The sequence below is a fragment of the Roseateles asaccharophilus genome, assembly GCF_004362405.1.
GTDB classification, from domain to species: Bacteria; Pseudomonadota; Gammaproteobacteria; order Burkholderiales; family Burkholderiaceae_C; genus Kinneretia; species Kinneretia asaccharophila.
Genome location: NZ_SNXE01000002.1, coordinates 590,017 through 645,459 on the forward strand (window position 1 = coordinate 590,017; position 55,443 = coordinate 645,459).

General features: G+C 68.8%; 48 protein-coding genes and 2 tRNA genes (2 of these 50 cut by a window edge). 32 read left to right on the top strand and 18 right to left on the bottom strand.

What is annotated here, in order from left to right; translation table 11 throughout:
* The 4 genes from DFR39_RS07495 to DFR39_RS07510 all read left to right on the top strand — a co-directional run.
* Positions 1–2,617, top strand: partial view of a PD-(D/E)XK nuclease family protein gene (locus tag DFR39_RS07495; RefSeq protein WP_133602903.1) — the 3' portion only. Its footprint begins 68 nt before the window's first position; only the last 2,617 of its 2,685 coding nucleotides appear in the window; the start codon falls outside the window, past its left edge; it ends in the stop codon at positions 2,615–2,617.
* Positions 2,614–5,973 (top strand): UvrD-helicase domain-containing protein, encoded by a 3,360-nt coding sequence (locus DFR39_RS07500; protein WP_133602904.1) that lies wholly within the window; start codon positions 2,614–2,616, stop codon positions 5,971–5,973. Before DFR39_RS07495 ends, DFR39_RS07500 begins: the two co-directional genes overlap by 4 nt.
* A gap of 71 nt (positions 5,974–6,044) precedes the next feature.
* Positions 6,045–6,121: transfer RNA gene (locus DFR39_RS07505), tRNA-Pro, on the top strand.
* A gap of 90 nt (positions 6,122–6,211) precedes the next feature.
* Positions 6,212–6,288, top strand: a tRNA-Arg gene (locus tag DFR39_RS07510).
* A 33-nt stretch (positions 6,289–6,321) separates the two neighbouring features.
* Here DFR39_RS07510 and DFR39_RS07515 read toward each other — a convergent pair.
* A complete protein-coding gene (locus tag DFR39_RS07515) occupies positions 6,322–7,443 on the bottom strand; it encodes an HD domain-containing phosphohydrolase (protein WP_133602905.1) in 1,122 nt (373 codons plus the stop codon).
* Positions 7,444–7,812: 369 nt separating this feature from the next.
* Here DFR39_RS07515 and DFR39_RS07520 point away from each other — a divergent pair, with 369 nt between their 5' ends.
* The 11 genes from DFR39_RS07520 to dut all read left to right on the top strand — a co-directional run bounded on the left by DFR39_RS07520 (position 7,813) and on the right by dut (position 18,442).
* Positions 7,813–8,802: a BMP family lipoprotein gene (locus DFR39_RS07520; protein WP_133602906.1), complete on the top strand. Its 990-nt coding sequence runs from the start codon at positions 7,813–7,815 to the stop codon at positions 8,800–8,802.
* 142 nt (positions 8,803–8,944) lie between these two features.
* Positions 8,945–10,483 (top strand): ABC transporter ATP-binding protein, encoded by a 1,539-nt coding sequence (locus DFR39_RS07525; protein WP_133602907.1) that lies wholly within the window; start codon positions 8,945–8,947, stop codon positions 10,481–10,483.
* An 11-nt stretch (positions 10,484–10,494) separates the two neighbouring features.
* Positions 10,495–11,601 (top strand): ABC transporter permease, encoded by a 1,107-nt coding sequence (locus tag DFR39_RS07530; RefSeq protein WP_133602908.1) that lies wholly within the window; start codon positions 10,495–10,497, stop codon positions 11,599–11,601.
* Between the two features lie 3 nt (positions 11,602–11,604).
* Positions 11,605–12,570, top strand: a complete 966-nt coding sequence (locus DFR39_RS07535) for an ABC transporter permease (RefSeq protein WP_133602909.1) — start codon at positions 11,605–11,607, stop codon at positions 12,568–12,570.
* Positions 12,570–12,983 (top strand): cytidine deaminase, encoded by a 414-nt coding sequence (gene cdd / locus DFR39_RS07540; RefSeq protein ID WP_133602910.1) that lies wholly within the window; start codon positions 12,570–12,572, stop codon positions 12,981–12,983. Before DFR39_RS07535 ends, cdd begins: the two co-directional genes overlap by 1 nt.
* Positions 12,984–13,012: 29 nt before the next feature.
* Positions 13,013–13,858 (top strand): purine-nucleoside phosphorylase, encoded by an 846-nt coding sequence (locus DFR39_RS07545; RefSeq protein ID WP_246030733.1) that lies wholly within the window; start codon positions 13,013–13,015, stop codon positions 13,856–13,858.
* A gap of 5 nt (positions 13,859–13,863) precedes the next feature.
* Positions 13,864–14,631 (top strand): deoxyribose-phosphate aldolase, encoded by a 768-nt coding sequence (gene deoC, locus DFR39_RS07550; RefSeq protein WP_211343821.1) that lies wholly within the window; start codon positions 13,864–13,866, stop codon positions 14,629–14,631.
* 27 nt (positions 14,632–14,658) lie between these two features.
* Complete coding sequence (deoA, locus tag DFR39_RS07555; protein WP_133602911.1) at positions 14,659–15,978, top strand: thymidine phosphorylase; 1,320 nt, start codon at positions 14,659–14,661, stop codon at positions 15,976–15,978.
* A gap of 36 nt (positions 15,979–16,014) precedes the next feature.
* The gene (gene trmB, locus DFR39_RS07560) at positions 16,015–16,737 is read left to right on the top strand and encodes a tRNA (guanosine(46)-N7)-methyltransferase TrmB (RefSeq protein ID WP_133602912.1); all 723 of its coding nucleotides are present in this window, start codon (positions 16,015–16,017) and stop codon (positions 16,735–16,737) included.
* Positions 16,738–16,751: 14 nt separating this feature from the next.
* Positions 16,752–17,987, top strand: a complete 1,236-nt coding sequence (gene coaBC, locus DFR39_RS07565) for a bifunctional phosphopantothenoylcysteine decarboxylase/phosphopantothenate--cysteine ligase CoaBC (protein ID WP_133602913.1) — start codon at positions 16,752–16,754, stop codon at positions 17,985–17,987.
* Positions 17,984–18,442, top strand: a complete 459-nt coding sequence (gene dut / locus DFR39_RS07570; protein WP_133602914.1) for a dUTP diphosphatase — start codon at positions 17,984–17,986, stop codon at positions 18,440–18,442. The genes coaBC and dut overlap by 4 nt, the downstream gene beginning before the upstream one ends.
* Positions 18,443–18,533: 91 nt before the next feature.
* Here the strand turns inward: dut and DFR39_RS07575 are convergent, their stop codons facing one another.
* A complete protein-coding gene (locus DFR39_RS07575) occupies positions 18,534–19,055 on the bottom strand; it encodes an FKBP-type peptidyl-prolyl cis-trans isomerase (RefSeq protein ID WP_133602915.1) in 522 nt (173 codons plus the stop codon).
* A gap of 40 nt (positions 19,056–19,095) precedes the next feature.
* Here DFR39_RS07575 and DFR39_RS07580 point away from each other — a divergent pair, with 40 nt between their 5' ends.
* Positions 19,096–20,220 carry a JmjC domain-containing protein gene (locus tag DFR39_RS07580; RefSeq protein WP_133603002.1) on the top strand — a complete coding sequence of 375 codons (1,125 nt, stop codon included), beginning with the start codon at positions 19,096–19,098 and terminating at the stop codon, positions 20,218–20,220.
* Between the two features lie 18 nt (positions 20,221–20,238).
* On the top strand, positions 20,239–20,730 hold the full coding sequence (locus DFR39_RS07585) for a DUF7931 domain-containing protein (protein WP_133602916.1): 492 nt from the start codon (positions 20,239–20,241) through the stop codon (positions 20,728–20,730).
* A 480-nt stretch (positions 20,731–21,210) separates the two neighbouring features.
* Here DFR39_RS07585 and DFR39_RS07595 read toward each other — a convergent pair whose 3' ends face one another.
* The 6 genes from DFR39_RS07595 to DFR39_RS07615 form a co-directional block, all read right to left on the bottom strand.
* The gene (locus tag DFR39_RS07595) at positions 21,211–22,005 is read right to left on the bottom strand and encodes an MBL fold metallo-hydrolase (protein WP_133602918.1); all 795 of its coding nucleotides are present in this window, start codon (positions 22,003–22,005) and stop codon (positions 21,211–21,213) included.
* Between the two features lie 101 nt (positions 22,006–22,106).
* Positions 22,107–23,300: an outer membrane protein assembly factor BamC gene (bamC, locus tag DFR39_RS07600; protein ID WP_133602919.1), complete on the bottom strand. Its 1,194-nt coding sequence runs from the start codon at positions 23,298–23,300 to the stop codon at positions 22,107–22,109.
* 78 nt (positions 23,301–23,378) lie between these two features.
* Positions 23,379–24,260, bottom strand: a complete 882-nt coding sequence (gene dapA / locus DFR39_RS07605; protein ID WP_133602920.1) for a 4-hydroxy-tetrahydrodipicolinate synthase — start codon at positions 24,258–24,260, stop codon at positions 23,379–23,381.
* A 53-nt stretch (positions 24,261–24,313) separates the two neighbouring features.
* Positions 24,314–24,874 carry a class I SAM-dependent methyltransferase gene (locus tag DFR39_RS07610; RefSeq protein ID WP_133602921.1) on the bottom strand — a complete coding sequence of 187 codons (561 nt, stop codon included), beginning with the start codon at positions 24,872–24,874 and terminating at the stop codon, positions 24,314–24,316.
* Between the two features lie 21 nt (positions 24,875–24,895).
* Entirely contained in the window at positions 24,896–25,036 is a 141-nt protein-coding gene (locus DFR39_RS19810) for a hypothetical protein (RefSeq protein ID WP_162849428.1), read from the bottom strand.
* An 8-nt stretch (positions 25,037–25,044) separates the two neighbouring features.
* A complete protein-coding gene (locus tag DFR39_RS07615) occupies positions 25,045–26,265 on the bottom strand; it encodes an MFS transporter (protein ID WP_133602922.1) in 1,221 nt (406 codons plus the stop codon).
* Positions 26,266–26,336: 71 nt separating this feature from the next.
* On the opposite strand from DFR39_RS07615, the gene DFR39_RS07620 reads away from it, so the two are divergent.
* The 6 genes from DFR39_RS07620 (at position 26,337) to DFR39_RS07645 (ending at position 33,636) form a co-directional block, all read left to right on the top strand.
* Complete coding sequence (locus DFR39_RS07620) at positions 26,337–28,328, top strand: DNA topoisomerase IV subunit B (RefSeq protein ID WP_133602923.1); 1,992 nt, start codon at positions 26,337–26,339, stop codon at positions 28,326–28,328.
* A 19-nt stretch (positions 28,329–28,347) separates the two neighbouring features.
* Positions 28,348–29,403: a histone deacetylase family protein gene (locus DFR39_RS07625; RefSeq protein ID WP_133602924.1), complete on the top strand. Its 1,056-nt coding sequence runs from the start codon at positions 28,348–28,350 to the stop codon at positions 29,401–29,403.
* Positions 29,403–29,933 carry a GNAT family N-acetyltransferase gene (locus DFR39_RS07630; protein WP_133602925.1) on the top strand — a complete coding sequence of 177 codons (531 nt, stop codon included), beginning with the start codon at positions 29,403–29,405 and terminating at the stop codon, positions 29,931–29,933. The genes DFR39_RS07625 and DFR39_RS07630 overlap by 1 nt, the downstream gene beginning before the upstream one ends.
* A complete protein-coding gene (locus DFR39_RS07635; protein WP_246030736.1) occupies positions 29,930–30,586 on the top strand; it encodes a lytic transglycosylase domain-containing protein in 657 nt (218 codons plus the stop codon). Before DFR39_RS07630 ends, DFR39_RS07635 begins: the two co-directional genes overlap by 4 nt.
* Positions 30,587–30,592: 6 nt before the next feature.
* The gene (parC, locus tag DFR39_RS07640; RefSeq protein WP_133602926.1) at positions 30,593–32,923 is read left to right on the top strand and encodes a DNA topoisomerase IV subunit A; all 2,331 of its coding nucleotides are present in this window, start codon (positions 30,593–30,595) and stop codon (positions 32,921–32,923) included.
* 191 nt (positions 32,924–33,114) lie between these two features.
* Positions 33,115–33,636 (top strand): FxDxF family PEP-CTERM protein, encoded by a 522-nt coding sequence (locus DFR39_RS07645; protein WP_133602927.1) that lies wholly within the window; start codon positions 33,115–33,117, stop codon positions 33,634–33,636.
* Positions 33,637–33,695: 59 nt separating this feature from the next.
* Here DFR39_RS07645 and DFR39_RS07650 read toward each other — a convergent pair whose 3' ends face one another.
* Complete coding sequence (locus DFR39_RS07650) at positions 33,696–34,736, bottom strand: quinone-dependent dihydroorotate dehydrogenase (protein WP_133602928.1); 1,041 nt, start codon at positions 34,734–34,736, stop codon at positions 33,696–33,698.
* Between the two features lie 102 nt (positions 34,737–34,838).
* Between DFR39_RS07650 and DFR39_RS07655 the strand changes: the two genes are divergently transcribed.
* Both DFR39_RS07655 and rpiA read left to right on the top strand, forming a co-directional pair.
* On the top strand, positions 34,839–35,966 hold the full coding sequence (locus DFR39_RS07655) for a 3-deoxy-7-phosphoheptulonate synthase (protein WP_133602929.1): 1,128 nt from the start codon (positions 34,839–34,841) through the stop codon (positions 35,964–35,966).
* 13 nt (positions 35,967–35,979) lie between these two features.
* Complete coding sequence (gene rpiA, locus DFR39_RS07660) at positions 35,980–36,642, top strand: ribose-5-phosphate isomerase RpiA (RefSeq protein ID WP_133602930.1); 663 nt, start codon at positions 35,980–35,982, stop codon at positions 36,640–36,642.
* A 46-nt stretch (positions 36,643–36,688) separates the two neighbouring features.
* Here rpiA and DFR39_RS07665 read toward each other — a convergent pair whose 3' ends face one another.
* The 5 genes from DFR39_RS07665 to DFR39_RS07685 form a co-directional block, all read right to left on the bottom strand.
* Positions 36,689–38,239, bottom strand: coding sequence for a methyl-accepting chemotaxis protein (locus DFR39_RS07665; RefSeq protein ID WP_211343822.1), 1,551 nt, complete (start codon positions 38,237–38,239; stop codon positions 36,689–36,691).
* A gap of 106 nt (positions 38,240–38,345) precedes the next feature.
* The gene (gene mnmC, locus DFR39_RS07670; protein WP_133602931.1) at positions 38,346–40,247 is read right to left on the bottom strand and encodes a bifunctional tRNA (5-methylaminomethyl-2-thiouridine)(34)-methyltransferase MnmC2/FAD-dependent 5-carboxymethylaminomethyl-2-thiouridine(34) oxidoreductase MnmC1; all 1,902 of its coding nucleotides are present in this window, start codon (positions 40,245–40,247) and stop codon (positions 38,346–38,348) included.
* Positions 40,244–41,515: an MgtC/SapB family protein gene (locus DFR39_RS07675; RefSeq protein ID WP_133602932.1), complete on the bottom strand. Its 1,272-nt coding sequence runs from the start codon at positions 41,513–41,515 to the stop codon at positions 40,244–40,246. The genes mnmC and DFR39_RS07675 overlap by 4 nt, the downstream gene beginning before the upstream one ends.
* A 19-nt stretch (positions 41,516–41,534) precedes the next feature.
* Entirely contained in the window at positions 41,535–42,899 is a 1,365-nt protein-coding gene (locus DFR39_RS07680) for an MBL fold metallo-hydrolase RNA specificity domain-containing protein (RefSeq protein WP_133602933.1), read from the bottom strand.
* Between the two features lie 140 nt (positions 42,900–43,039).
* Positions 43,040–44,509, bottom strand: a complete 1,470-nt coding sequence (locus DFR39_RS07685; RefSeq protein WP_133602934.1) for a DEAD/DEAH box helicase — start codon at positions 44,507–44,509, stop codon at positions 43,040–43,042.
* A 270-nt stretch (positions 44,510–44,779) separates the two neighbouring features.
* Between DFR39_RS07685 and ettA the strand changes: the two genes are divergently transcribed.
* The 4 genes from ettA to DFR39_RS07705 all read left to right on the top strand — a co-directional run bounded on the left by ettA (position 44,780) and on the right by DFR39_RS07705 (position 49,364).
* Positions 44,780–46,444, top strand: coding sequence for an energy-dependent translational throttle protein EttA (ettA, locus tag DFR39_RS07690; RefSeq protein WP_133602935.1), 1,665 nt, complete (start codon positions 44,780–44,782; stop codon positions 46,442–46,444).
* A 168-nt stretch (positions 46,445–46,612) separates the two neighbouring features.
* On the top strand, positions 46,613–47,122 hold the full coding sequence (locus DFR39_RS07695; RefSeq protein ID WP_162849452.1) for a Spy/CpxP family protein refolding chaperone: 510 nt from the start codon (positions 46,613–46,615) through the stop codon (positions 47,120–47,122).
* 74 nt (positions 47,123–47,196) lie between these two features.
* Positions 47,197–47,913 (top strand): response regulator, encoded by a 717-nt coding sequence (locus DFR39_RS07700; protein WP_133602937.1) that lies wholly within the window; start codon positions 47,197–47,199, stop codon positions 47,911–47,913.
* Positions 47,913–49,364: a sensor histidine kinase gene (locus DFR39_RS07705; protein WP_246030737.1), complete on the top strand. Its 1,452-nt coding sequence runs from the start codon at positions 47,913–47,915 to the stop codon at positions 49,362–49,364. Before DFR39_RS07700 ends, DFR39_RS07705 begins: the two co-directional genes overlap by 1 nt.
* Before the next feature lie 5 nt (positions 49,365–49,369).
* Here DFR39_RS07705 and DFR39_RS07710 read toward each other — a convergent pair whose 3' ends face one another.
* Genes DFR39_RS07710 through trpS form a run of 3 tightly spaced genes read right to left on the bottom strand, consistent with a single transcriptional unit; the run spans position 49,370 to position 52,220 of the window.
* Entirely contained in the window at positions 49,370–50,761 is a 1,392-nt protein-coding gene (locus DFR39_RS07710; protein ID WP_133602938.1) for an MATE family efflux transporter, read from the bottom strand.
* Positions 50,758–51,198, bottom strand: a complete 441-nt coding sequence (locus DFR39_RS07715) for a DUF3717 domain-containing protein (RefSeq protein ID WP_133602939.1) — start codon at positions 51,196–51,198, stop codon at positions 50,758–50,760. Before DFR39_RS07715 ends, DFR39_RS07710 begins: the two co-directional genes overlap by 4 nt.
* Positions 51,199–51,209: 11 nt before the next feature.
* Positions 51,210–52,220 carry a tryptophan--tRNA ligase gene (gene trpS, locus DFR39_RS07720; protein ID WP_133602940.1) on the bottom strand — a complete coding sequence of 337 codons (1,011 nt, stop codon included), beginning with the start codon at positions 52,218–52,220 and terminating at the stop codon, positions 51,210–51,212.
* Between the two features lie 39 nt (positions 52,221–52,259).
* On the opposite strand from trpS, the gene purN reads away from it, so the two are divergent.
* Positions 52,260–52,898 (top strand): phosphoribosylglycinamide formyltransferase, encoded by a 639-nt coding sequence (gene purN / locus DFR39_RS07725; RefSeq protein WP_133602941.1) that lies wholly within the window; start codon positions 52,260–52,262, stop codon positions 52,896–52,898.
* Positions 52,899–52,908: 10 nt separating this feature from the next.
* Here the strand turns inward: purN and DFR39_RS07730 are convergent, their stop codons facing one another.
* Positions 52,909–53,142 carry a DUF1653 domain-containing protein gene (locus tag DFR39_RS07730; RefSeq protein ID WP_133602942.1) on the bottom strand — a complete coding sequence of 78 codons (234 nt, stop codon included), beginning with the start codon at positions 53,140–53,142 and terminating at the stop codon, positions 52,909–52,911.
* A gap of 27 nt (positions 53,143–53,169) precedes the next feature.
* Here DFR39_RS07730 and DFR39_RS07735 point away from each other — a divergent pair, with 27 nt between their 5' ends.
* Positions 53,170–54,432 (top strand): RsmB/NOP family class I SAM-dependent RNA methyltransferase, encoded by a 1,263-nt coding sequence (locus DFR39_RS07735; RefSeq protein ID WP_133602943.1) that lies wholly within the window; start codon positions 53,170–53,172, stop codon positions 54,430–54,432.
* Between the two features lie 192 nt (positions 54,433–54,624).
* Positions 54,625–55,443, top strand: the 5' portion of a protein-coding gene (locus DFR39_RS07740) for a DesA family fatty acid desaturase (protein WP_133602944.1). The gene runs 402 nt beyond the window's last position; the window shows 819 of its 1,221 coding nt (coding positions 1–819); its start codon is at positions 54,625–54,627; its stop codon lies off the right edge, out of view.

Sequence of the window (55,443 nt, forward strand, 5' to 3'; positions counted from 1 at the left end):
CGCGACCCGGGTCTCGGCCTGGCTTCACGAACAAGGCCTGTCCGCACGCGACGCCGTGCTGCTGCTGCCCTTTGCCCAGCATCTGGCGCCGGCCCGGCGGGCATGGATCGCCCAGGCGCACACCCAGGGCCGCCCGGGCTGGCAGCCGCGCATCGAAACCACCCACAGCCTGGCCTCCGCCCTGGGGCCCAGCGCCTTGCCCCAGGCCCAGCAGATCAGCTTTGACGCCGCCATCGACGCCCTGGCCGCCCGCCAGCTGCTGCAGGGCCAGAGCTGGGCCCAGGCCCTGCAGCGCAGCGATCCGCGCGCCTACGAGCTGGCGGTGCAGCGCCTGGTGGAATGCGCCCACGCCTTCGCCCGCGCCGCGGCCCTGCGCGCGCCGCAGGAGCGCGCCGAGTTCTGGACCCAGGGCCGCGAGGCCCTGCAGCTCCAGGCCGGACCCGGCGGCCTGGAGCGCGCCCTGGCCCTGGTGGCCCTGGAATGGGCGGCCGCCGACCCGCGCAGCCCCGCCACCGATGCACTCTTCGCGCTGCGCCCCAGCGCCTGGATCCATTTGCAATGCGGCGGGCCGGATCGCCTGGCCGAGGCCTTGCTGCGCAGCGCCGAGGCCGCGGGCCAGCCCGTGCTGCGCCTGAGCGTCGATCTGGACCTGGACCAGGCTTTTGACGCCGGCCCTCCGCCCGGCCGGGTGGAACAGGCCCTGGGCCGCGATTTCGAGGACCTGGCCCAGTGCAGCGCCGCGGCGGTGCTGGGGCATCTGAACGCCGGCCGTGCGCCCGTGGCCCTGATCGCCCAGGACCGGGTGCTGCTGCGCCGCGTGCGTGCCCTGCTGGAGCGCCAGGGCCTAGTGATCGCCGATGAAACCGGCTGGACCCTGGCCACCACGGCCCCCGCCGCCCAGCTCATGGCCCTGCTGCGCGCCTGCCGCCGCGAGGCCAGCCTGGACGACTGGCTGGCCTGGCTCAAGACCGATCTGGCCGCGCCCCTGGCCGAGCGGGCCGGCAGCGGCGCGCTCACGGCGCTGGAGGCGCGCTGCCGCGCCCGCGGCTGGTCGCGGCCCCAGGCGCTCAAGTTTGAGAAGCTGCCGCCCGGCGCCGCCCGGCTCTGGACCCTGGCGCAGGAGGCCATGGCGCCCCTGCTGCAGCCCGGCAGCGCCAGCCTCAGCCTGGCCCAGTGGCTGGAGCGTCTGGGCGAGTTGCTCCTGCAGCGCCTGCAGGCCCAGGCGCGGCTCGAAGCCCAGCCCGCCGGCCCCGAACTGCTGGACGCGCTCTGGCTGCGCCGCCAGCCCTGGCCGGACTCCGCGCACGAGGCCGTGCTGCAGCGCTCGCAGCTGGACCTGGCCGACTTCACCGCCTGGGCGGACGCCACCCTGGAGGCTGCCCAGTACGTGCCCAAGACCGAGGGCCAGGTGGAGGTGATGATCACGCCCCTGGCCCGCGCCATGCTGCGGCCCTTCGGCGCCATCGTGCTGCCCGGCGCCGACGCCGGCACCCTGGGCCCGGTGCCCGCCGGCCCGGCCCTGCTCAGCGATGCCCTGGTGCAGCGCCTGGGCCTAGAAAGCCTGGAAGACAAGCGCCACGCCCTGGCCTGGCAGTTCGCCCAGGCCCTGCGTGCGCCGGTGCTGACCCTGCTGCGCTGCCACCAGCGTGGGGCCGAGCCGCTGGCGCCCAGCCCCTTGCTGGAGCGCCTGCTGCTGGCGCGCCAGGCGGCGGGCCTGGGCCCGCTGCCCGCCTGGGTCGATACGCGCGAACGCGAAGTCCTGCCCGCGGCGCCGCGCGGCCGCAGCGCGGCCGAGGCCGACGGTCGCCTGCCCGCGGCCCTGAGCGCCAGCGCGGTGGATGCGCTGCGGCGTTGCCCCTACCAGTTCTTCGGCCGCGTGCTGCTGGGCCTGCGCGAGCAGGACGAGCTGGAGAAGGAAGCCGACAAGCGCGACTACGGCACCTGGCTGCACGCGGTGCTGCACCAGTTCCACCAGGAGCGCCTGGCTGCGGTCGAGCCGCTGGACGATGGCGAGCGCCTGCAGCAGGCGGCGCAGGCGCAGATGCGCGCCCTGGGCCTCTCGCCCGCGGAGTTTCTGCCCTTCTCGGCCAGCTTCGCGCGCTTTGCGCCGCGCTATCTGGCCTGGTTGGCCGAGCAGGAGGCGGCCGGCCGCCACTACCAGGCCGGCGAGCTGGACCGCGAGGTCCACCCCTGGCCCGAGGACGAGCGCCTGAGCGGACTGCGCCTGCGCGGCCGCATCGACCGCGTGGACCTCGCAGGCGACACGCGCCTGCTGGTGGACTACAAGACCGGCAGCGTGGCCGGGCTCAAGGCCAAGGTGGCCCAGCCCCTGGAAGACACGCAGCTGGCCGTCTATGCCGCCCTGATGCAGGGCGCGGGGGAGAGCGCCGCGCTGGCAGCTCAATACCTGGCCCTGGATGACGCCAAGGGCCTGGCGGCGGTGGAGCACCCCGAGGTGGACCGCAGCGCCGCGGTGCTGCTGGCCGGCCTGCGCGAGGACCTGCGGGCCTTGGCGGATGGCGCGGCCCTGCCGGCCCTGGGCGAGGGCCTGGCCTGCGCCTATTGCGAAATGCGCGGCCTGTGCCGCCGTGATGACTGGGATGAGGTGGCCCTGTGAGCCCTCAGCAAGCGAATCAAGCCGCCTATACGGTGGACGGCGCGCCGGTGGCGCGCGAGCGTTTCTATGCCCTGGCCTGCGACCCGCGGCGCAGCGTGGTGGTGGAGGCCTGTGCCGGCGCGGGCAAGACCTGGATGCTGGTCTCGCGCATCCTGCGCGCCCTGCTGGATGGGGCGGAGCCGCAGCAGATCGTGGCCATCACCTTCACCCGCAAGGCCGCGGGCGAGATGCGCGAGCGTCTCTCGCAGTGGCTGGCCGAGTTTGCCCAGGCCGATGAGGCCGGCCGGCGTGAGGCCCTGGTGCAGCGCGGCCTGCCGCCCGAGCAGGCGCAAGCCCTGGCCCCGGCCCTGGCCGGCCTGCAGCAGCGCCTCTTGCAGCAGGGCAGGGCGGTGGAGATCCGCACCTTCCACGCCTGGTTCTCCCAGTTGCTGCGCGCCGCGCCGCTGGAGCTGCTGGAGGCGCAAGGCCTGGCCCCCGAGCTGCAGCTGCTGGAGGACGAGGCCGAGCTCATGCCCGAGCTGATGGCCCGCTTCCAGGCCGCGGTGCTGGCCGATGCCGCGCTGCTGGCCGACTACCAGGACCTGGTGCTCAGCCAGGGCCGCAACAAGCTGCAGGCCTGGCTGGAGGCGGCCTTCTCCAAGCGGGTGGAGATCCGCCTGGCTCACGCCGCTGGGCGCCTGCTGGGCAGCGTGCCGGATGCCGCGCTGGATCCAGCCGCCGCTTTTGTGGGCTTGGCCGCGTCACTGCAGGCCCTGGCGATTCAGCTGGGTCAGGCCAAGACTGCCACGCCCAAGAAGGCCGCGGTGGCGGTGGAACAGGCGCTGACGGCCTGGGGTGGCGCGTCCGATGCCGGCGCCACACTGGAGGCCTTCGAAGCCATCTGGGCCGCGCTTTTCACTGCCAGCGGAGGCCTGCGCAAGAACCTGGGCGAAGCGCCCGAGCTGCTGGCTGCGGGCGACGCCCTGTTGCAGATCCGCCAGGCTCGCGAGCAGGCCCAGGCAGCCCGCTGGCACCGCCAGATGTGTGGCCTGGCCCTGGCCCTGCTGGCCGAGTTCGAGACGCTCAAGCGCGAGCGCGGCCTGGTGGACATGAACGATCTGGAGCGCGGCGCCCTGGCTCTGCTGTCCGACCCGGTGCTGGCCGGCTGGGTGCAGGAGCGTCTGGACGGGCAGATCCGCCATCTGCTGATCGACGAGTTCCAGGACACCAGCCCCTTGCAATGGCATGCGCTGCACGCCTGGCTGGCCGGCTATGCGGGTGCTGGCGGTGGCGCCAGCGGCCAGCGTCCGCCGGCGGTCTTCATCGTGGGCGACCCCAAGCAGAGCATCTACCGCTTTCGCCGCGCCGAGCCGCGGGTGTTTGCCGCCGCGCGCGACTTTGTGCGCGAGGCCCTGGACGGCGTGCTGCTGGCCTGCGACCACACGCGCCGCAACGCGCCCCAGGTGCTGGCCGCGGTGAACGCGGTGTTCGACAGCGCCAGCCGTGCCCAGGAGTACAGCGGCTTCCGCGCCCACACCACCGAGTCCGGCGGGGCCGTCTCGGCGTTGGAGGGCGTGTTCTTTCTCGAAGACGGCGGCGCGCAGGCGGATGCCGAAGCCGAGGGCCCGGAAGACGCTGCGGAAGAGGGCGCCTGGCGCCCCAGCCTGACCCAAGCCCGCGAGGAGCCCGAGCTGCACCGCCGCGCCGCCGAGGCCCAGCGCCTGAGCGCCTGCATCGCCGAGCTCATCACCCAGGGCCAGGTCTTGCCGGGCGAGATCTTTGTGCTGGCGCGCAAGCGCGAGGGTCTGCGCGTGCTGGCCCAGGCGCTCAAGGCGCGCGGCATTCCGCATGTGGCGCCCGAGGAGCAGCCGCTGCTGGAATCGCCCGATGTCTGCGATCTGCTGGCCCTGCTGGATGCTCTGGCCTCGCCGGGCCACAACCTCTCCCTGGCCCATGCCCTGCGCAGCCCGCTCTTCGGCGCTGACGAGGCCGATCTGCTCTGGCTGGCCGAGCGCTCCGGCAGCGCCGACTGGCTGGATCGCCCGGCGCCGGCCGAGCGCTGGTCCTGGTGGGGCGCCTTGCAGGAGGCCGCGCCCGAGCAGCTCTCGCCGGCCCTGGCCCGCGCACAGGGGCTGCTGGCGCGCTGGGCCGAGCTGGCGCTTGCGCGCAGCCCGCATGATCTGCTGGATGCCATCCTGGCCGAGGGCGAGCTGATGAGCCGCCTGGCCGTGGCCGTGCCGGCCAGCGAGCGCGCCGCGCGCCTGCATGCTGTGGAAAGCCTGCTGGCCCTGGCCCTGGATCTGGATGGCGGCCGTTACGCCGGGCTCTACGGCTTTGTGCGCGCGCTCAAGAGTCGGGCCCTGACCCTGGCGGCGCCGGCCGAGCCCGAGGCGGTGCAGCTGCTCACGGTGCATGGGGCCAAGGGCCTGGAGGCCCGCGTGGTTTTTCTGATCGACGGCGAGGCTGGCCCGGCACGCGCCGAGAGTTCCAGCCTGGCCGTGGCCTGGCCGGTGCAGGACAGTGCGCCGGCCACCGTGGCCTTTCTGGCTTCGGAGAGCCGGCCGCCGCCCTCGCTGCAGGCCCTGCTGGACGATGAGCGCGAGCAGCGCCAGCGCGAGGAGCTCAATGCCCTCTATGTGGCCATGACCCGGGCGCGTGAGCGCCTGCTGATCAGCCGCACGCCGGCGCGCCGCGCCGCCGCGAGCGCCACCTGGTGGAGCCGGCTGCAGCCCCTGGCCATGCCCCTGGCCGTGCCGCCCGAGCCCGAGGCCAGCAGCGCCGCCGCCAGCGAGGCCAGCCTGCTGCGCCTGCCGCCCGCGCCGCCGCGCCAGGCGCGGCCCGGACCCGACGCCGAACTGGCCCACAGCCTGGGCCAGGGCCCCGAGGTGGTGGATGACAGCGCGGCCCTGGGCGAGGCCATGCACCGGGTGCTGGAGTGGTGGAGTGGGCCGCAGGGCCTGCGCCAGCCGCTGGAGCGTCTGATGGCCGCGGCCAGCCAGATGTATGGCCTGGACGCGCGCCGCAGCGAGCGCCTGGAGCGCAGTGTGCGCGCCATCCTGGCCAGTGCCGACTGCGTGCCCTTCTTCGACGATGCAGATCTGCGCTGGGCCGGCAACGAGGTGCCGGTGAGCTGGCAGGGTCAGGACATGCGCATCGACCGCCTGGTCTGCCGTGATGAGCCGGGCGAGGGCGCTGCGGTCTGGTGGGTGCTGGACTACAAGCTCAACCCCGCGCCCCACACCCAGGCCGAGTACCTGACGCAGCTGCGTGGCTACCGCGCCGCGGTGCAGGCCATGCAGCCCGGCGAGCCGGTGCGCGCGGCCTTCATCACCGGCCAGGGGCGGCTGATCGACTGCACGGACCAGATGGCTGATTGAGTCTCGTCCGCCCCGCCTCAAGAATCTTTTCCGGGGCACCTCATTTCCCAGGCTACAATGTGCGGCTAAGTCGGGGCGTAGCGCAGCCTGGTAGCGCATCTGCTTTGGGAGCAGAGGGTCGCGAGTTCGAATCCCGCCGCCCCGACCATTTTTCAAGCAAGCCGCATTGGCCCTGGGTCAGCGCGGCTTGTTCGTTTGGGGCGAGCCCCAAGCGGTCTCAGGCACAATGCCGGCCAGTCTGCCCGTAGCTCAACTGGATAGAGCAGCTGCCTTCTAAGCAGCAGGTCGGGGGTTCGAGTCCCTCCGGGCAGGCCAAGCAATCGGCGCGCTTGTTCGTGTCACCCGCCCTCAGTCAGCGAAGCGCTGCTGGATGCTGCGCCGCTCTTCTTGGGCCTCGATCAAGGCCTGCACACAGTGAGCATCTAGAAGGCCCTGTTCGGCCTGGCGGTGCAGCTCCTCCAGGCAACGGCTCTCAGGCCAGGCTTGCTTGTACGGGCGGCTGCAGGACAGGGCATCAAAAACATCGGCCACGGCCACGATGCGGGCCGGCAGGGGAATCTGCTCCATGTGCAAGTGGCGCGGGTATCCGCTGCCATTGCCCCGCTCATGATGACCGCCCACCACCTGGCGCATGATATCGGCCACCGGGTCATCACTCAGGCCCAGGTCGCCAATGATGTGCTCCACCAGCTCTTCGCCAATCTGCACATGCTGCTGCATCTGCTGCCACTCCTCGGGGCTCAGCGCCCCGGGTTTGAGCAGGATGTTGTCCGGGATGCCCACCTTGCCGATATCGTGCAGCGGAGCGAACAGATGCAGGTACTCGATGAACTCGTCGTTCAGGCCGTAGTGCGCGGCCACGCCGCGTGCGATCAGGCGGGAGTACTTGGCCATGCGCTCCAGGTGGAAGCCCGTCTCTACATCGCGTATGCGGGCCAGACCGGTGGCAATGTCCACGGCGCCGATGAGCTGCTGTACGGCCGAGAGTCTGAGCAGATAGAGCTGGCTGATGATGTCGGCAAACTCGTCCAATACTTCCGTCACATCGGGTGAGAAGGCTGCGGGGCGATCAGCATCAAAAAAGATGAAGGCCGCCAGGTCCTGGCCGCGGTAAAGGGGGCGTGTGTAGCTGCTGCGATAGTGCTGGGCTTTGAGCCAGTCCGTGTGCAAGGTGGGTGCGGTGAAACTGGCGGCAATATCGTCCACTACACGCGCCTGTCTCAAGTCTCGCAGCCGCTGCAAGGAGGGAACGCCGCTCAGCGGTGCTTCGTAGTGGCTCAGCGTCTGGCCCCCTTGGGTGCTGCTGGCAAAAGTCTTCAGCAGATCGCTTTCCGGGTCGTAGAGCGCCAGCGCGATACGGTTGAGAAAGGGGTAGCGGGCGCGCAGGATGTGGTGCAGTCGCTGTATGCGCTGCCCAAGTCCGGACTTCTCGATTTCGGCCCGGCTCAGCACCCGTTCTGATGAACGCATGACGACTCCCCGAAAGTTTTATGTCGGCATACTAGCGCCTGTGCGGATGTCGCACGATGGGCGTGTCGAAGCTGATCCGCTCTTGCGGTCCGCTCGGGTGATCTCCGTGAGAGGCTTCGGGTCGAAGCCTGCGTCGGACTAGATGGGCTGGCCCGACATCTTCTAAGGCCGGATTGCGCGGTTCATGAATTTGCGCAAACGCATGAACACTGGGGCGCAAACGTTTAGCGTTTTCCTCATGCCGCTATTACACTGCGGCTCCCTACAATCCCTTGTGCCCCGCCAAGCGGTTCCGGCGCCGTGCTTTTGTGCGCTGTGTGGACGATGCTGGCGGGTTTTGTTCAACAAGACTTGATGGAAATTCCTGCCATGAAGCTCGCTTTTGTTCCGCTCGTTCGTGCCCTGGCCGTGACGGCCCTGTCCTCGATGGCCCTGTCGGCCATGGCCCAGCAGCCGGCCATCATCTTTGACATGGGTGGCAAGTTCGACAAGTCCTTCAACGAGGCCGCCTATCGCGGCATCGAGCGCTGGAAGCAGGAAACCGGCAAGAACTACCTCGAGTTCGAGATCAGCAACGACACCCAGCGCGTGCAGGCGATCCGCCGCATGGCGGAGCGCGGTGCGAACCCCATCATCTCCATCGGCTTCGCTCAGGGCTCGGCCCTGGAGCAGGTGTCCAAGGAGTTCCCCAAGTCGAACTTCGCCATCATCGACATGGTGGTGAACCAGCCCAATGTGCAGTCCGTCGTGTTCAAGGAGCATGAGGGCAGCTTCCTGGTGGGCGCCATGGCTTCGCTGGCCAGCAAGAGCGGCAAGGTGGGCTTTATCGGCGGCATGGACATTCCGCTGATCCGCAAGTTCCAGTGCGGTTACGAGCAGGGCGCCAAGGCGGCCAACCCCAAGGCCGATGTGCTGGCCAATATGACGGGCACCACGGCCACGGCCTGGAATGACCCGACCCGCGGCGGCGAACTGGCCAAGGCGCAGTTTGCCAAGGGCGTGGATGTGATCTTCGCCGCGGCCGGCGGTACCGGCGCGGGCGTTTACCAGGCCGCCAAGGACGGCGGCAAGCTGGCCATCGGCGTGGACAGCAACCAGAACCATCTGCAGCCCGGCACCATGCTGAGCTCCATGGTCAAGCGCGTGGACGTGGCCGTCTACAACGTGCTCAAGAGCTACAAGCCGGGCGTCAGCGTGCTGGGCCTCAAGGAAGGTGGCGTGGACTACGCCATGGACCAGCACAACGCCAAGCTGGTGAGCGCCGCGATGAAGACCAAGGTGGAGGCCTACAAGGCCGACATCATCGCCGGCAAGATCAAGGTGGCGGACTATATGGCGGACAACGCCTGCAAGTACTGATAGCGGGGCAGGCACGACGGGTGCCGCAAGGGGCAGGGCAGGCGGCGCGAGCCGCGGCCGCTGCCCCTTTCCTCAGATGAAGCTCGCGCGCATCGCCGTGTGTTGGCCGGCATAGCGTGGCGGGCAGGAAGAAGCAGTCGCAATGACAGAAGTGAGCAGCGCAGCGGTGCGTCTGGTGGGCATCAGCAAGCGCTTTGGCGCGGTGCAGGCCAACCGGGGCGTGGAGCTGAGCGTGCGCGCCGGTACGGTGCACGGCCTGGTGGGCGAAAACGGCGCCGGCAAGAGCACGCTGATGGCCATCCTTTACGGCTACTACCAGGCCGACGAGGGCCATATCGAGGTGGATGGTCGGCGGGTGGAGATCGCCAACTCGCAGCAGGCCATCGCCCAGGGCATAGGCATGGTCCATCAGCACTTCATGCTGGTGGACACGCTGAGCTGTCTGGACAATGTGATGCTAGGCGCCGAGCCCGCCTTCTTCCTCTCGCGCGCCAAGCGCGAGGTGCGGGCCAAGCTGGAGGCCCTGATGCAGGACACCGGCCTGCATGTGCGCCTGGATGAGCTGGCCGGCGATCTGCCGGTAGGCGAGTTGCAACGCCTGGAGATCCTCAAAGCCCTGTACCGCGGCGCCCGCATCCTGATCCTGGACGAGCCCACCGCGGTGCTCACGCCGCAGGAAACCCTGCATCTGTTCGAGACGCTGCGCCGGCTGCGCGAGCGCGGCACCACCATCATCCTGATCACGCACAAGCTCAAGGAGGTGATGGCGCTGTGTGATGCCGTGACCGTTATGCGTGCGGGCCAGGTGGTGCAGACCTGCGAGATCGCCCAGACCAGCGCCGAGGATCTGGCGGAGGCCATGGTCGGCCGCAAGGTCAATCTGGGGCGCATGGGGGCGGCTGCCCGTGTCGGCCCATCGCAGCTGGAGGCTCAGGGTCTGCAGCTGCGCAACAGCCATGGCGTGGTGCTGCTGCGGGACGTCAGCCTCAGCCTGCGGGCAGGCGAAATCGTGGGTCTGGCCGGCGTGTCCGGCAATGGCCAGAGCGAACTGCTGGAAGTCCTTTCGGGCATGCGCGCGCCCGATGCGGGGCGGCTGGGTCTGGGCGGCGAGCAATTCGAGGCCGGGCGCTGGCTGGATCCGCGCCGGGCCCGCCAGCTCAAGCTGGCTCACGTGCCGGAAGACCGCCACAGCTGCGGCATGGTGCTGGCGTTCCCGGCCTGGGAGACGGCCGCGCTGGGCTACCAGGAGCAGGCTCAGTACCGGGCCGCGCCCCTGGGGCTGGGCATGAATCAAACGCATCTGCGCGCCCAGACCGCGCAGATGATGGAACGCTTCGATGTGCGCCCGCGCAACCCCGAGCTGGGTTCTTCCAAGTTCTCGGGTGGCAATCAGCAGAAGCTGATTCTGGCGCGCGAGATTGGTCAGGCGCCGGCCGTGCTGCTGGTGGGCCAGCCCACGCGGGGCGTGGACATCGGCGCCATCGAGTTCATCCACGGCCAGCTGCGCGCGCTGCGCGATGCGGGCTGTGCGGTGCTGCTGGTCAGTTCGGAGCTGGACGAGATCCTGGCCCTGGCCGACCGCGTGCTGGTCATGAATGCCGGTCGCATCACCGGCGAACTGGCCATTGAAGACTGTGACGAAAAGCGCCTGGGCCTGCTGATGGCCGCCCAGGTGGATTGAGAAGAGACACCATGAGTCAACCGGTACAACTGCCGCGCTGGATCGATATCGGTCTGCTGCCGCTGTGGAACCTGTGCGTCGCACTGGCGGTGGCAGGTCTGGTGGTGCTGGCCATCGGCCAGAGCCCCAGCCAGGCCTTGAGCGTGCTGCTGCAAGGTTCGCTGGGCAGCGCCCGCGGCCTGGGCTACACGCTCTACTACACCACCACCTTCATCTTCACGGGTCTGGCCGTGGCCGTGGCCTTCCACGGCGGTCTGTTCAATATCGGCGGCGAGGGTCAGGCCATGCTGGGCGGCGTGGGCGTGGCCCTGCTGGCCCTGTGGCTCAGCCCCTTCCTGCCTGCCGGATTGATGCTGCCGCTGGTGGTGCTGGCGGCCGCCTTGGGCGGCATGCTCTGGGCGGCGGTGCCGGCTTATCTGCAGGCCTGGCGCGGCAGCCATATCGTGATCACCACCATCATGTTCAACTTCCTGGCCAGCAGCCTGAACGTCTATCTGCTGGTCAACTGGCTGCGTCCCAAGGGCAGCATGGCGGTGGAGAGCGCGGCCTTTGCCGACAGTGCGCGCATGCCCGCCTTGCACACCCTGGCCCAGTCCCTGGGCCTGGAGCTGCCCAGCTCGCCGCTGAACCTGAGCCTGCTGCTGGCCCTGCTGGCCTGCGTGGGCGTGTGGTGGTTCCTGTGGAAGAGCCGCGCCGGTTATGCCCTGCGTGCCGTGGGCAGCGCACCGCGTGCTGCGCATTACGCCGGTATCAAGCCGCGCATGCAGGTCCTGCTGGCCATGGGCCTGTCGGGCGCCCTGGCCGGCATGGTGGCGGTCAACGAGATCTCGGGCGTGCAGGGCAAGCTGACCCTGGACTTCGTGGCGGGTGCCGGCTTCACCGGCATCGCGGTGTCCCTGATGGGGCGCAACCACCCGGTGGGCATCGTGCTGGCGGCCCTGCTGTTCGGCGCCCTCTACCAGGGCGGGGTCGAGGTGGCCTTCGAGATTCCGGGCTTCAGCCGCGAGATGGTGGTCACGGTGCAGGGCCTGATCGTGCTCTTTGCCGGGGCCATGGCCACCGTGAGTGCGCCGCTGTTTGCGCGCCTGTACAAGGCTCTTGCTCGCAAGGAGGGCTGAGGCATGGATGAAGTTTTGATCGGTTCCCTGCTGGGATCCACCCTGCGCGTGACCACGCCGCTGCTGCTTTGCGCGCTCGCCGGCATGCTCGCCGAGCGCTCGGGCGTCATCGACCTGGGCCTGGAGGGCAAGATGCTCTTCGCGGCCTTTGCGGCGGCGGCCACGGCCAGCGTGACCCAGAGCACGGGCCTGGGCCTGCTGGCCGCCATTGCCGTGGCCAGCTCGCTGTCCATGGTGCAGGGCTTTGCCTGCGTCACGCATCGCGGCGACCAGGTCGTGACCGGGGTGGCTCTGAATATGGTGGCCGCGGGCCTGACCGTGGTGCTGGGCATCGCCTGGTTCGCCCAGGGCGGCCAGACGCCACCGGTCCCGGCCGAGGTGCGTCTGACCGGTCTGTCCGGCAGCTACGGTGAACCCCAGGCCGGTGACTGGTTTGCGTCGGTTGTGGGGCATGGCCTGCTCAGCCACAACGCCCTGGTCTATCTGGCCTTCTTCCTGGTGGTGGCGGTGTGGTTCTTCCTGGAGCGCACCAAGCCGGGCCTGCGCCTGCGCGCGGTGGGCGAGAACCCTGCCATGGTGGATGCCGCCGGCGTCTCGGTGCCGGGCCTGCGCTACTCGGCCCTGATGATGAACGCCGTGCTCTGCGGCCTGGCCGGCAGCTATCTCACCCTGGCGCAGAATGCCAATTTCAGCCCCAATATGACCGCGGGCCGCGGCTATATCGCGCTGGCCGCCATGATCTTTGGCAAATGGAAGCCGGTACCCACCATGCTGGCCTGTCTGCTCTTTGGTTTCCTGGACGCGGTGGCGATTCGCCTGCAGGGCGTGGTCATTCCGGGCATTGGTGAGGTGCCGGTGCAGCTGATCCAGGCCTTGCCCTATATCCTGACCGTGATCCTGCTGGCCGGCTTTATTGGCCAGGCCTTGGCACCCAAGGCCCTGGGCCGCCCTTATGTGAAGGAGCGCTGATGGAGCTCACCGAGGACCTGCGTCAGCGCCTGCTGGCCGCCTCGCTGCAGGCGCGCGCCCGGTCTTACTCACCCTATTCGCGCTACGCCGTGGGCGCGGCCGTGCTGGACGAGCAGGGGCGCCTCCATGTGGGTGCGAATATGGAGAATGCCGCCTATCCTCAAGGCTGGTGCGCCGAGACCACGGCCCTGGCGGCCATGCGCATGGCCGGGGGGCAGCGCGCGCTGGCCCTGCTGGTCAGCGGCCCCGGCCCCGACATCATCACGCCTTGTGGGGGCTGCCGCCAGAAGCTGCGCGAGTTCGCCGGCCCGGAGCTGCTCATCCTCGCCGCCGATCCGGGTGGCATCCGCCAGCAGTGGACCCTGGAGCAGCTGCTGCCCTTCAGTTTCGGCCCCGAGCATCTCAAGCTCTGAGCCCTGGGAGAGAGAAAGAGAACATCGTCATGATCGATCACAAGACCCTGAATCCGCGCATTGACGCCACCGTCGAGAAGCTCAACAGCCTGTTTGGTGCCGCGCCCGAGGTGGCCGTGGTGCTGGGCTCCGGCTGGGCCGGCGCGGTGAGCCATGTGGAAGACGCTCAGCAGCTGTCCTACGCCGAGCTGCCCGCCTTTCCCCAGCCCAAGGTGGAAGGCCATGTCAGCGAGATCGTGGTGGGCCGCATCGGCGCCCAGCGCGTGGTGATGCTGCGCGGCCGTGCCCACACCTACGAGAGCGGCGACTGCACCGGCATGGCCGGCGCCCTGCGCAGCCTCAAGCGCTGGGGCGTCAAGGCGCTGCTGCAGACCAATGCCTCGGGCTCGCTGCGCACCCACATGCCGCCGGGCAGCCTGATGCTGATCAGCGACCATATCAACGCGCCGCAGCGCTCGCCCCTGGTGGGCGAGCCCGGCAGCGAGCGCTTTGTGGACATGAGCAGCGCCTATGACGTCGAGCTGCGCAGCCTGGCCAAGCAGATCGCCAAGGCCAACAACCAGATCGTGGGCGAGGGCGTCTATGTCTGGGCCCTGGGTCCGCAGTTCGAGACCCCGGCCGAAATCCGCATGTTCGCCGCCTGGGGGGCTGATGCCGTGGGCATGAGCACCGTGCCCGAGACCATCCTGGCCCGCCATGCCGGCCTGCGCGTGATGGGCCTGGCCCTGATGACCAATATGGCCGCCGGCCTCTCCGCCGAAGCGCTGACCCATGCCCTGACCCTGCAGCAGGCCCAGGCCTCGGGCGAGCGTGCCGCGGCCTTCCTGGCGCGCGTGGTGGCCGGTCTGGCCGAGCTGCCCTCGCTGCGGGCCTGAGCACCATGAGCATGCAACTGCAAGACGCGGCGCGTCTGGCCCTGGCCTGCCTGGACCTGACCAGCCTCAACGACGGCGATACCGCCGCCGACATCAGCACCCTGTGCGCCAAGGCCCAGACGCCTTTTGGCACGGTGGCGGCGGTCTGCGTGTGGCCGCGCTTTGTGGCCCAGGCGCGTGCGGCGCTGCCCGCCTCGATCAAGGTGGCCGCGGTGGCGGACTTCCCCGATGGCGCCCTGGACCTGCCGCGAGCGCTGGCCGATATCGAGGCGATCGCCCAGGCCGGCGGCGATGAGGTGGATGTGGTCCTGCCCTACAAGGCCCTGGTGGCCGGGCAGCGCGCCGAGGTGGCCGAGTTCCTGGCCGAGGTGCGTCATGCCAGCCGGCCGCTGACGCTCAAGGTCATCATCGAGAGCGGCGAGCTGGCCAGCTCCGAGCTCATTCGCGAGGCCAGCCGTCTGGCCCTGATGGCCGGCGCCGACTTCATCAAGACCAGCACGGGCAAGAGCCCGGTGTCTGCCACGCCCGAGGCCGCCGCCGCCATGCTGCAGGAAATTCGCAGCAGCGGCCTGGCGCATGCAGGCTTCAAGGCCAGCGGTGGCATACGCACGGTGGCCGATGCGCAGGTTTATCTGAAGCTCACGGCCCAGACCCTGGGTGAGGGCGCCCTGAATCCGCAGCGCCTGCGCTTTGGGGCCAGCGGCCTGCTGAACGATGTTCTGGCCGTGCTGGAGGGGGGCGCGAGGCCCGTGTCCGCCGGCAGCGCTTACTGACCCACCATCCATCGCAAGGAGGGCCGTATGCTGGCTCAAGAAGTCATTCGCACGAAACGCGAGGGCGCGGCCCTGTCCGAGCCCCAGATCCAGGCCTTTGTGCGTGGCCTGGTGGACGGCAGCTGGAGCGAGGGCCAGGTGGCGGCCCTGGGCATGGCGGTGTTTCTGCGCGGCATGGGCCGTGAGGAATGCGTGGCCCTGACCCGGGCCATGATGCATTCGGGCCGCGTGCTGGCCTGGCCCGACATGCCGGGCCCGGTGCTGGACAAGCATTCCAGCGGTGGCGTGGGCGACAAGGTCAGCCTGATGCTGGCACCCCTGGTGGCGGCCTGCGGCGGCTATGTGCCCATGATTGCGGGCCGCGGCCTGGGCCACACCGGCGGCACGGTGGACAAGCTGGAGGCCATTCCGGGCTATCGCAGCACACCGAGCCCGGCCGAGTTCGACCGCCTGGTGCGCGAGCTGGGCTGCGCCATCATCGGCCAGACGGCCGATCTGGCCCCGGCCGACAAGCGCTTCTACGCGGTGCGCGATGTCACGGCCACGGTGGAGAGCGTGCCCCTGATCACGGCCTCCATCCTGTCCAAGAAGCTGGCCGCCGGCCTGCAGGGTCTGGCCATGGATGTGAAGTGGGGCAATGGCGCCTTCGCCGACAGTCCGGCCATGGCGCAGGAGCTGGCCGAGAGCATCGTGGCCGTGGCCCGCGGTGCGGGCATGCCCACCCGCGCCCTGATCACGGACATGAACCAGGTGCTGGGCCGCGAGGTGGGCAATGCCCTGGAGATCCACGAGACCATCGCCTACCTCAAGGGCGAGGGCCCGCGCGAGCCGCGCCTGCATGAGGTGACCCTGGCCCTGGCCAGCGAGATGCTGCTGATGGGCGGCCTGGCGGCCGACGCGAGCCAGGCCCGCGCCCGCCTGCAGCAGGCCCTGGACAGCGGCGCCGCGGCCGAGAAGTTCGCCCGCATGGTGGCGGCTTTGGGCGGCCCGGCCGATCTGCTGGAGCGGCCCGCGGCCTGGCTGCCCGAGGCACCGGTGCTGCGCCCGGTGCCGGCGCCGCGCGCCGGCCGCCTGCTGAGCCAGCGCACGCGCGAGATCGGCCTGGCCGTGGTGGAGCTGGGGGGCGGGCGGCGCCTGCCGGGCGACCCGCTGGACATGCGCGTGGGCTTCTCGGGCATGCGCGCCCTGGGCGAATGCCTGGAGGCGGGCGAGCCCCTGGCCTGGGTGCATGCGGGCAGCGAGAGCGATGCCGAGCGTGCCGTGGCGGCCCTGCTGGCGGCCTGCGAGCTGGGCGATGTCCAGGCGCCCTGGCAGGCTCTGCCCCTGGTGGCCGCGCGGGTCGAATAAAATCGCGCCCCTTTCCCGATTCCCTTCCCGCCTCCCATGTCCGACAAGCCCGAGCAGCCGCAAGACTCCACCGTGGAGCCGGCCGTCCCCGTCAAGCGCGCCATCAAGAGCTTTGTGGTGCGCGCCGGCCGCATGGGCACGGGCCAGATCAAGGCCCTGGCTGAGCTGGGCCCGCGCTTTGTGCTGCCCTACCAGGCCGGCCAGCGCCTGGACCCGCAGGCCGTGTTCGGCCGCCAGGCCCCCCTGGTGCTGGAAATCGGCTTCGGCATGGGCGGGGCCACGGCCCAGATCGCCCAGACCCTGCCCGACCACGACTTCATCGGCTGCGAGGTGCATGAGCCCGGCGTGGGCGCCCTGCTCAAGCTGATCGGCGAGCAGGACATCCCGAACATCCGCATCTTCCAGCACGACGCCGTGGAGGTGCTGGAGCAGATGATCGCCCCGGACTCCCTGGCCGGCGTGCACATCTTCTTCCCGGATCCCTGGCACAAGAAGCGCCACAACAAGCGCCGCCTGATCCAGCCCGAGTTCGTGGCCAAGCTGGTCAAGCACATCCGCCCCGGCGGCTATCTGCACTGCGCCACCGACTGGGAACCCTATGCCCAGCAGATGCTGGAGGTGCTCTCGGCCGAGCCGACCCTGGTCAACAGCGCCGAGGGCTATGCCGAGAAGCCGGCCTACCGGCCCCTGACCAAGTTCGAAAACCGCGGCCTCAAGCTGGGCCACGGCGTCTGGGACCTGGTCTTCAAGCGCCGCTGATAGAGTCCCGCTCCATGAGCGAATCCACACAACTGGCCGGCAAGCATGTGCTGCTGGGCCTTTCGGGCGGCGTGGCCTGCTACAAGTCGGCCGAGCTGACGCGTCTGCTGGTCAAGGCCGGCGCCACGGTGCAGGTGATGATGAGCGAGGCTGCTACGCAGTTCATCACCCCCGTCACCATGCAGGCCCTGTCCAACCAGCCGGTGCTGCTGAGCCAGTGGGATGCGCGCGAGCCCAACAATATGGCCCACATCAACGCCACCCGCGCGGCCGATGTGATGCTGGTGGCGCCGGCCAGCGCCGACTTCATCGCCAAGCTGGCGCAGGGCAGGGCGGACGAACTGCTGAGCCTCACCGCCCTGGCGCGCCCCGCCGAGCGCTGCGCCCTGCTGGTGGCCCCGGCCATGAACCGCGAGATGTGGGCCCACCCGGCCACCCAGCGCAATGTGGCCCAGATCCGTGCCGACGGCGCTGCGGTGCTGGGCCCGGGCCATGGTGAGCAGGCCTGCGGCGAAACCGGAGACGGCCGCATGCTGGAGGCCGAGGAGCTGCGCGACGCCCTGATCGCGCATTTCCAGCCCAAGCGCCTGGCCGGCAAGAAGCTGCTGATCACGGCCGGCCCCACCTTCGAGCCCATTGATCCGGTGCGCGGCATCACCAATCTCTCCAGCGGCAAGATGGGCTTTGCCATCGCGCGCGCCGCGGTCGAGGCCGGTGCCGAAGTCACCCTGGTGGCGGGCCCCGTGCACCTGCCCACGCCGCGGGGCGTGCGACGCCTCGATGTGCAAACGGCGCAGCAGATGTTTGATGCGGTGCTGCCCCTGGCGCCCCAGCAGGACATCGTGGTGGCCACCGCGGCCGTGGCCGACTGGCGCCCGGCGCAGATGAATGCGCACAAGATCAAGAAGAAGGACGGCGGCAAGGCCGCGCCGGTCTTCGAGCTCACCGAGAACCCCGACATCCTGGCCGCGGTGTCCGCCAGCGTGGACCCGGCCAAGACCTTCTGCGTGGGCTTTGCCGCCGAAAGCCAGGACCTGGCCAAGCACGCGCGCGAGAAGCTGGAACGCAAGCGCGTGCCCCTGATCGTCGGCAATCTGGGTCCGGTCACCTTCGGCCGCGACGACAACGCCCTGCTGCTGGTGGACGCCCAGGGCGAGCGTGAGCTGCCCCATAACGACAAGCTCAGCCTGGCGCGCGAACTGCTGCGCGATGTGGCCGAGCGCATTGCCAAAGCAAGACCCACCGCATGACCACCACGCTTGTTGACCTGAAAGTGCTCGATGCCCGCATGGCCGAGCAGCTGCCCGCCTATGCCACGCCCGGCGCCGCCGGCCTGGACCTGCGCGCCTGCCTGGACGAGGCCATCACCTTGGAGCCCGGCCAGACCACGCTGATCCCCACGGGCCTGGCCATCCATATCAACGATCCCGGCCTAGCGGCCCTGATCCTGCCGCGCTCGGGCCTGGGCCACAAGCATGGCATCGTGCTGGGCAATCTGGTGGGTCTGATCGACTCGGACTACCAGGGCCAGCTGATGGTCAGCTGCTGGAACCGCGGCCAGACGGCGTTTGTGATCCAGCCCATGGAGCGCATCGCCCAGCTGGTGCTGGTGCCCGTGGTGCAGGCGGCCTTCCGCCGCGTCGAGGCCTTTGACGACGCCTCCGCGCGCGGCGAAGGCGGTTTTGGTTCGACTGGCAAGACCTGAGCTGCATTGACCGAGCGGGGCGCGAGTATCCGGCTTTGCCGGGCCTTCGGGCCCGCCCCCTTGAGGGGGCGCGCGAAGCGCTTAGGGGGGGTTAGTGCAGCGGCTCGTCCGGCGGCGCGCCGCTCACCACACTGAACACCGTCTCGCCCACGCTGCCCTCGCGGATCTCGGCCTCGGTGGCCTCGCGCACATCGCGCACGCGCAGATGCATGCGCAGGCCCATGCCGGCCAGCGGATGGTTGCCGTCCAGCACCACATGCTCGGGATAGACCTCGGTGACGGTGTAGACCACATCCTCGGGCATGCCCTCGCTCACGGCGCCCTCGGGCAGGCCTTCGAACTGCATGCCTTCGCCCACGTTCTCGGGCATCAGGGCGCGGGCCTCGAAGCAGACCAGCTCGGGCCGGTAGTCGCCAAAGGCTTCCTCGGGGTCCAGCGCCAGGCTGGTCTCAAAACCGATGTCCTGGCCGGCCAGGACCTGCTCGACCTTGGCGAAGAGATCATCGCCGCCGTAAAAGAATTCCATGGGTTCGCTCAGCTCGTCGATCAGCTGGCCTTGGGCGTCCTCGAGTCTCCAGCTCAGGGAGACGACGCAGGGAGAGGTGATAAGCATGGCCGCCATGATCGCATAAGGGACAATGCGCAGCACCATGATCGACATCGCGCAAGCCACGCCGCTGCTGGGCGGCCTTTCTCCCGAACAATTCATGCGCCGGCACTGGCAGAAGAAGCCTCTGCTGGTGCGCCATGCCTTGCCGGGCATCCAGCCGCCGGCCACGCGCAGCGAGCTGGCCCAGCTGGCCGCCAGCGAGGACGTGGAGTCGCGCCTGGTCAGCGCCTTCGACGGACGCTGGGCCCTGCGCCACGGCCCGGTGGCCAAGCTGCCACCCTTTTCCAAACCCGGCTGGACCCTGCTGGTGCAGGGGCTGGACCTGCATGTGCCGGCCGCACATGAGCTGCTGAGCCGTTTCCGCTTCGTGCCCGAGGCGCGCCTGGACGATCTGATGATCTCCTACGCCTCGGAGGGCGGTGGTGTGGGCCCGCATTTCGATTCCTACGATGTCTTCCTGATCCAGGTGCAAGGGCGCCGGCGCTGGCGCATTGCGCCGCAGAAGGACGCGGTGCTGCGCGACGATGTGCCGCTGAAGATCATTGCCAACTTCAAGCCCGAGCAGGACTTCGTGCTGGAGCCCGGCGACATGCTCTACCTCCCGCCCGGCTGGGCCCATGACGGTGTGGCCGTGGGCGGCGACTGCATGACCTGCTCGGTGGGCTTTCGCTCGCCCTGGCAGGCCGATCTGGCGCGCGAGCTGTTGCCGCGCCTGACGGACGAGGAGCCGCGCGGCAACCGCATGTATGTGGATCCGCGCCAGGCCGCCACCACCACGCCGGGCCTGGTGCCCGAGGCCCTGGTGGAGTTTGCCCGCGCCGCGGCCGAGCGCGCGCTCAAGGAGCCTCTGGCCCTGGAGCGGGCCCTTGGCGAGGCGCTGACCGAGCCCAAGCCCAAGGTCTTCTTCCAGATCGGCGATCCCCTGCCCGAGGGCTGTTGCGCCGCCCTGGATGCACGCAGCCGCATGATGTATGACCGCGCCCACATCTTCATCAACGGCGAGTCCTACCGCGCCGCCGGTCGCGATGCGCGGCTGATGCGCGTGCTGGCCGACCGCCGCCGCCTGAGCGCGGCCCAGGTGGCTCAGCTCTCGGTCGGTGCGCGCGAGCTGCTGGATCAATGGACCGAAGACGGCTGGGTGCAGGCCCAGCCACTGACGCCGGCCTGAGGCCGGGAGCGAGGCGCCATGGACATTACCGAGGGTGTGATCAGTGGCCGTGAGGCCTTTGTGCAGGCCCTGACAGCCTGCTTCCAGCGCGCAGCTCAGGAGGGCTGCCGCGAGCTTTGTCTTTGGGACGCCGATTTCGCGCATTGGCCCTTGTCCTCGCCCGAGGTGCTGGACGCGCTCAGGCAATGGGCGCTGCCGCACCGCCGCCTGCGCCTGCTGGCCACACAGTACGAGGACCTGCGTCGCCTGCACCCGCGCTTTGTGTCCTGGCGCCGTCACTGGGATCATGTGGTTGAAGCGCGAGCCTATGAGCCACAGGATCTCAGCGGCGGCGGGCCGCAAGGCCTGATGCTGGGGCAGGGTTTGTTCAGTCTGCGATTGCTGGACGCCCGACTCTGGCGCGCCGCCTATTCCGGTGCCGCCGCCGACGAGCTGGCCGCCCGTGAATCCTTTGATGCGGTTTGGCAACGCTCGTGCGAATCCTTTAGCGCAAGCACCTTGGGTCTTTAAGGACTTACCCGGTTGCGGATATACTAATTGGCTAGGCGATGGAAGCGCTCGAGGTTTCCGCGTCTTGTTCTGCTGAGGCACCCCGACGGTTTATCGGTGATTGATCGGGAGGAGGGGCCTCATGAATTACCGGTAATTGAATCTTCGTCTATCTGAGGACACCTATGAATAAGTCGATCCTGTTGGCTTCCCTGCTGGCTGCTGCTGCTCTGACCGCTTGCGGCAAGAAGGAAGAGGCTCCTGCTGCTCCGGCCCCCGCTGCCGCTCCGGCTCCCGCCGCTTCGGAAGCTGCTTCCGCTCCGGCCGCTGACGCTTCGGCTCCCGCCGCTGCTCCCGCTGCTTCGGAAGCCGCCAGCAAGTAATCGGTTTCCTCCGAGTACGGCGAAAGCCGTCGGCCGAAAGGCCGACGGCTTTTCTCATTGGCGGGCCCGTATTTCAGGGAAACCCGGCCGGGGATGTCGCGGTATTGGAGTGGATTCTCTAGTCGAGAATCTGCCAGTCCAGGCCTTGCAGCGGGTCTGCCACCAGCACGCGCTCCGGTCTGCGGTCGTCCAGGGCCCGGGCCAGGGCTTCGAACGCCAGCGCCGGCAGATTGTTGCGCTCGCTCAGGTGGGCGGCGATCACCCATTGCAGATCGGCATGCCCGCAGCGCTCCAGGATGCTGGCCGCCAGGGCGTTGGAAAGATGGCCGTGGGTGCCGAGAATGCGCCGCTTCAGGCTGGCCGGGTAGGGGCCGTTGCGCAGCATGTCCTCGTCGTGATTGCACTCCAGCAGCAGCCCGTCCAGGCCTTGCAGGCGCTGCACCAGGCTGTCGGGGGCGCTGCCCACGTCGGTCAGGATGCCCAGGCGGTGGCGCCCGTCCTCGCACAGCAGCTGCAGCGGTTCCGCGGCATCATGCGGCACGGCAAAGGGGCGCAGACGCAGATCGCCCAGGTCCAGCACCTCATCGTCTTTCACCAGATGCAGCAAGTCGGGCGGCAGCTCGGGTGTGCCGTGTCGCTGGCTGATGGCCCGCCAGGTGCCACGGCTGGTCCACAGGGGGACCCGGTGGCGCCGGCTCAGGCTCAGCGCGCAGCCCACATGGTCGCCATGCTCATGGGTGACGAAGACCCCATCGAGCTGCTCCGGCGTGCAGCCTGCACGGGCCATGCGTCGCGTCAGCTCGCGAAGGCTGAAGCCACAGTCCACCAGCAGCAGGGTGCTGGTGATGCCCTGGCTGGCCTCGACCAGGCTGGCATTGCCGCTGCTGCCGCTGCCCAGGCTACAAAAACGCATCTCGCGGGCTCCCCGGGGGAATGAAAAATGCCGCCAGCGCGGTGCGCGGGCGGCATGCTTGTGCGCAGAAACCAGGGCCGTCAACGGCCCTGGTGGATGGATCAGCGCAGATCGTCCATCAGCAGGTTCAGGATGCGCTTGGCATTCTCGTCGGTCTGCTGCTGGCCCTTGGTGTCCAGAATCTTCACCACGCTGCGCTCGCCCTCGGACTTGACCGAGACGCGGTAGCGGTTGGCGGTCACGGCCTGCTCGCCCTTGAACAGACGCTGGAAGAAGTTCGGCTCTTCCTTGCCCACCAGGGTCGGGTCGGCATAGCGCAGATAGAACAGGCCCTGGTTGCGGTCGCGGTCCTCGATGGTGAAGCCGTGGCGGTCCAGGGACTGGCCCACGCGGCGCCAGGCGCGCTCGAAGCCTTCATTGACCTGCAGGCTGTCAGGCACCTCGCTCAGCGGGCGGTTGCGGGCATTGCCGCGCACCGATGGCAGCTCGGCCGAGGGCACGGTCGCCTGGGCGCTGGTGCCCGGGGTGGCCGCCGCCAGCTTGCTGCTCTCGGCCTGGCCGCCCAGCTTGAGCAGCAGGCGCGAAAGCATCTCGCCTTCCAGGGTGGGGTCGGCCGGACGGGGCTGCCACATCGTGGTGTCGCGCTGGTTGCTGGTGTAGACCTCCTGCATGCCGCGGTGCACGATGAAGACATCGGTTCCACCATTGGCATTGCGCTCCACGCGGGTGCGGTACATATCGCGCTCACCGGTGGAGTACAGCGAGTCGAAGACCTTGCCGATGGTCTTGCGCACGACGTCCTGGGGCAGGCGGGCGCGGTTCTCGGCCCAGCCGGTTTCCATCACGCCCACGGCCGGATCATCCTTGACCAGTTCCAGGCCGCGCTCCTGCCAGAAGCTGCGCAGCTGAGGCCACAGTTGCTCGGGCGTGGCCGTGCTGTGCAGCCAGCGCACATCGCCGTTGCGCTGCAGACGGGCTTCGCCCGCGTTGGCCAGGGCCACCTGGGGGGCGGCAGTGCCAGGGGCGGCAGCCCGAGCGTTGTTGGCGGGTTGCTGCAGCGCCGAGGCGCTGATGCTGCCGCCTTGGACCTGGGAGCGACCGTCGCGGGCCAGCTGAGTCAGGTCCGGGGGCACATCCAGGCCGCTGGTCTGCTTGGCTTGGCTGCGATAGTCCACCTTGTCGGAGCTGAAGGTGCCGTCAAAGCTGCTGCAGGCAGCCAGCGAGGCGATCAGGGCCACGCAGGCCAGGCGCTGCGCCGTGGGCGCGAAGGAAGGGAAACGGGTCACGCTAGACATCTCCGAAGGTCGTGGGGCGGTGCCCCGGCCTGGTCTCACAGGAATCGTGGTGTGGGCAATGTGGCTGAGCGGCTCCGTTCAGAGCAGCCCGGCCTCCTGCAGTGCCTGCTGCACCGCGGCCTGGCCGGCCGGGGTCAGCGGGGTGATGGGCAGGCGCAGCGCGCCCTTGCAGCGGCCCAGCTTCTCCAGGGCCCACTTGGTGGGCGCGGGGCTGGGTTCGCAGAAGAGCTGCTTGTGCAGGCCCAGCAGCTGGAAGTGGATGCGGCGCGCCTCGGCCACCTGGCCGGCCAGCGCGGCCCGGCAGAGCTCGTGCATCAGGCGCGGTGCCACATTGGCGGTCACGCTCACATTGCCCTGGCCGCCCAGCAGCATCAGGGCCACGGCCGTGCCGTCGTCACCCGAGTAGATGCCGAAGCCCTTGGGGGCGTGCTTGATCAGGTAGGCGGCGCGCTCGATATTGCCGGTGGCTTCCTTGACGCCGAAGACGCCGGGCAGGGCGGCACAGCGCAGCGCGGTCTCGGGCTGCATATCCGCCACGGTGCGACCCGGCACGTTGTAGAGCATCATGGGGATGTCCACGGCCTCGGCGATCGCCTTGTAGTGCTGGTAGATGCCTTCCTGGCTGGGCTTGTTGTAGTAGGGCACGACGGAGAGCGTGCAGTCCGCGCCCACCGACTTGGCATAGCGGCTCAGCTCGATGGCCTCGGCCGTGGAGTTGGCCCCGGTACCGGCCATGATGGGCACGCGACCCTTGGCATGCTCGACCGCGACCCGGATGATCTCCCGGTTCTCTTCCATGCTGACCGTGGGCGACTCGCCGGTGGTGCCGACCACGCCAATGCAGTCGGTGCCTTCGGCGATATGCCAATCGATCAAGCTGCGCAGCGCGACGTAATCGACGCTGCCGTCTTCCTGCATGGGCGTCACAAGCGCCACGATGCTGCCAACAATCGGTGTCATGGGAGGATTCCTCGTAATCGCGCGATTCTACTCAGCGCCGCGGGGTGCACTTCTCAGTCCAGGCGGTAGCGCTGGAAAACCCCGGGGGACGGCGCCATTTCGCGAACGGCAGCAACGCGCTGGACGTAGCGCGGGTTGACCGCGCCTGCAGGCCCTTGCTCCAGAAACCCGTCCTCATAAGCCACGATGCGCAGGCCCTGGCAGGCGCCAAGCAGCTCGCCGGGCTGCAGCAGGAAGTCGGGCCGGCTGGGCCGGCCAAGGCTCTGCTGGCCATGAGCAAAGGTTTCGTAGACCAGCCAGCCGCCTGGCGCCACGGCCGCCACCAGGCGTGGCAGCAGGGGGCGCCAGAGGTAGTTCGCGACCAGCACCAGATCGAACTGTCGCTCGCCCAGGGGCCAGGGGCCGGCCTCAAGATCGGCCACCAGGGTCTCGGCCAGACCGGCCAGCGGGGCCAGGGCCTGAGCGTCGCGGTCTACGCCGGTGAGCCTGAAACCCTGGGCGGCCAGTGGGCGCAGATGGCGGCCGCTGCCGCAGGCCAGGTCCAGCACGCGGGCGCCGGGGGCAAGCTGCTGGCTCCAGCGCAGCAGCCAGGGGGAGGGGGCGTCGAAAGACATCAAGGAAATGCGGGCAAGGATTCAGAAACAGGCCCAGAGCTGCTCGGAGAGCTGCTGCATCAGGGCCGGTTGGGCATAGGCGAGGAAGACGGCCGCCAGAACCAGGCTCACCAGCAGCCAGCTGAGGGCGATGCGCATGCGGCGGCGTTGGTGCGGGGCCATGAACGGGTTCATGCCGTGGCGGGCACGGGGCGGGCGATGGCCTGCTCACGCACCGGCAGATTGATCAGGGCGGCCATCACGCCCAGGGCCACGGCCAGCCACCAGACGATGTCGTAGCTGCCGCTGGCGTCATAGAGCTTGCCGCCCAGCCAGACGCCCAGGAAGGAGCCGATCTGGTGGCTGAAGAACACAAAGCCGCCCAGCATGGACATGTGCTGCACGCCGAAGATCTGCGCCACCACCGCATTGGTGGGCGGCACGGTGGAGAGCCAGAGCAGGCCCATCACGGCCGAGAACACATAGACGCTCATGGGGCTCAGCGGCACGCTCAGAAAGGTGACGATGGCCACCGAGCGCAGGGCATAGATGCCCGAGAGCAGATAGCGCTTGGGAAAGCGCTGGCCCAGGCTGCCCGCGGCATAGGTGCCGAAGACATTGAACAGGCCAATCAGGGCCAGGGCATAGGTGGCCACTTGGGGCGAGAGCCCCTGGTCCTTCAGATAGCTGGGCATGTGCACACCGATGAAGACCACCTGGAAGCCGCAGACGAAATAGCCCGCCATCAGCAGCTGGAAGCTGCGGTAGCCAAAGGCCTCGCGCAGGGCTTGGCCCACGCTTTGCGAGTGGGCGCTATGCGCCCCGCTGCGCGTCGGCTCGCGCAGACCGAAGGCCAGGGGCAGGATCAGCAGGGCGGCGATCGAGAGGATGAAGAGCGCGTTCTGCCAGCCCGTTCCCGAGATCAACCAGTTTTCCACCGGCACCATCAGGAACTGGCCGAAGCTGCCAGCCGCCGCCGCCACGCCCATGGCCCAGCTGCGCTTCTCGGGCGCCACATTGCGGGCGATCACGCCATAGATCACCGCATAGGTGGTGCCGGACTGCGCCATGCCGATCAGCAGGCCCGCGCTGCCGGTGAAGGCCAGGCCCGAGGTGGACAGGGCCATCAGCACCAGGCCCAGGGCATAGAGTAGGCCGCCCACCACGATGACCTTGAAGGCCCCGAAGCGGTCGGCCAGCATGCCGGCGAAGGGGCCGGCCAGGCCCCAGGCAATGTTCTGCACCGCCAGGGCAAAGGCAAAGGTCTCCCGGGTCCAACCCCGGTCCAGGGTGATGGGCTGCAACCACAGGCCGAAGCCGTGGCGTATGCCCATGGACAGGGTCACGATCAGGGCGCCGCACAGCAGCACCTGTTTGATCGAGAGCGGGGCGGGCGAGGCGGGGCTGTTCATCCACCGCACTGTAGCCAATGCTGCCAAACTCTGCCGCCTGGGCGCGAGGACGGGTCCTAGAATCCCGCCCCATGGCGACCAAAGCAGCAAGCAACAGCAGCAACCCGAGCAGCTATGGCGAGGGCTCGATCCGCGTTCTCAAGGGTCTGGAGCCGGTCAAGCAGCGGCCGGGCATGTACACCCGCACCGACAACCCCCTGCACATCATCCAGGAGGTGATCGACAACGCCGCCGACGAGGCCCTGGCCGGCTTCGGCAAGCGCATCGATGTGATCCAGCATGCCGACGGCTCCATCTCCGTGGCCGACGACGGCCGCGGCATTCCCTTCGGCCTGCACCCCGAGGAAGGCGTGCCGGTGGTGGAGATCGTCTTCACCCGCCTGCATGCGGGCGGCAAGTTCGACAAGGGCTCGGGCGGGGCCTATAGCTTCTCCGGCGGCCTGCACGGCGTGGGCGTGTCGGTGACCAATGCCCTGGCCACCCGCCTGGAGGTGACGGTCTGGCGCGACAAGCAGGTGGCCGCCCTGGCCTTCGAGCATGGCGATGTGGTGGAACCGGTGAGCGCCCGCGCGGCCGCCAGCGGCGACCGCAAGCAGGGCACGACGGTGCGTGTCTGGCCCGATGCCAAGTATTTCGAGAGTGCCGAGCTGCCCAAGCACGAGCTGGTGCATCTGCTGCGCTCCAAGGCGGTGCTGATGCCGGGCGTCATCGTGACGCTCAAGAACGAGAAGAGCGGTGAGCTGCAGACCTGGTCCTACAAGGGCGGCCTGCGCGACTACCTGATGCAGACCCTGTCGACCGACCCGCTGATTCCGCTGATCGAGGGCGAGCAGTACGCCAGCAGCCAGGAGAGCGAGAACTTCGCCGAGGGCGAGGGCGCGGCCTGGGCCCTGGCCTTCACCGAAGAAGGCGCGGTGATGCGCGAGAGCTATGTGAACCTGATCCCCACGGTGGCGGGCGGCACGCACGAGTCCGGCCTGAAGGATGGTCTGTTCGGCGCGCTCAAGGGCTTTATCGAGCTGCACTCCCTGCTGCCCAAGGGCGTGAAGCTGATGCCCGACGATGTGTTCTCGCGCGCCAGCTTCGTGCTCTCGGCCAAGGTGCTGGACCCGCAGTTCCAGGGCCAGACCAAGGAGCGTCTGAACAGCCGCGACGCGCTGCGCCTGGTCTCCAGCTTCGTCAAGCCGCAGCTGGAGCTGTGGCTGAACCAGCATGTGGAGTTCGGCAAGAAGCTGGCCGAGCTGGCCATCAAGCAGGCCCAGAGCCGCCAGCGCGCCGCCCAGAAGGTGGAAAAGCGCAAGGGCTCGGGCGTGGCCGTGCTGCCCGGCAAGCTCACCGACTGCGAGAGCCGCGACATCCTGCACAACGAGCTCTTCCTGGTGGAGGGCGACTCCGCCGGTGGCAGCGCCAAGATGGGCCGCAACAAGGAAACCCAGGCCGTGCTGCCCCTGCGCGGCAAGGTGCTCAATGCCTGGGAGGTGGAGCGCGATCTGCTGTTCAAGAACAACGAGATCCACGATATCTCGGTGGCCATCGGCGTGGATCCGCACGGCCCGAACGACAGCCCCGACCTCAGCGGCCTGCGCTACGGCAAGATCTGCATCCTCTCGGACGCGGACGTGGACGGCTCCCACATCCAGGTGCTGCTGCTCACGCTCTTCTTCCGCCACTTCCCCAAGCTGGTCGAGGCCGGGCACATCTTCGTGGCCCGCCCGCCGCTGTACCGGGTGGATGCGCCGGCCCGTGGCAAGAAGCCGCCGGTCAAGCTCTATGCCCTGGACGAGGGCGAGCTCACCGCCACGCTGGATAAGCTGCGCAAGGAAGGTGCGCGCGATGGCTCTTGGACCATCAGCCGCTTCAAGGGCCTGGGCGAGATGAGCGCCGAGCAGCTCTGGGACACCACGCTCAACCCCGAGACCCGCCGCCTCTCCCCGGTGCGCTACGGCCTGCTGGACTTCGGCCAGACCGTGGAAGCCATCAACAAGCTGATGGGCAAGGGCGAGGCCGCCTCGCGCCGCGAGCTGATGGAGATTCACGGCGACGCGGTGGAAATCGATATCTAAGCCCCAGGCCAGCCCTGCCATGAAGACCGTCTACAACCCGCAGCACGCCGGCCACGCCGCCACCCACGAGTTCTTTCGCGGGCGCCTGGTGCCGGCCTTCGAGATCCCGGCGCGGGCCGACTATGTGCTCAAGGCCGTGCAGGCCGCGGCCCTGGGCGAGGTGCTGGCGCCGGTGGACCATGGGCTGGCGCCGCTGGAGCGCGTGCATGCGCCGGCCTATCTGCGCTTTCTGCGCGGGGCCCACGCCGAGTGGCGGGCCCTGGGCGGGGAGGGGGACGCCTTCCCGGCCGTCTGGCCGGTGCGCAGCCTGCGCTCGGATGTGGAGCCGCAGAGCTTTGCCGCCCGCATGGGCCTGTATTCCATGGACAGCGGCACGCCGCTGACCGCGGGCGCCTGGGAGGCCGCCTACTGGGGCGCCCAGGCCACGCTCAGCGGCCTGGAGATCGCCCTGGGGGATGAGCGCCGCGCCTATGTGTTGACCCGCCCGCCGGGCCACCATGCCGGGGCCGATTTCTTTGGCGGCTACTGCTTCATCAACAATGCCGCGGTGGCGGCCCAGGCGGCGCGCGACGCCGGTCTGCAGCGCGTGGCCATCCTGGACGTGGATTACCACCACGGCAATGGCACCCAGGCCATCTTCTACGAGCGCGCCGATGTGTTCTACGCCAGCCTGCATGGCGATCCGCAAACCGAGTACCCCTTCTTCCTGGGCCATGCGGACGAGCGCGGCGCGGGTGCCGGCCTGGGCTTCAATGCCAACGAGCCCCTGGCGGCGGGCAGCTCCAACGAGGCCTGGTTCGCGGCCCTGGAGCGATTGCTGGGCCGGCTGCAGGTTTTTGCGCCCGAGCTGCTGATCGTCTCCCTGGGTGTGGATACCTATGGCGGCGACCCGATCTCGCACTTCAAGCTGGACCGGCCCGAGTTCGCCGCCCTGGGCGAGCGCCTGGCGGCCTTTGGCGCGCCACGCACTCTCTTTCTGCAGGAAGGTGGCTATGCCACCGAGGCCATAGGCCTGAATGTGGTGGCGGTGCTGCAGGGTTTTGAACGCGGCCTCGGGCGGGCAGGGAGCCGCTGATGCCTGCGCCGCGCGTGATCCTGCGTCCCACCATGCTTTCGGACCTGGACTTTGTGGTCTCGGTCGAGCAGGACGCGGCCAACGCGCCCTTCATCACCGCCTGGGAGCGCACCCAGCACGAGGGCGCGATCCGCTTCCCGGACTCGCGTCACTTCATCATTGAAGACGCCGAGGGTGCCGCCCTGGGCTTTGTGATCCTGCAGGGCTGCCGCAGCCCGCACCGCTCGGTGGAGCTCAAGCGCATCGTGCTGGGCCCGCGCGGCCAGGGCCGCGGTCTGGGGCGGGACTGCGTGCGCCAGCTCAAGAAGCTGGCATTCACCCAGCTGGGCGCACACCGCTTCTGGCTGGATGTGAAGGCGCTCAACACCCGTGCCCAGCACCTCTACCAGAGCGAGGGCTTTGTGGAGGAGGGTCGCCTGCGCGAGAGCGTGCGCGTGGCCGGCGCCGATGGCTACGACAGCCTGATCGTGATGTCCATGCTGGACCGCGAGTACCAGGCCCGCCTGGCCCTGGGGCAGGAGGTGGCGTGAGGATTCGCGCGCTCCTCCCCCTGCTTGCGAGCGGACTGGCCCTGGCCGGAGCGGCGCGCGCCGAGCTTTGGGGCTATGTGGATGGCGCCGGCGTGGCCCATGTGGCCGCGCGCCCGCTCAATAGCCGCTACAGCCTGGTGCTGGGCACGCCCTCGGCCGAGCAGGGCCGGGTGCCCGGCAAGCAGGACGGCAGCCAGGGCCTGCTGACCTGGCTGGAGTTCGCGCCTGAGGTCAAGAGCGTGCAGCCCTGGCTGCGCGAGGCCGCGCGCCGGCATGGCGTGGACATGGAGCTGCTCAAGGCCATCATCACGGTGGAGAGCGGCTTCAAGGCCGACGCCGTATCGCCGCGTGGCGCGGTGGGCCTGATGCAGATCATGGCCCCGGCCGAGCAGGCCGCGCGCCTGCTCGATCCGCGCGCCAATGTGCATGCCGGCGCGGCCCAGTTGGCGCGCCTGATCAAGCGTTTCGGCCGCATCGATGTGGCCCTGGCGGCCTGGAATGCCGGCGAGGGCAGGGTGGCCCGCCATGGCGGCCAGATGCCGCCCATCCCCGAGACCCAGGCCCATGTGCACCTGGTGCTGGAGCTGTACTGGGCCCTGTTGCAGCGCAGCCTGCCGGCCCAGGCGCGCCAGCTGAGAATTCATAGCAGTTGATCTTTCATGAGCGATTCCAACACTCTGGACCTGTTTGCCACCAACCCGGCCGAGGAGCCGGGTGACGCCCTGACCCTGGCGCACTACGCCCAGCAGGCCTATCTCGAGTACGCGCTCTCGGTGGTCAAGGGACGGGCCCTGCCCGATGTCTGCGACGGCCAGAAGCCGGTGCAGCGCCGCATCCTCTACGCCATGGAGCGCATGGGTCTGACCTGGAGCGGCGCCTCGGGCGCCAAGCCGGTCAAGGGCGCGCGCGTGGTGGGCGATGTACTGGGTCGTTTCCACCCTCATGGCGACCAGTCGGTGTATGACGCCCTGGTGCGCATGGCCCAGGACTTCAGCCAGCGCTATCCGCTGATCGATGGTCAGGGCAATTTCGGCAGCCGTGATGGCGATGGCGCCGCGGCCATGCGTTACACCGAAGCCCGCCTGGCCCCCATTGCCCGACTGCTGCTGGATGAGATCGACGAGGGCACGGTGGACCTGGTGCCCAATTACGACGGCTCCACCCAGGAGCCGCGCCAGCTGCCGGCACGCCTGCCCTTTGTGCTGCTCAACGGCGCCTCGGGCATTGCCGTGGGCCTGGCCACCGAGGTGCCCAGCCACAATCTGCGCGAGGTGGCGGCCGCGGCCGTGGCCCTGTTGAAGAACGACAAGCTCACGGACGATGAGCTCTACACCCTGCTGCCCGGTCCCGACTTCCCCGGTGGCGGCCAGCTGATCAGCAGCGCCGAGGACATCCGCGCCGCCTACGCCAGCGGCCGCGGCAGCCTCAAGCTGCGCGCGCGCTGGAAGATCGAGGACCTGGCGCGCGGCCAGTGGCAGCTGGTGGTGACCGAGCTGCCGCACGGCACCAGCTCGCAGAAGGTGCTGGAGGAGATCGAGGAACTCTCCAACCCCAAGGTCAAGACCGGCAAGAAGGCGCTGAGCCAGGAGCAGCTGCAGCTCAAGGCCAGCGTGTTGTCCGTGCTGGACGGGGTGCGCGACGAGTCCAGCAAGGACGCGCCGGTGCGCCTGGTCTTCGAGCCCAAGAGCCGCACGGTGGAGCAGCAGGAGCTGATCACCACCCTGCTGGCCCACACCAGCCTGGAGACCTCGGCCTCGGTCAACCTGACCATGATCGGCGCCGACGGCCGGCCCACGCAGAAGAATCTGCGCCAGATCCTCAGCGAGTGGCTGGGTTACCGCCTGGCCACGGTGCAGCGCCGCACCCAGCACCGCCTCACCAAGGTGCTGGACCGCATCCATGTGCTGGAAGGCCGCCAGCTGGTGCTGCTGAACATCGACGAGGTGATCCGCATCATCCGCAACAGCGACGAGCCCAAGGCCGCGCTGATCGAGCGCTTCAAGCTCAGCGATCGCCAGGCCGAGGACATCCTGGAAATCCGTCTGCGCCAGCTGGCGCGACTGGAGGCCATCAAGATCGAGCAGGAGCTGACCCAGCTGCGCGAGGAGCAGGCCAAGCTGGAAGACATCCTGGGCAACCCCGGCGTGCTCAAGCGCACCGTGGTCAAGGAGATCGAGGCCGATGCCAAGGCCTATGGCGACGAGCGCCGCACCCTGATCCAGGAAGAGAAGAAGGCCGTGGCCGAGATCAAGGTGGTGGACGAGCCCGTCACCGTGGTGGTCAGCTTGAAGGGCTGGGTGAGGGCGCTCAAGGGCCATGAGATCGATCCGGCCGCGCTCAGCTTCAAGAGCGGCGACCAGCTCTACGGCACCTTCCCCTGCCGCAGCGTGGATCCGCTGATCGTCTTTGGCAGCAATGGCCGGGTCTACTCGGTGCCGGTCTCGGCCCTGCCGGGCGGTCGCGGCGATGGCCAGCCCATCACCACGCTCATCGAGCTGGAGAGCGGCACCCAGATCGCTCATTACTACGCCGCCAGCGCCAGCCAACGCCTGGTGCTGGCCGGGACCGGCGGCTTCGGCCTGATCGCCCAGGTGGGCGATCTGGTCGGTCGCCAGAAGGCCGGCAAGACCTTCCTGAGCCTGGAGGGCGAGGAAAAGCCCCTGCCGCCCAGCGCGGTGCCGGAGGGCCTGGGCCAGCAGCTGGCCTGCCTGTCGCTGCAGGGGCGCCTGCTCACCTTCGCGCTGGACGAGCTCAAGCACCAGCCCAAGGGCGGTCGCGGCCTGACCCTGATGGATCTGGAACCCAAGGACGCGCTGCTGAGCGTGGCCGCCTACACCCAGCTGCTGCAGGTGCTGGGCAGCGGCCGCGGCGGCAAGCCCAAGGAAGAGCTGCTCAAGGGGGCAGGTCTTGCCAGCTACGCCGGCAAGCGCGCCCGCAAGGGCAAGCCGGTGGAGGGCATGCAGAAGGTCTTGCGCGTGCTGGCCGCCTGATGCCGAGTCGCTTCCCGTGTCTTGCCCCCGATTTGCACCAAATTGATGCAACACCGCCGGAGCTCGCCAAAGTTGCCGATGCATGCCCCTAACATGGGGGACTGATCCCGGTGGACTACGACACTCGCTGCAGTGCACAATTTCTTCACGATTTGACGGCGAATGTGCTGCGAACGTTCAGGAGCTAAGTCATGAACTTGAAATCTGTGGTGATTGCTGCCGCTTTGGCGGTGTCTGGTGTCGGGGCTTGGGCAGCAGGCGGTCCGGTCTCTCCCAGCCCGAGTGCTTCGTTCAGCAATACCGTGACGGGTGCCTTCACCGATATCTGGACCTTTGATCTCGGAACGGAGTCTGCCGTTGCCGCGTCCATCACCAATGTGCAGGTCTCCTTCGCCTCGCTGAGCACCGGCGGCATCCTCGGTTTTTCGGCCTGGCTCAATGACAAGCTCTTGGTCGGACCGACCTCCGAGGTCACGAACAACGGTGTAACGGTCACGACCAAGGTGGTGGCTGGCGGCTCTATCCTGCCGGCAGGCACATATCAACTGAAGGTCACCGGTACCGGCATCACCGGCGCCTCGGCTTCCTATGGGGGCAATATCGTCGCTACGCCGATTACGACGCCGATCCCCGAGCCTGAGACCTACGCCATGCTCCTGGCCGGCTTGGGCGTGGTGGGCTTCGTGGCACGTCGGCGCAAGCAGCAGGCCTGAAGCGCTCCAAAAAACGGATCCGGCAGGATCCGTTTTTCATTTCCGGCTTTGCTTCAAGCTCAGGGACGGCTCAGTGCGCGTGCGCAGTCAGCCACGAGAGCCGGACCTTTGTAGATGAGACCGGTGTAGATCTGCACCAGATCGGCGCCGGCCGCGATCTTGGCGCGGGCATCCTCGCCGCTGAGCACACCGCCCACCCCGATGATGGGGTAGTTGGAACCTAGGGCCGCGCGCAGCAGGCGGATCACGCGGTTGCTGGCCTCGAAGACCGGGCGGCCCGAGAGTCCGCCGGTCTCGCCCGCATGCGGCAGGCCCCGGACCGCCTCGCGTGCGATGGTGGTGTTGGTGGCGATCACACCATCGATGCCGTTCTTCTGCAGGGTCTGGGCGATCACGGCCACCTGGTCCTCGTCCAGGTCCGGCGCAATCTTCACGAACATGGGCACCTGGCGGCCGCTGGCCTGCTGCAGTTCCAGCTTGCGGGTCTGCAGGCGAGAGAGCAGGGCGTCCAGGGCCTCATCGCTTTGCAGGGCGCGCAGGTTCTTGGTGTTGGGGCTGGAGATATTGACCGTGATGTAGTCGGCGTGGGGGAACACGCCCTCCAGGCCGATCAGGTAGTCGTCCACCGCGTTCTCGATGGGCGTGGCGGCGTTCTTGCCGATGTTCAGGCCCAGCAGGCCACCGGCGGCGCGGAAGGAGCGGGCGCGCTGCACATTGGCGATGAAGCTGGCCAGACCCTCGTTGTTGAAGCCCAGGCGGTTGATCAGGGCCTCTTTCTCGGGAATGCGGAACATGCGCGGCTTGTCATTGCCGGGCTGGCCCTTGGGCGTGACGGTGCCGACCTCGATGAAACCGAAGCCCATGGCGCCCAGACCGTCGATGCAGCGACCGTTCTTGTCCAGACCGGCGGCCAGGCCGATACGGTTGGGGAAGCGCAGGCCCGCCACCGTGACCGGGTCGGCGATGCGGGTCTGGGCCCACAAACACTGGGCCGGCGTGTTCTGCAGCCGGGCGATGGCGCCCAGGGTCAGCTCATGCGCATGCTCGGGGTCCAGGCCGAAGAGAAAGGGACGGGTGAGGGCGTAGGGAACGAGAGACATGGGGCGAGATTGTCGCATCGGCCGCCACGAGGCCGGCATGCCGCGACCGTGCCCGCGGCGAAAGCGGCCGATAATCCTGCCGGTTCCCCCGTGAGGCATTCGATGAAACCCCTGGACGATCCCCAACACGACCGTGAAGTTGGCTCCCGCGATGCCACGCGCGACACCACCCGCACCGACGACACCCGCATCGGCGCGGTCCGCCCCCTGATCTCGCCGGCCTTGTTGCTGGACGAGTTGCCCCTGTCTGAGGCGGCTCTGGAGCTGGTGGAGCGCTCGCGCCGCGAAATCGGTGAGGTGCTGCATGGCCGCGACGACCGTCTGCTGGTGGTGGTGGGGCCTTGCTCCATCCACGACCACGACCAGGCCATGGACTACGCCCGCCTGCTCAAGAAGACGCGCGACGAGCTGCAGCAGGACCTGCTGATCGTGATGCGCGTGTACTTCGAGAAGCCGCGCACCACCGTGGGCTGGAAGGGCTATATCAACGATCCGCGCCTGGACGGCAGCTTCCACATGAACGAGGGCCTGCGCCTGGCGCGCCAGCTGCTGCTGGACGTGACGGCCCTGGGCCTGCCCGCCGGCACCGAGTTCCTGGACCTGCTCTCACCGCAGTACATCTCGGACCTGATCGCCTGGGGCGCCATCGGTGCGCGCACCACCGAGAGCCAGAGCCACCGCCAGCTGGCCTCCGGTCTGTCCTGCCCCGTGGGCTTCAAGAATGGCACGGACGGCGGCATCAAGGTCGCCTCCGACGCCGTGCTCGCCGCCCAGGCCAGCCATGCCTTCATGGGCATGACCAAGATGGGCGCGGCCGCCATCTTCGAGACCCGCGGCAACCAGGACTGCCACATCATCCTGCGCGGCGGCAAGGCGCCCAATTACGACGCCGCCAGCGTGCAGGCCGCCTGCGAGGCGCTCAAGGCCTCGGGCCTGCGCGAGCAGGTGATGATCGACTTCTCCCATGCCAACAGCAGCAAGAAGTACGAGCGCCAGATCGAGGTGGGCCGCGATGTGGCGGCCCAGATGGCGGGTGGCGAGCACCGCATCACCGGCGTGATGATCGAGAGCCATCTGCAGCCCGGGCGCCAGGACCTGCTGGACGGCCAGACCCGCGCCGACCTCAAGCCCGGCGTCTCCATCACCGATGCCTGCCTGGGCTGGGCCCAGACCGAGCCCCTGCTGCAGGAGCTGGCCGCCGCCGTGCGAGCGCGCCGCAAGATTTCCTGAACCCCTGATCATCATGACCCAAGACGAACTCAAGACCCTGGTCGGCCAGGCCGCCCTGCAGTATGTGAAGCCCGACAGCATCGTCGGCGTGGGCACCGGCTCCACGGTGGACAAATTCATCGATGCCCTGGCCGCCAGCGGCATCCCGCTCAAGGGCGCGGTCTCCAGCTCGGTGCGCTCCACCGAACGCATGAGCAAGCTGGGCATCCGCATCCTGGAGGCCAGCGAGGTGGAGTCACTGCCGGTCTATATCGACGGCGCCGACGAGATCGATCACGCCGGCCATATGGTCAAGGGCGGCGGCGCCGCGCTCACGCGCGAGAAGATCGTGGCCGACCTGGCCGAGCGCTTCATCTGCATCGCCGACGAGAGCAAGCTGGTCGACACCCTGGGCGCCTTCCCCCTGCCCATCGAGGTGATCCCCATGGCGGCGGCCCAGGTGGCACGGCGCCTCAAGGCCCGCTTTGGTGGTGAGGCCACGCTGCGCGCCGGCTGCGTGACCGATAACGCAGCCCATATCCTGGACGTGCGCGGTCTGGCCATCAAGGATCCCGCCGGCTTCGAGGCCGAGGTTTCGCAATGGCCGGGCGTGATCACCGTGGGTGTCTTCGCCCGCAACAAGGCCGCGGTCTGCCTGCTGGGCACCGCGGCCGGGGTCAAGACGCTGAGCTTCTGAGCAAGCCTGCGCGGTCAGCGCCGGGTCGCGGCGGACCCGGCCAGGCTCAGAGCCTGAAAACGCTCACGGCGCCGGCCAGGCGGCCGGACTGTTCCTTCAGGCTTTCGGCTGCCGAGGCGGCTTCTTCGACCAGGGCGGCATTCTGCTGCGTCATCTGGTCCAGCTGATTCACGGCGGCATTGATCTGGTTGATGCCGTCGCTCTGCTCGCGGGCGGCGGCGCTGATCTCGCCGATGATGTCCGAGACCCGCTGCACGCTGGCCACGATATCGCCCATGGTCTTGCCGGCGTCCTGAACCAGCTGGGTGCCGGACTCCACGCGTTCGGTGCTGGCGCCGATCAGGCTCTTGATCTCCTTGGCGGCCTCGGCCGAGCGCTGGGCCAGCAGGCGCACCTCGCCGGCCACCACTGCAAAGCCGCGCCCCTGCTCGCCGGCACGTGCCGCTTCCACGGCCGCATTCAGGGCCAGGATATTGGTCTGGAAGGCGATGCCGTCGATGGTGCCGATGATGTCGCTGATGCGGCGCGAGCTGGCGCTGATGTCTTCCATGGTGGCGACCACCTGACCCACCACCGTGCCACCGCGCTGGGCGACCTCGGCGGCCGAGCTGGCCAGCTGATTGGCGGTCAGGGCCGAATCGGCCGTCTGACGCACGGTGCCGGTCAGCTGCATCATGGAGGCGGCGGCCTGCTGCAGATTCGAGGCGGTCTGCTCGGTACGGGCCGAAAGGTCATGGTTGCCCGAGGCGATCTCGGCGCTGGCGGTGCTGATGCTGTCGGTCGCACCGCGCACCTCACCGAACAGCCGGATCAGCTCGCCCTGCATGGTTTGCAGGGAGCGCAGCAGCTGGCCGGTCTCATCCTGGCTGCGGACTTCGATGCGGCGCGTGAGGTCGAAATGGGAGATCGCGTCGGCCACGCCCACGGCCTCGCGCAGCGGGCCGGTGATGGAGCGGGTGAGCCACAGCGTCAGGGTCACGGCCAGGGCCAGGGCAAACAGCGTGAACAGCACCAGGCCTGTGCGCGCCGTGCTGTTGGCCGCTTCCAGACGCTTGTTGGCGGCGTCCAGCTGCTCGCGCTGATCCTGCACGATCTGCTTCATGGCGTCCTGAAAGGCCGTGGCAGCGGGCTGAAACTGGCTGTCAAAGATCTGGCGGGCCTTGTCGGCTTCGCCGGCCTTCTTGGCCGCGGACACGGCGTCGCGGCTGGCCAGATAGGCCTTGCGGGCCTCGGACAGTTTTTCGAAGCCCTGACGCTCCTGCGGTGTTGTCAGCAGCTCGTCGAGCTTTTTCTGCAGCTCGGTGGACTGCTTGGTCGACTCGGCGGCCGTGGCGGCGAAGAACTCAGCCAGGCTGGGGTCGGCACTGACGGCGATGGCGCTGGTGCGGTTCACGCCATTGGTGATGTTGCGATACCAGTCGCTGGCGATGCGCTCCGTGACCAGGGAGCTCTTGTACATCTCCTCGGTTTCCGAGGCCACGCGTGACAGGGCCCAGTAACCCAGGCCCGAGCCCGTGAAGGCGATCAGCAAGACCAGGGTCAGGACAGCAGAGAGGCGCTGGCCGATGGACCGGCCAGAAAACAGTGAGCTCAACATCAGGGGTTCTCCATGAGCGGGCGGCCTAGTTGTTGGGGCCGCATCGTGGCGGCAGGCTTTGGCCGAATTCCTACTACTTCGGCAGTGTCAGGGAAAACCTGAATTGCTAGTGCGCCTTGCGCACCCAGCGCAAGGCAAAGCGTGCAGGATCTATCGCATCCAGCAGTTCTGCCTCAAGCGGCACGGGGCTGCCGCAAAGCTGGGCCGCGGCGACCTGGCCGGCCAGTGCGGCCCAGCTGATGCCGCGTGAGCCCAGGGCGGTACAAAGCACCAGGCCCGGCAGGCGCTTCAGCCCGCGCAGCAGATCCTGGCGCCCCGTCTGCTCCGGGGCTGGCAGGCCGCCTACCAGGGGCAGGCGGTCCGGCGTCACCAGGCGCCAGCCCACACGTCCGGCCAACGGCGCCCGGGGCGGCTGGGGCAGACCCGCCAGTTCGGCCCATTGCGAGAGATTGCTGTCCTGATCGCTGTCCCGCAGCCTGGGGTCTGCATCCTCGGCCTGGACCGTGGCGCCACACCACAAGCCGCCCTGGCCGTCGGCCAGGGCATAGCCGGCGCCGGCCACGGGCAGATGGGGCAGGGGGCTGGCCGGGCTGAGGTGACTGAGTTGCCCGCGCAGACTCATCAGGGGCAGGTCGGGCATCAAGCCCTGCAGCAGGGGCAGACCGGCATGGCCGCCCGCCAGAACTAGGGCCGGAGCCTCGGCCAGGATCCGGCCTTGGCCGTCCAGGGCCTGCCAGCCCGCTCCACCGGCTCGCAGGGCGGCCACGGGGCGCTGCGTCAGCAGCCGGGCCTGCGCGGCTTGCAGCATGGCGTGCACATAAGCGCGGGGCGGCAGGGCGCCGCCGCCCGGATAGAACCAGGCCGGGCTTTGCAGCGGCAGGCCCGAGCGGGTGGCCGCATCGACGGCGCCCAGGGCCTGCAGATAGTCGGGGGGCAGGCCTTGCCCCTGCAGCAGGGCCTGCATGGCCTCATGGTCGAGCTTGCTCTCCAGGCGCAGCAAGCCGGCCTGGAGCCAGGGCAGCGCGGGCAGCTCGGCCAGCAGGCGCTGTGTGGCCAGGGCGGCGGCGCGATTGAAGCGGGCATGCAGGCCGTCGCTGGCGTGGAAGGTGCCGTGGAACAGCCCCCCCGGGTTGCCTGAGCCTTCGCTGGCACTCTGCGCGTGGGCTTCCAGCACCGTGACGGCCAGGCCCTCACGCGCCAGCGCGTGGGCGCAGGCCGCACCGGCCAGCCCGGCTCCGATGACGAGGGCCTCGCGGGCATGTGCTGCCAGGGGCTGCCGGCCTGGGGGGCGTTGCACGCCATGGCGGGGCGCGAAGCGGGCCACGCTCATCTGTCCTTTGGCGGCGAAGCCTGGCGCCTTCTCAACCGCAAAGCCGGCGCTGGTCAGCCCGTCGCGCACCGGGCGGGCAACGCTCCAGGTGGCGGCGGTACAGTCCGTCGCGGCCAGGCGGCCCAGGGACTTGAGCAGCCAGGGATCCCAGATCTCCGGATTGCGGGCCGGGGCGAAGCCGTCCAGGTAGATGGCATCGACCTCGGCCACCAGCTCGCGCAGCCACTCGCGTGCATCGCCCAGGGCCAGCAGCAGGCGCACGCGGCCCTGCTCAAAGCTCAGGCCATGCAGATTGGGCGTGAGCGGCGGCCAGGCTGCCAGCAGCTGGGCGGCCAGCTCCGGCGCGGGGCTGCGGGCATGGGCGCGGGCCAGGTCCTCTCGGGTGAGTGGATGCTTCTCGATGCTTATGAAGACCAGGCGCTCGCAGCGCTGCGCATCCTCGCGCCAGGCGGCCCAAGTGGCCAGGAAGTTGTTGCCCAGGCCGAAGCCGGTCTCCAGGATCACGAAACGCGTGCGGCCCTGCCAGCGCGCGGGCAGCTGGTTGCCGCCCAGAAAGACATGGCGGGCCTGGGCAAAGGCACCGGCACGTGCATGGTAGACATCGCCGTAGTCGGGCGCCTGGGCGACCTCGGCATCGGAGAAATCGACACGGGCCGGAACAATGGGAGCAGTCTTCATCGCAGGGCGGCGAGTATGCCAAAGCCCAGGGCCGCCGCCGCACACCAGGACAGCAGCAGGGCGGCGATGAGCCAGCGGGCGTACTGCCAGCCCCCGGCCAGCAAGGCGGTGATCGCGCGCGTCAGGGAGTTGCAGCCTATGGTGATCAGCAAGGCGGTACTCAGGGTACTGGGCGTGATGCGGTTCTGGGCCGCCAGGCTGCCCAGGGAGGCCATGGGGGCATGGGCATCGGCAAAGGCGGCCACTGCCACCGATGCCAGCAGGCCGTGATCACCAAAACGCTGGTTGGCCCAGCCCACCAGGGCACTGACGGCGCTGAGCAAGGCGGCGACCAGCAGCGCTTCACGCAGTCGCAGGGGGCCACCGCTGCCGGGGCCGGCGGCCACCGCGGGCGTACCCCGGGCCAGCAGGAGCGCGACCAGAAGGGCGCAGAGGGTGCCAGCCGCACAGGCCGGCGCGATATGGCTGAGCTGGGCGGGAGCCAGGCTGCCCAGCATCACGGCCGCCTGCAGCCAGGTGGCGGCGGTGGACATCACGGCCGCGGCGGCAAAGGCGCGCAGCAGCTCGGGTTGGGCGCGGGCGCGGCTGCCCATGGCCGCGATGGTGGCCGTGCTGGACACCAGGCCCGAGAACAGTCCCGTCAGTGCCAGACCCAGACGAGCACCCAGGGCGCGCAGGGCGACATGGCCGGCCGCCTGCAGCAGCAGCAGCAAGGTCACCAGGCCCAGCAGGGTTTGCGCCTTGAGTCCGGCCAACCAGGGGATGGGCTCCGTCGGCATCAGCGGGAGCACGATCAGCCCCAGGGCCGCCAGCACCAGGCCGTCATGCAGCTCCTGCTCGGTCAGGACCCGGGTGGCAAAGTGGTGCAAGCGGGTGCGGGCCGCCAGCAACATGGTCATCAGCACCGCGGCCGCGGCGCCCAGGGCGGGAGCCTGCAGGCTGAGCGCACCGATCAGATAGACCAGGAGCAGGGCGATCTCGGTCGTCAGGCCCGGATCGCGCGGGGCCTGACGCCAGTAGGCGAGGGCGGCCAGGCCGCCGATGGCCAGGGCGCCCGCCGGCAGCAGCCCGGGAACTTCCAGTCCATGCGCCAAGGCGCCGGCCACCGACACCAGGGCAAAGCTGCGCAGGCCGGCGGCTTCGCGGCGCGGACCATGACCCTTGCGACGCTCTCGCTCAAGCCCCACCAGCAGGCCGCCCCCAAGGGCCACGAGCAGGCCCACCGCCAGCGGCGCCTGGGCACCGAACAACTGCTGCCAATCGACCATGAAGCGCTGGAAACCCTGTTCAGAGGCTCACGGTCTCGCCATGCTGGGGCACGCGTACCCGCCAGCCCAGTTCGTCCTGAATGCGGCTGCGCAGCGCATCGCTGGCTGCCGGATCGCCATGGACCACGAAAACCTGCTCGGGCGCGCGATCCAGACCACGCAGCCAGGCCATCAGGCCATCGGCATCCGCATGCCCCGAAAAGCCGTCCAGATGGCTGACCTCGGCATTCACCGGCACATACTCGCCCTGCAGCTTGATCTCGCGCGCGCCTTCCACCATCTTGGCACCGCGGCTGCCGCCCACCTGAAAGCCGGGGAAGACGATGTGATGGCGCGCGCCCGGGGCCAGGGTCTTGAGGTAGTTCAGCACCCGACCGCCGGTGGCCATGCCGCTGGCCGAGATGATGATGCTGGGCCGGCCCATGGCGCGCACCGCGGCCTTGAGCGAGTCGGCCGCCTTGCTGACCACGGTCACGCCATCGTCCAGCGTGGCCAGCTCGCGCGGGCTGATGCGCAGCAGTCGGCCGTTGCGGCGCGTGATTTCGGTGGCCTCCGCGGCCATGGGGCTGTCCAGCAGGATGGGCACATGGCGGGGCAGCTCGCCGGCCTCGCGCAGGCGCTGCAGCACCAGCATCAGGGCCTGGGCCCGGCCCACGGCAAAGCTGGGCAGCAGCACGCTGCCACCGCGCGCCAGGGTGGCGCGGATGATCTGGGCCAGACGGGCCTGCACATCCTCGGGCGCGTGCAGGCGGTTGCCATAGGTGGACTCGATCAGCAGCACCTCGGCACCCTGGGGCTGCTGGGGCGGGGGCATCAGCAGGTCATTGCTGCGCCCCAGATCACCCGAGAACAAGAGGCTGCGACCGGCTTCGCTTTCGATGCGGATGGCGCAGGCGCCCAGCAGATGGCCCACGGGCGTGAAGCGGATCTCGCAGTCCTTGAGGCGCAGGCGGCCGTCGCGCGGCAGACCCACGAAATGTGCGAGCGCCTTCTTTGCATCGCTGCTGCTGTACAGCGGCAGGGCCTTCTCATGGCGGCTGGTGTGGTGGCGGTTGGCGTGGCGCGCATCCTCCTCCTGGAGCTTGGCCGCATCCAGCAGCAGCACCTCGCAGAGCTGGCGCGTGGCGCCGGTGGAGAAGATGGGGCCCTTGAAGCCCTGGCGCACCAGGGCCGGGAGATAGCCGCTGTGGTCCAGATGGGCGTGCGAGAGCAGCACGGCATCCAGCCCCTGAGACGCCAGGCCCAGGGGAATCCAGTTGCGCTCGCGCAGGGTCTTGAAGCCTTGAAAAAGGCCACAGTCCAGCAGCAGACGCTGGCTGCCGGTATCCAGCAGATGACGCGAGCCGGTGACGGTGTCGGCAGCGCCGAGAAAGCTGAGCTTCATGGTGGAACCCGGGCAGTGAGTGCTGCGGATTCGACCATGGGGGAAGCGGGCGGAGATTGACGGAAGTCAAGCGGCCCGCCGAGGCGGGCCGCACAAGCCAGAGGGTGAGGGGAGGGCCGGGCGGCCCCAGGCTCACGGTCTTAGCGCTTGGGTGCTCCGCCGCGGCCAGCCTGGGCGCCGCCGGAGCGGCCGCCGCCACCTTGCGCGGGGCGAGCACCATCGCGGCGCGGGGCACCGGCCTGGGCCGGACGGCCGCCCTGGCCTTGGCCCTGGGCACGGGGCGTGGCGCCCTGTCCCTGCGGACGGCCGCCACCGCCGCCGCCACCGGGGCGACCGCCACCCTGGCCCGGACGGCCGCCGCGACCACCGCCGCCACCACCACCGCCCGGGTTGGGCGCGCGACCACGGCTGCCATTGGGGTTGAGCACCATGCGGCCCAGCACGATGGGCTCGGGCTTCTCACCCACCGGGGGCTCGAAACCGGGCACGGCTTCCTTGGGGATCTCGCGCTTGATCAGGCGTTCGATGTCCTTGAGGAAGTTCAGCTCGTCCACGCAGACCAGGCTCACCGCCTCACCCTGGCAGCCGGCACGACCGGTGCGGCCGATGCGGTGCACATAGTCCTCGGGCACATTGGGCAGCTCGTAGTTGACGACGTGGGGTAGCTGGTCGATGTCGATGCCGCGGGCCGCGATATCGGTGGCCACCAGGCAGGTCAGCTCGCCGCTCTTGAACTCGGCCAGGGCCTTGGTGCGTGCACCCTGGCTCTTGTTGCCGTGGATGGCCATGGCGCTGATGCCCTGGTCGTTCAGATAGTCGGTCAGGCGGTTGGCGCCATGCTTCATGCGCGTGAAGACCAGCACCTGGTGCCAGTCGCCGCTCTTGATCAGATGGGCCAGCAGCTCCTTCTTCTTATCGCGGCCGACCGGGTGGACCTTCTGCGCGATCGCGTCATTGGTCTGGTTGCGGCGCGCCACCTCGATCAGGGCGGGCTGGTTCAGCAGACGGTCGGCCAGGGCCTTGATGTCGTCGCTGAAGGTGGCCGAGAACAGCAGGTTCTGGCGCTTGGGCGGCAGGATGGCCAGCACCTTCTTGATGTCGTGGATGAAGCCCATGTCCAGCATGCGGTCGGCTTCGTCCAGCACCAGGATCTCGATCTTGCTCAGATCCAGGGTGCCTTGCATATGGTGGTCCAGCAGGCGGCCGGGGGTAGCCACCAGGATGTCCACGCCGTCACGCAGGCGGTTGACCTGGGGCTGCATGCCCACGCCGCCGAACATCACCATGCTGGTCAGCGGCAGGTATTTGCCGTAGGTCTTGACGCTTTCCTCGACCTGGGCGGCCAGCTCGCGGGTGGGGGTGAGCACCAGGGCGCGCACCATATGCTTGCCGCGGGCGTTCTTGACCGGCGGGGTGGCCGAGAGTCGATGCAGCAGGGGCAGGGTGAAACCGGCGGTCTTGCCGGTGCCGGTCTGCGCGCCGGCGAGCAGGTCGCCACCCTGGAGGACGGCGGGAATGGCTTGGGCCTGGATGGGGGTGGGAGCGGTGTAGCCGGCGTCGGCAATGGCCTTGAGCAGCGGTGCTGCCAGGCCCAGGGAATCGAATGTCATTGACTGCAATGTGAGCACGGTGCCCTGTGGGCGTGGCCGCGTCGCATGGTGGGCAACGCCAGTCTTCGGGCCACGCGAGGAGCGTGCATGGGCTCAAAAATAAAACGCCGCGCAAAGACTGAGATGCGCAGCGTGGGAGCCATTGTAGCTTGCGGGGCGCGACGATCGCCCGCTGGCTCTGCGACAATAGGGTCATCCAGCGGGTTCGGCAGTCATGATATGTCGCGACCCGCCTTCGCTTTTCTAGAGTTCCGACAAACCACGAGCACCATGGCCCAATACGTCTTCTCGATGAACCGCGTCAACAAGACGGTTCCGCCCAAACGCCACATCCTCAAGGACATCTCCCTGTCCTTCTTCCCCGGCGCCAAGATCGGCGTGCTGGGCCTGAACGGCTCGGGCAAGTCCACCATCCTGAAGATCATGGCGGGCGTGGACAAGGAGTTCGAGGGTGAGGCCGTGGCCATGCCCGGCATCAAGATCGGCTACCTGGAGCAGGAGCCCAAGCTTGACCCGAACCAGACCGTGCGCGAGGCCGTGGAAGAGGGCATCGGCGGCGTGCTGGCTGCCAAGAAGCGCCTGGACGAGGTTTATGCCGCCTATGCCGAGCCGGATGCCGACTTTGACGCCCTGGCCGCCGAGCAGGGCGAGCTGGAGGCCATCATTGCCGCTGCCGGCTCCGAGAACACCGATCTGCAGCTGGAGCTGGCCGCCGACGCGCTGAACCTGCCGCCCTGGGACGCCAAGATCGACCTGCTGTCCGGCGGCGAAAAGCGCCGCGTGGCCCTGTGCCGCCTGCTGCTGTCCAAGCCCGATATGCTGCTGCTGGACGAGCCGACCAACCACCTGGACGCCGAGTCGGTGCACTGGCTGGAGCAGTTCCTGCAGCGCTTCCCCGGCACCGTGGTGGCCATCACCCATGATCGCTACTTCCTGGACAACGCCGCCGAGTGGATTCTGGAACTGGACCGCGGCCATGGCATTCCCTGGAAGGGCAATTACTCCGACTGGCTGGACCAGAAGGAACGCCGCCTGGAGCAGGAGCAGAAGTCCGAAGATGCCCGCATGAAGGCGATGAAGGAAGAGCTGAAGTGGGTGCGCTCCAATGCCAAGGGCCGTCAGGCCAAGAGCAAGGCGCGTCTGGCCCGCTTTGAAGAACTGAGCGACGTCGACTATCAGAAGCGCAATGAGACCAACGAAATCTTCATCCCCGTGGCCGAGCGCCTGGGCAATGAGGTGATCGAGTTCAAGAACGTCAGCAAGAGCTTCGGCGACCGCGTGCTGATCGAGGACCTGAGCTTCCGCGTGCCCGCGGGCGCCATCGTGGGCATCATCGGCCCCAACGGCGCCGGCAAGTCCACGCTGTTCCGCATGATCCAGGGCACCGAGACTCCGGACAGCGGCGAGGTCGTGATCGGCAAGACCGCCAAGCTGGCCTTTGTGGACCAGAGCCGCGCCAGCCTGGACGCCAACAAGACCGTCTGGGAAGACGTCTCGGGCGGCCTGGACAATATCGTGGTCGGCAAGTTCGTGATGCCCAGCCGCGCCTATATTGGCCGCTTCAACTTCAAGGGCAATGACCAGCAGAAGATGGTGGGTCAGCTCTCTGGTGGTGAGCGCGGCCGCCTGCACCTGGCCAAGACCCTGGCCCAGGGCGGCAATGTGTTGATGCTGGACGAACCCTCCAACGACCTGGACGTGGAAACCCTGCGCGCCCTGGAAGAGGCCCTGCTGGAGTTCGGTGGCTCGGCCATGGTGATCTCCCACGACCGCTGGTTCCTGGACCGCATCTGCACCCACATCCTGGCCTATGAAGGCGATGCCAAGTGGGTGTTCTTCGACGGCAACTTCACCGAGTACGAGGCCGACAAGGTCAAGCGCCTGGGTGAGGAAGGTGCCCGCCCCAAGCGCGCGCGCTTCAAGTCCATCAAGTGATGGGCCGCGCCGCTGATGGCGCTGCACCGAGCACGTTCAAGGGCCCTCAGGGGCCCTTTTCCTTTTCTGGCCGCCGCTGGGCGCTTTGATCTTCTTTACATTCCCGGCATGGTCGCCTTACGCAGGGTGATCAAGATGACAGCACTTCCCCACCACATGGAGTCTGCGATGTCCAAGATCACGAAACTGCGTCAAGGCCTGGGCGTGGCCGCCTTGCTGGCCGTGCTGGCCACCCCCACGGTGCAAGCCATGCCTGGCGGCGGCATGATGGGCGGCCATCATGGCGGCGGTCCGGGCGGGCCACGCGTCGAGCACATGCTGGATCTGGTGGATGCCAGCGACAGCCAGCGTCAGCAGATTCAGCAAATCATGAAGGAAGCGGCCCAGGACTCGCGTGCCCAGCGCGAGTCACTGCAACAGCTGCATCAGCAGGGGCGCAAGCTGTTCACCGCAGCCACCCTGGATGCCGCCGCCATCGAGTCCCTGCGGCAGCAGACCCAGCTCATCCACGAGCAGCTCAGCCGGCGCATGAGCCAGGCCATGCTGGCCGCGGCCCAGGTGCTCACGCCCGAGCAACGCGCCAAGATGGGCGAGCGCATGGCGCAGCGAGAGGCGCGCCGTGCCGAGCGCAAGCACCAGCATGAGTCGGCTCGTGGCGGCAACGCCAAGGCTCCGTGAGGGCTGCGCCTGGCCTGGCATATGCTTGGGCCTCCTCCGCCAAGGGCCCGAGTCGGGCCTGCTTTTCGAATGCCATGAGTTCCCGTCTGCTTCTGGTCGATGATGATGCCCGCCTGACCGATATGTTGGGCGACTACCTCCGCCACGCCGGTTTCGAGATCGGCGTGGCGGGCAGCCTGGCTCAAGCGGCCCAGGCCCTGGAGGCGGCGCTGCCAGACCTGCTGGTGCTGGACCTGATGCTGCCGGACGGCGACGGGCTGGACTTCTGCCGCAAGTTGCGCGGGGATGCCCGCACGCGGCGCCTGCCGGTGCTCATGCTCTCGGCCCGTGGCGAGCCCATGGATCGCATCCTGGGCCTGGAACTCGGGGCCGATGACTATCTGCCCAAGCCTTTTGAGCCGCGCGAACTGCAGGCGCGCATCAAGGCCTTGCTGCGCCGTGCCGAACCCGATGGGCAGGGCCAGGATGAGGTGCTGCGCTTTGGGCGTCTGGACATCGATCTGGCGGCCCGTGTGGCCCGTCTCGATGGCAAAGCCTGCGATCTCACCAGCCACCAGTTCGATCTGCTGGTGGTGCTGGCCCAGAGCCCCGGGCGGGTGCTGAGCCGTGACCAGATCATGGACGCGCTCAAGGGGCATCCCCTGGATGCCTTTGATCGCTCCATCGATGTGCATGTCTCGCGCATCCGCGCCGTGATCGAGGACGACCCCAAGAACCCGCGCCGTGTGCTGACCGTGCGTGGTGCCGGCTATGTGTTTGCCCGCAAGCAGGATGCCGAGGCGCAGGGCTGATGCTGCGCCAGCTGAGGGCCTCGGCCTTGAAATCGCTCTACCTGCGCATCTACATCACCCTGGTCGCCTTGCTGCTGACCTTTGCCTTCGGCTCGGCCTGGCTGTTCAAGCGCCAGATTGAGGAAGAGCGCGGGGGCTTTGAGGCTGCGGCGGTGGAGCGACTGAATGCCACCGCGGTGTTGATCCAGGGGGCCCTGCCGCCCGCGGACGCGCCTGCGTCGGCCCAGGCCGAATCCCTGCGCGACTGGGGGCAGCGCCTGCGCATGGCGATTGCGCTCAGTGACACCCAGGGGCGTCGCATCGGGCAGTCCGAGCAGTTCGAGCGCCGGGAGGCCGATCCCTCGGTGCGCCGACTCGATGTGCCCCTGGATGACGGACGCACCCTGAGCTTTCTGCGCGGTGCGCGCATGCAGCGAGGCCCGGGGCCCCAGGGACCGCATGGGCCTCAGGGGCCTGGTACCAGCGTGCCCGGCATGGGGCCCATCGGGCCCATGGGCGAGCCGCGCTTGCGACCGCCGCCGGATTCTGTCTGGCCCCTGTGGGGGCCTCTTGGGGCCTTGCGTGGCCCCAGTGGCGAGGCGCTGGCGGTGTTTCTGGTTCTGCTTTTCCTGGGTGTGGCGGCGGGCGCCTATCCGGTGGTTCGGCGCCTGACCCGTCGCCTTGAAAATCTGCAGCGCGGCGTGGAGCAGTTTGGCGCCGGCAATCTTGGCTACCGTGTGCATGACGAGGGGCGGGACGAGGTGGCCAAGCTGGCGGCCAGCTTCAACCGTTCGGCCCAGCAGATCGAAACCCTGCTGCGCTCGCACCAAAGCCTGCTGGCCAATGCCAGCCATGAGCTGCGCTCCCCATTGGCGCGGCTCAAGATGGCGTTCTCCATGCTGGAGGAGGCCTCGGCCACCCAGCGTGAGCGCCTGCAGCGCGAGATCAACACCAATATTGCCGAGCTGGATGCGCTGGTCGAGGAGGTGCTGCTGGCCAGCCGGCTGGAGGCGGGAGGGCAGACGCCGGTGCCGGAACCGGTGGACATGCTGGGTCTGGCCGTGGAAGAGGCCGCACGCAGCGGCGCCGGACTCAGCAGCGAGCTGCCGCCCGCGCAATGCCAGCTGCTCGGTGAGGAGCGTCTGCTGCGCCGCGCCCTGCGCAATCTGCTGGAGAACGCGCGCCGCTATGGGGGCGGCGCCGAGGTCTTGCTGGAGCTGCGCCGTCAGGGCGAGCGGCTGGAGCTGCGCGTGAATGACCGCGGACCGGGCGTGCCGCCGGAGATGCGCGAGCGCATCTTCGAGCCCTTCTTCCGCCTGCCCGGCCATGCCGAGCAGGCCGGCGGCGTGGGTCTGGGTCTGTCCCTGGTCAAGCAGATCGCGGAACGTCACCAGGGCCGCGTGCGCTGCGAGGCGCGCGAGGGCGGCGGCAGCTGCTTTGTGCTGAGCCTGCCGGGCGCTGGCGGCCGCTGACAGCCTCAAGCGGCGGCGCTGGCTTCGGCCCGCAAGGCCTTCTGCACCATCTGCTGCACGATCACCAGGCCCAGGGCGGCCAGCACCAGGCCGGCCGCCGCCGCGGCCCAGAAACCGCGCGCGCCGGCCAGGGCCGGCCAGGGCTGCTCAAAGGCCAGCCAGTAGCCGCCGCCCATGCCCACGCCCCAGATGGCCAGGGCATAGACCACCATGGGCGCCACGGTCACATGGTGGGCCCGCAGCACCGAGGCCGAGATGGCCTGGGACGCATCCCCCAGATGGAAGATCCAGACCCACAGCAGCAGGGGCGCGGCGGCGGCCAGGATGGCGGCGTCCGTGGTGTAGAGCGCCAGCACCGGCCCGCGCAGCAGGAAGATGGCGCCGCCCAGCAGCAGGGCGCAGCCCAGGGCGAACTCCAGACCGTGCCAGCCCAGGCGTTCGGCCGCCCGTGGATCGCGCGCGCCGATGCGCTGCCCCACCAGGGCGCCGGTGGCATTGCCCAGTGCCATGGGCAGCATGAACATCATGGCCACCAGATTGGCCGCCAGCTGATGGCCGGCCACCGGCGTGGCACCCAGACGCGAGATGAAGAGGGCCATGAAGGTGAAGCCCGTCACCTCGATCACGATGGCCCCGCCCATGGGCAGGCCCAGGCGCAAGAGTTGGCGTATCAGGTCCCAGCGCGGTGCGTGCAGGCCACCCTGCTGGATGCCGAAGGGCTGGTAGTGCGGGTCGCGCCGCAGCAGCACAAAGCCCGCCGTGAGCTGCCCCCAGACCACCAGGGCGGTGGACAGCGCGCCGCCTGGCGCGCCCATGCCCTGCCAGCCGCCCAGGCTCTCGTGCCCGTGGATCAGCAGGGCCGAGAGCGGCAGCTTGAGCAGCAGACCGGCCAGCTGCAGGCCCATCACGGCCTTGGGCCGCGAGACCGCGGTATTGAAGCCGCGGTAGACGGTGAAGAGCATGGCCGCCGGCAGGGCCAGGCCCAGCAGCTGCAGATGGAGGCGGATGATGGCCTCCACCGCCGGCTCCGGTTGGGCCAGGGCCAGCAATGGATCGGGCCAGAGCAGCAGCAGCTCGCCCAGCAAGGTCAGGCCCAGGGCCAGCCACACGGCCTGGTGCAGGCTCTCGCCCACACCGGTCAGATCGCGCGCGCCGAAGCGCTGCGCGGCAAAGGGGGAGATGGCCAGCACCACGCCCATCAGGCCCACGAAGATGCTGGTGTACATGGCATTGCCCACGGCCAGGGCCGCCAGGTCCAGGGCGCCATAGCGCGCCACCAGCACGGTGTCGATGGTGGAGTACATCAGCACCGCCAGCTGGCCGATGAAGACCGGCCAGGCCAGGGGCAGGATCTGGGCGTAGCTGTTCAGGCGTGCCGCGCCCAGCCAGCGCTTCATCGGGGCTCCACGTGGGGAGGCGTGCCGGCACTGCTCTCCAGGGCCCGCTCGGCATAGCGGTTGAAGCGCCAGGCCGTGCCGTCCAGGGTGATGCGGCGCCAGGTCTGGCGCTTCTCGGCCGGCGTGAGCACGGGCCAGTTCTGCACCTCGTCAAAAGTGCGGCCGCAGCCCTTGCAGAGCTCGTCGCCCTGGCTGGTGGAGCAGATGGCGATGCAGGGCGCATCGGGCGTGCTGTCGTACCAGGCCAGCCAGGCTGCCTTGGCGCGCTCGGGCATGCCTTCTTCCTCGCACTCGCTCTCGCGGTAATAGACCATCAGCGCATAGACCTCGGCCAGGGCGCGCACCTCGGCGCAGGCGCTGATGCCGTCGGGCGAGGGGCGGCGCTCGCGCCACCAGTTGATGGCGCTTTCGATATCGGTGATGTGGATGCCGGCCATGAGGCTCATCCTCAGTAGGCCAGGCCCATGGCGGCGCGCACCTCGCGCAGGGTCTTGCGCGCCACGGCGCGGGCGCGCTCGGTGCCCACTTCCACGATCCAATGCACCTGCTTGGGATTGGCCAGGTACTGGTCGGCACGCTCGCGCCACTGGGCCTGCTGGCGCTGCACGCTCTCGATCAGGGGCTGCTTGCAGTCCAGGCAGCCGATGCCGGCGGCGCGGCAGCCCTGGGCGGCCCAGTCCAGGGTGGCCGCGTCGCTGTAGAGCTCGTGCAGGGGCCAGACCGGGCAGCGCTGGGGCTCGCCGGGGTCGCCGCGGCGGGCGCGCTGCGGGTCGGTGGGCATGGTGCGGATCTTCTCGGCCGTGCTCTCGGGCGACTCGCGCATGGCGATGGCATTGCCATGGCTCTTGCTCATCTTGCGCCCGTCCAGGCCGGCAATGCGCGCGGTGTCGGTGAGCAGGGTCTGGGGTTCGGGCAGCAAGGCCTGACCCTGGCCGTAGAGATGGTTGAAGCGGCGGGCCACCTCGCGCGTGACCTCCACATGGGCGGCCTGGTCCTCGCCCACGGGCACGGCGCCGGCCTTGTAGATCAGGATGTCGGCCGCCTGCAGCAGCGGGTAGCCCAGCATCCCGTAGCTCGCGCTCTCGGGCGACTTCTCGGCCAGGTCCTTGAAGCTGGGAATGCGCTCCAGCCAGGACAGGGGCGTGCTCATGGCCAGCAGGGTGAAGAGCTCGGCATGCTCGGGCATGCGGCTCTGGATGAAGAGGGTGGTGCGCTCGGGGTCGATTCCGGCGGCCAGCCAGTCGATCACCATATCGTAGACATGGCGCTCCAGCTGGGCCCGGTCCTGGGGGCGGGCGGTGGTGAGCGCATGCCAGTCGGCCACGAAGAAGAAACAGTCGTGGCTGTCTTGCAGGCGCAGCCAGTTCTTCAGCGCGCCGTGGTAATGGCCCAGGTGCAGGGCGCCTGTGGGGCGCATGCCGGACAGCACGCGGGGCAGGGGAGTGGGAGCGGTGGTCATGGGAGTCGGGATTGTAGGCAGGCCCTACACTGCCGCCCCATGAAGAACATTGTGATCCTGATCTCCGGGCGGGGGTCGAATATGGAAGCCATCGTCCAGGCCTGCGCGGCCGAGGGCTGGCCCGCGCGCATCGCCGCTGTGATCAGCAACCGTCCGGACGCGGCGGGCCTGGCCTTCGCGGCGGCCCACGGCATTGCCACCGCCGTGGTGGACCACAAGGCCTTCGGCCCCGGCGACGCCGGCCGTGCGGCTTTTGATGCCGAGCTGCAGCGGGTGATCGACGGCTTCGCCCCCGATCTGGTGGTGCTGGCCGGTTTCATGCGCATCCTCACGCCCGGATTTACCGGCCATTACGCGGGCCGCATGCTCAATATCCATCCCTCGCTGCTGCCGGCCTTTACCGGCCTGCACACGCACCGCCGCGCGCTGGAGATGGGCTGCCGATTTGCGGGCGCCACCGTGCATTTCGTGACCGCCGAGCTGGACCATGGTGCCATCGTGGCCCAGGCCGTGGCACCGGTGCTGCCGGGCGATGACGAGGCCGCCGTGTCGGCCCGCGTGCTCAAGCTGGAGCACCGCATGTATCCCGCGGCGGTGCGCTGGTTCGTCCAGGATCAGCTGCGCATCGAGGGTCTGCAGGTGCGCCAGCTGGCCGGCGAGGCCCAGCACTTCAGCTGAGGCGCCAGCCTTAGCGCTCGGGCTGGAGCGCGAAGCGTGGCGCGCCCGAGGGCAGGGCGCCGAAGAACATGGCGTGCGGCCGCACCCACAGGCCCTGCTCGCCATAGAGCGCGCGGTAGAGCACCAGGGGCTCCAGGCTCTCGCTGTGGCGCACCACGCCCAGCACCTCGTACTCCCCGCCCTTGTAGTGGCGGTAGCGTCCCAGCGGGGTTTCGGGCAGGGTTTGAAGCTCGCTGTCGTTCATGGGATGCGGGGCTGGGATAATCGGGCCATGCATCCTAATGCCCTTCTTGATCTGAGCACCGAGCTGCTGCGCGCGGTGCTCAAGCTGGACGCGCCGGCCGACGGCGTTGTCTCCGCCTTTTTCCGCAAGCACAAGGCCCTGGGCCAGCGCGAGCGCCACACCTTGGCCGAAACCGTCTACACCGTGCTGCGCCAGCGCCCGGTGCTGCAGCACCTGGCTCAGTCCGGCAGCGGGCCCACGGAGCGCCGCCTGGCCGTCCTGGCCTGGCAGGGCAGCGCCAGCTTCCTGCGCGGCGCCCTCTCGCCCAAGGAGCTGGAGTGGCTGGACCAGGTTGCCCAGATCGACCGCGAGACCCTGGCGCCCAAGCTGCGCCACAACCTGCCGGAATGGCTGGCCGAGCCCCTGCTGGCCCGCCTGGGTGAGGCCGAGTTCTGGGCCCTGGCGGCCAGCATGAACGAGGGTGCGCCGCTGGATCTGCGCGCCAATGTGCTCAAGGCCAAGCGTGAGGAGGTGCAGCAGGCGCTCAAGCAGGCCGGCATCGCCGCCGAGCCCACGCCCTTCTCGCCCATCGGCCTGCGCGTGGAGGGCAAGCCGGCCCTGGCCAAGCTGGAGATCTTCAGCAGCGGCGCGGTGGAGGTGCAGGACGAGGGCAGCCAGCTGCTGGCCCTCATGCTGGCGCCCAAGCGCGGCGAGATGGTGGTGGACTTCTGTGCCGGCGCCGGTGGCAAGACCCTGGCCCTGGGCGCGGCCATGCGCAATACCGGCCGGCTCTATGCCTTCGATGTCTCGGGCCACCGCCTGGACAATCTCAAGCCACGCCTGGCGCGCAGCGGTCTGTCCAATGTGCATCCGGCCCAGATCGCGCATGAGCGCGACGATCGGGTCAAGCGCTTGACGGGCAAGATCGACCGGGTGCTGGTGGATGCGCCCTGCTCGGGCCTGGGCACCCTGCGCCGCAACCCCGACCTGAAGTGGCGTCAGTCGCCGCAGGCGGTGCAGGAACTGCAGGACAAGCAGCGCGCCATCCTGGACAGCGCCGCTCGCCTGCTCAAGCCGGGCGGACGTCTGGTCTATGCCACCTGCAGCCTGTTGGAAGCGGAGAACGAGGCCATTGCCGAGGCCTTTGGCGCCGCTCACCCCGATTTCATCAAGCTGGATGCGGCCGAGGTGCTGCACAAGGCCCAGGTCGAGCGTGCCGGCGAGCTGGTGGAGAACGGCTATCTGCGCCTGTGGCCGCAGCGCCATCGCACCGACGGCTTCTTTGCCGCGGTCTGGGAGCGCAAGGCCTGAGTCCGCGCTGAGCGGGGGGGGCGGTATTCTTGCGGACTTCAATCGTTTTCTGAACTTTTAGAGACAGTAGCTTGATGTCGGGTAGATAAACCGGGTGCCGTCAATAATTAATGCACGGTTGTCTAGTTATCGCCCCTACAATGGGTGCCGTCTCCATGATGTGCGCCCGCAATGGCGCTGGGTAAGGAACGAATGGATCTCTTGACGACCGTACACGATGGTCTGGTGAACTGGCTGGGCTCGGGCCTGCTGGATGCCAGCGTCTGGCAGATCGTGGTCTATGCCCTGGTGATGACCCATATCACCATTGCCGCCGTGACCATCTTTCTGCACCGTGCCCAGGCGCACCGCGCCCTGGATCTCGGGCCGATTCCCTCGCATTTCTTCCGCTTCTGGCTTTGGATGACCACGGGCATGGTCACCAAGGAGTGGGTGGCGATCCACCGCAAGCACCACGCCAAGTGTGAGACCGAGGAAGATCCGCACAGCCCCCAGACGCGCGGCCTGGGCAAGGTCATGAAGGAAGGCGCCGAGCTCTACCGCGCCGAAGCCAAGAACGCCGAGACGCTGGCGAAGTACAGCCATGGTGTGCCCAATGACTGGATCGAGCGCCACCTGTACAGCCGTTTCAGCTGGCAGGGTGTGGCTCTGATGCTGATCATCAACTTGGCCATGTTCGGGGCGCTGGGCGCAACGATCTGGGCCTTGCAGATGGTCTGGATCCCCTTCTGGGCGGCCGGCGTGGTGAACGGCGTGGGCCACTTCTGGGGCTACCGCAATTTCGAGGCGCAGGATGCCTCCACCAATATCTCGCCCTGGGGCATCATCATTGGCGGCGAGGAACTGCACAACAACCACCACACCTACCCGACCTCGGCCAAGTTCTCGGTCAAGCCCTTTGAGTTCGACATTGGTTGGGGCTATATCCGCGCCTTCGAGATGCTGGGCTGGGCCAAGGTGCGCAAGACGGCGCCCAAGCTGCGCCAGGGGCAGATCAAGCCGGCCGACAAG

What these genes read in the sequence shown, in the direction of transcription:
- DFR39_RS07515 (WP_133602905.1), bottom strand. Translation starts at nt 7,443, where the DNA reads ATGCGTTCATCAGAACGGGTGCTGAGCCGGGCCGAAATCGAGAAGTCC.
- DFR39_RS07520 (WP_133602906.1), top strand. Translation starts at nt 7,813, where the DNA reads ATGAAGCTCGCTTTTGTTCCGCTCGTTCGTGCCCTGGCCGTGACGGCC.
- DFR39_RS07525 (WP_133602907.1), top strand. Translation starts at nt 8,945, where the DNA reads ATGACAGAAGTGAGCAGCGCAGCGGTGCGTCTGGTGGGCATCAGCAAG.
- DFR39_RS07530 (WP_133602908.1), top strand. Translation starts at nt 10,495, where the DNA reads ATGAGTCAACCGGTACAACTGCCGCGCTGGATCGATATCGGTCTGCTG.
- DFR39_RS07535 (WP_133602909.1), top strand. Translation starts at nt 11,605, where the DNA reads ATGGATGAAGTTTTGATCGGTTCCCTGCTGGGATCCACCCTGCGCGTG.
- cdd (WP_133602910.1), top strand. Translation starts at nt 12,570, where the DNA reads ATGGAGCTCACCGAGGACCTGCGTCAGCGCCTGCTGGCCGCCTCGCTG.
- DFR39_RS07545 (WP_246030733.1), top strand. Translation starts at nt 13,013, where the DNA reads ATGATCGATCACAAGACCCTGAATCCGCGCATTGACGCCACCGTCGAG.
- deoC (WP_211343821.1), top strand. Translation starts at nt 13,864, where the DNA reads ATGAGCATGCAACTGCAAGACGCGGCGCGTCTGGCCCTGGCCTGCCTG.
- deoA (WP_133602911.1), top strand. Translation starts at nt 14,659, where the DNA reads ATGCTGGCTCAAGAAGTCATTCGCACGAAACGCGAGGGCGCGGCCCTG.
- trmB (WP_133602912.1), top strand. Translation starts at nt 16,015, where the DNA reads ATGTCCGACAAGCCCGAGCAGCCGCAAGACTCCACCGTGGAGCCGGCC.
- coaBC (WP_133602913.1), top strand. Translation starts at nt 16,752, where the DNA reads ATGAGCGAATCCACACAACTGGCCGGCAAGCATGTGCTGCTGGGCCTT.
- dut (WP_133602914.1), top strand. Translation starts at nt 17,984, where the DNA reads ATGACCACCACGCTTGTTGACCTGAAAGTGCTCGATGCCCGCATGGCC.
- DFR39_RS07575 (WP_133602915.1), bottom strand. Translation starts at nt 19,055, where the DNA reads ATGCTTATCACCTCTCCCTGCGTCGTCTCCCTGAGCTGGAGACTCGAG.
- DFR39_RS07585 (WP_133602916.1), top strand. Translation starts at nt 20,239, where the DNA reads ATGGACATTACCGAGGGTGTGATCAGTGGCCGTGAGGCCTTTGTGCAG.
- DFR39_RS07595 (WP_133602918.1), bottom strand. Translation starts at nt 22,005, where the DNA reads ATGCGTTTTTGTAGCCTGGGCAGCGGCAGCAGCGGCAATGCCAGCCTG.
- bamC (WP_133602919.1), bottom strand. Translation starts at nt 23,300, where the DNA reads ATGTCTAGCGTGACCCGTTTCCCTTCCTTCGCGCCCACGGCGCAGCGC.
- dapA (WP_133602920.1), bottom strand. Translation starts at nt 24,260, where the DNA reads ATGACACCGATTGTTGGCAGCATCGTGGCGCTTGTGACGCCCATGCAG.
- DFR39_RS07610 (WP_133602921.1), bottom strand. Translation starts at nt 24,874, where the DNA reads ATGTCTTTCGACGCCCCCTCCCCCTGGCTGCTGCGCTGGAGCCAGCAG.
- DFR39_RS19810 (WP_162849428.1), bottom strand. Translation starts at nt 25,036, where the DNA reads ATGGCCCCGCACCAACGCCGCCGCATGCGCATCGCCCTCAGCTGGCTG.
- DFR39_RS07615 (WP_133602922.1), bottom strand. Translation starts at nt 26,265, where the DNA reads ATGAACAGCCCCGCCTCGCCCGCCCCGCTCTCGATCAAACAGGTGCTG.
- DFR39_RS07620 (WP_133602923.1), top strand. Translation starts at nt 26,337, where the DNA reads ATGGCGACCAAAGCAGCAAGCAACAGCAGCAACCCGAGCAGCTATGGC.
- DFR39_RS07625 (WP_133602924.1), top strand. Translation starts at nt 28,348, where the DNA reads ATGAAGACCGTCTACAACCCGCAGCACGCCGGCCACGCCGCCACCCAC.
- DFR39_RS07630 (WP_133602925.1), top strand. Translation starts at nt 29,403, where the DNA reads ATGCCTGCGCCGCGCGTGATCCTGCGTCCCACCATGCTTTCGGACCTG.
- parC (WP_133602926.1), top strand. Translation starts at nt 30,593, where the DNA reads ATGAGCGATTCCAACACTCTGGACCTGTTTGCCACCAACCCGGCCGAG.
- DFR39_RS07645 (WP_133602927.1), top strand. Translation starts at nt 33,115, where the DNA reads ATGAACTTGAAATCTGTGGTGATTGCTGCCGCTTTGGCGGTGTCTGGT.
- DFR39_RS07650 (WP_133602928.1), bottom strand. Translation starts at nt 34,736, where the DNA reads ATGTCTCTCGTTCCCTACGCCCTCACCCGTCCCTTTCTCTTCGGCCTG.
- DFR39_RS07655 (WP_133602929.1), top strand. Translation starts at nt 34,839, where the DNA reads ATGAAACCCCTGGACGATCCCCAACACGACCGTGAAGTTGGCTCCCGC.
- rpiA (WP_133602930.1), top strand. Translation starts at nt 35,980, where the DNA reads ATGACCCAAGACGAACTCAAGACCCTGGTCGGCCAGGCCGCCCTGCAG.
- DFR39_RS07665 (WP_211343822.1), bottom strand. Translation starts at nt 38,239, where the DNA reads ATGTTGAGCTCACTGTTTTCTGGCCGGTCCATCGGCCAGCGCCTCTCT.
- mnmC (WP_133602931.1), bottom strand. Translation starts at nt 40,247, where the DNA reads ATGAAGACTGCTCCCATTGTTCCGGCCCGTGTCGATTTCTCCGATGCC.
- DFR39_RS07675 (WP_133602932.1), bottom strand. Translation starts at nt 41,515, where the DNA reads ATGGTCGATTGGCAGCAGTTGTTCGGTGCCCAGGCGCCGCTGGCGGTG.
- DFR39_RS07680 (WP_133602933.1), bottom strand. Translation starts at nt 42,899, where the DNA reads ATGAAGCTCAGCTTTCTCGGCGCTGCCGACACCGTCACCGGCTCGCGT.
- DFR39_RS07685 (WP_133602934.1), bottom strand. Translation starts at nt 44,509, where the DNA reads ATGACATTCGATTCCCTGGGCCTGGCAGCACCGCTGCTCAAGGCCATT.
- ettA (WP_133602935.1), top strand. Translation starts at nt 44,780, where the DNA reads ATGGCCCAATACGTCTTCTCGATGAACCGCGTCAACAAGACGGTTCCG.
- DFR39_RS07695 (WP_162849452.1), top strand. Translation starts at nt 46,613, where the DNA reads ATGTCCAAGATCACGAAACTGCGTCAAGGCCTGGGCGTGGCCGCCTTG.
- DFR39_RS07700 (WP_133602937.1), top strand. Translation starts at nt 47,197, where the DNA reads ATGAGTTCCCGTCTGCTTCTGGTCGATGATGATGCCCGCCTGACCGAT.
- DFR39_RS07705 (WP_246030737.1), top strand. Translation starts at nt 47,913, where the DNA reads ATGCTGCGCCAGCTGAGGGCCTCGGCCTTGAAATCGCTCTACCTGCGC.
- DFR39_RS07710 (WP_133602938.1), bottom strand. Translation starts at nt 50,761, where the DNA reads ATGAAGCGCTGGCTGGGCGCGGCACGCCTGAACAGCTACGCCCAGATC.
- DFR39_RS07715 (WP_133602939.1), bottom strand. Translation starts at nt 51,198, where the DNA reads ATGGCCGGCATCCACATCACCGATATCGAAAGCGCCATCAACTGGTGG.
- trpS (WP_133602940.1), bottom strand. Translation starts at nt 52,220, where the DNA reads ATGACCACCGCTCCCACTCCCCTGCCCCGCGTGCTGTCCGGCATGCGC.
- purN (WP_133602941.1), top strand. Translation starts at nt 52,260, where the DNA reads ATGAAGAACATTGTGATCCTGATCTCCGGGCGGGGGTCGAATATGGAA.
- DFR39_RS07730 (WP_133602942.1), bottom strand. Translation starts at nt 53,142, where the DNA reads ATGAACGACAGCGAGCTTCAAACCCTGCCCGAAACCCCGCTGGGACGC.
- DFR39_RS07735 (WP_133602943.1), top strand. Translation starts at nt 53,170, where the DNA reads ATGCATCCTAATGCCCTTCTTGATCTGAGCACCGAGCTGCTGCGCGCG.